We start from the raw sequence: 57,671 nt of genomic DNA on the forward strand, positions 1-57,671 counted from the left end.
CCCAGGAGAGCGATTTTCCCTGGGAGTACGTCGTCGTGGACAACGGATCGACCGATGACACCGTTGAGTATCTCCGTGAGGCCTCGACGTCCTTCCCGACGCGGTTGACGGTTGTGGATGGTAGTGCCAAGCCCGGAAACATTCCCTATGTTCGCAACCTGGCTGCCGACGAAGCGCGCGCGGATCGCTTGGTCTACTGCGATCAGGATGACATCGTGCAGCCTGGATGGCTGAACGCAGCAGCCTCTGGGCTGTCCGAGCACGGAGCGCTGATGGGGTTGATTCGCGAGCTCGTCCCGGCGGGCACGGCAGAAGCGGAACCACGCGTAATGAATCCCACGGTTTACTCAGACCTCCCCATCGTGGAGTCCTGCAATTTTGCAGTTCGTCGTAGTGTGCTCGAATCGGTTGGTGGATTCGACGAGGACCTGGCCGGGTATGGAATGGATGACTCCGAACTCTCGATACGTCTGCGGAAGTCCGGCTACCGAATCGTCGGATGCCCAGAGATGGTTATCCATGCACGTGGGACTGCAAGCCCGACCAAGCGTTTTCGCAAGGTTTTCAGTTCTGCGCAGACCGAGATTCTCGTCTGGTCGAAGCATCCGGATGTCTTTCCGGGGCGGCTCTCTTGGAGGTACTTCCGGCGTGAGCTCGTTTTCAACCTTCGGAGTGGACTTCTGGGTGCCCTGAAGCGGGGTGGTGTGTCGCGTTCTGCTGGAGCTCGTGCCGTCGTGACGTCCTTGGCTCATGCCAAGGCGTTGGGGATGTTGAGTCTCGGGCGCCCGATTCGTCGTTGAGCATCGGCCCGCTCGAGGCTAGGCGGATCTCGCCCAGACCGGTAACAGCCCAGTTGGCCCCCCATGGGCAGTCCTAGGGTCAGGCCGCGCGGGCCCACGCGGGGCGGGTGACGTGGTCGTAGTAGTCGAGCAGCTTGTTCGTCGTGCCGGCCCACGAGCGGTCGGCGACCTTGCGGACCGCGGAGGCGCCCATGCGCTCGCGCATCGCCTCGTCGGCGACGAGCGAGCCGACGCTGCGGCGCAGCGCGCCGGGCGTGCTCGGGTCGAAGAGTAGGCCGGTCACACCGGGCTTGACGATGTCGAGCGGCCCGCCGGCCGCCGGTGCCACCACGGGCAGCCCGCTCGCCATCGCCTCCTGCAGCGTCTGACCGAAGGTTTCCTTCGTGCCGGTGTGGACGAAGACGTCGAAGCTCGCGTAGCTGCGCGCCAACGTCGCACCCTCCTGGCGGCCGAGGAAGTGTGCGTTCGGCAGGAGGCGCTCGAGGTCGTCGCGATCCGGGCCCTCGCCGACGATCGCGATGCTGATGTCAGGAAGGTCGGCGATCTCCTCGAGGCGGTGCAGTTCCTTCTCCGGCGCGAGTCGACCCACGTAACCCACGATTACCTCGCCGTTGGGCGCGAGTCGTTCACGCAGGGCGAGCACCTGGGGGTCGGTCTTGAGCGTGGCGTCGAACTGCGTCGTGTCGACCCCGCGACCCCACAGGGCAACGCGCGGTACGCCGTGTTCTGCCAACTCGGCAGTGGCTGCGCTGCTCGGCGCGAGCGTCAGATCCGCCAACGAGTGGAGGTGACGCACCCAGCGCCACGACGTGCGGTGCGCGAAGTCGCCCAGCACGCCACCGTGCTGGGCGACGTAGCTCGGCATGTCCGTCTGGTAGATCGCCACACTCGGGATCGCGAGGTTGCGTGCAGCGGCGAGCGCGCGGGCGCCGAGCCCGAACGGCGAGGCGGCGTGAACGACATCAGGTGCGAACTGCAGCAGGATCTGCTCGAGTTGCTTCGTCGGCAAGCCCACGCGGAACGCGCGGACGGTGACGCTCGGCACCGTCTTCACGGCGAACCCGAGATAGTTCGACGGCGCAGGGCCGGGGCACACGACGAGCACCTCGTGGCCACCCTGAGCAGCGAGGCAGTCGAGCACCCGGCAGACACTCGTGGTGACGCCGTTGAGGGTGGGAAGGAACGACTCGGTCACGATGGCGATGCGCACATGCTCATGACAGCCCTGTGACGTGGCGCGTGCTTGGCGAAGGGATGAACGATGAGCGCACCGGAAGGTGATCGGCACGTGAACCCGCCTGAGCTCATCGGTAGGCCTGAAGCGGGGTTCTATGCCGAGTCCATTACCGTTAGGCCCATGCACGAAGCGCAGCACGGTCCGATTCCAGGTTTCTGGGGCGTCATTCCTGCCGGGGGCTCCGGCACGCGCCTGTGGCCCCTCTCGCGGGCCAACTCGCCCAAGTTCCTGCACGACCTCACGGGCTCGGGTCGCTCGCTCCTTCAGGGCACGGTCGACCGCCTCAAGCCGCTGTGCGGCAACAACCTGCTCATCGTGACCGGTGCGGCGCACGCCGAGGCCGTGCGCGAGCAACTCAGCGAACTCGGTGACGACGACCTGCTCGTCGAGCCCAGCCCGCGCGAATCGATGCCCGCCATCGGGCTCGCCGCGGCCATCCTCGCCCAGCGCGACCCCGACGCGGTTCTCGGCTCGTTCGCCGCCGACCAGGTCGTCGGCGGCACCGACATCTTCGAGGCCACCGTGCGCCAAGCCGTGGAGGTGGCGCGCCACGACTACCTCGTCACGGTCGCCATCAAGCCCACCTACCCGTCCACCGGATTCGGCTACATCCGGGCGGGCGCCAACCTGCGCATCGAAGGCGCCCCCGACGCGACGATCGTCAAGGCCTTCGTCGAGAAGCCAGACGGCCCCACCGCGCAGGCGTACGTCGCCGTCGGAGAGTACTCCTGGAACGCCGGCATGTTCGTGGTCAAGGCAGCGACGCTCATGCAGATGATCGAGGATTACCAGCCCCGCCTGGCCGAGTACCTGCGGATCATCGCCGCCAACCCCTTCCGCCTCGCCGAACTGTGGCCGCGCCTGACGAAGATCGCCATCGACAACGCCATCGCCGAGCCCGCCGCCGTCGACGGTCGCGTTGCCACCGTTCCGGGAGATTTCTCCTGGGACGATGTCGGCGACTTCGCGTCCCTCGCGTCGCTGCTCGTCGAATCGGCGGAGGCGCCCGGCGTCAAGGTGCTCGGTGAGAGCGAACTCGTCGTCATGCAGGACGCGACGGGCGTCGTGGCTCCACGCTCCGGTCGAACCGTCGTCGCCATGGGCCTCGAGGACATCGTCGTCGTCGACACCGTCGACGCCGTGCTCGTCACCACCCGCGAGCGGGCGCAGGACGTCAAGCAGGTCGTCGAACAGCTCAAGCTGACGGGCCGCGAAGACCTCACCTGATCCACCGAGTGGAGCCACACGCGGCCGTTCGGGGACAATGAACGTATGAACTTTGATCTCGACGCCGTCCGCCGAGCGACCCTCACCCACGGGTACGAGCGCGCCATGCGCCCGGCCCTGTTCCGCATCGGCGGGGGAGATGCCGAGGCCGCACACCACGCGACCCTCCAGGCGATGGCGCAGTTCGGTTCGCTGCCCGCCGCCGGGCTCATCGCCGACGTCGTCGGAGCAGCCCTCGGCGCACCCGACGACGCCGTGACGATCGCGGGGATCCGCTTTCCGGGCCGCGTCGGCCTCGCCGCCGGCGTCGACAAGGACGGCGTCGCCGTCACCTCCTGGGGCGCGCTGGGCTTCGGCCACGTCGAGGTCGGCACCGTCACCGCCGAGGCGCAACCGGGCAACCCGCAGCCGCGCCTGTTCCGCCTCAAGGCCAGTCACGGCCTCATCAACCGCATGGGGTTCAACAACGACGGCTCCCAGGCGCTCGCGGCCACACTGCGTCGCGCACGTTCGAGCGGCAACCTCTCCATTCCCGTCGGCGTCAGCCTCGGCAAGACGAAGACGACGCCCGTCGAGGAAGCCACACGCGACTACCTCACGTCGCTCGGGCGTCTCAGCGGCCTGGCCGACTACTTCGCCGTCAATGTCTCCAGCCCCAACACGCCCGGCCTGCGGACCCTGCAGGACAAGGCGCCGCTTCTCGAACTGCTCCAGTCGATCACGGCGCGCGAGCGCAACCTCGCGGCCGAACGCGGCGCGCGTCCCACGCCCGTCTTCGTCAAGATCGCCCCCGACCTCACCGAGGAAGCCCTCGAGGACGTGCTCGAGGTGGCCCACGGCTCGGGTGTCTCCGGCCTCATTGCGACGAACACGACGCTCGCGCGTGACGGCCTCGCCCGCGCCGACCTCACCCTTGCGTCCGAGGCCGGCGGTCTCTCGGGCGCCCCGCTGACGCGTCGCGCCCGCGAGGTCGTCGGGTTCCTCGCGAGCCGCACTCAGCTGCCCATCATCGGGGTCGGCGGCATCATGTCCGCCGACGACGGTCTCGCGCTCATGGACTCCGGCGCCGACCTGCTCCAGGTCTACAGCGGCTTCATCTACAAGGGGCCGGGCCTCGTGCGTGATCTCAACGAAGCCCTGCGCACGCGAGCCCGCCGCGGCTGAACCTTCCACAGGGCCAATCGCTTCGGCACCCTCGCGCCCGGTCCGCCGGATAAGGTGCGGCTATGAGTGGCGCAACGGATCGCAGTCGGATGACGGAGTCGGGGCTCGGGCTCAAGCCCGTGTACACGGCGAACGATCTTTCGGGGTTCAACGCCGACGAACGACTCGGCAATCCGGGGGAGTACCCGTTCACCCGCGGCGTGTACCCCTCGATGTACACCGGTCGCCCCTGGACGATGCGCCAGTACGCCGGCTTCGGCACCGCCCGGGAGAGCAACCAGCGCTACCACGAGCTCGTCGCCAACGGCACCGGCGGCCTCTCCGTCGCCTTCGACCTGCCGACCCAGATGGGCTACGACTCGGACGCCGCCCTCGCGCACGGTGAGGTCGGCAAGGTCGGCGTCGCCATCGACTCGCTCGACGACATGCTCGTTCTCTTCGACGGCCTGCCGCTCGACGAGGTCTCCACCTCGATGACGATCAACGCGCCCGCCTCGAGCCTGCTGCTCATGTACCAGCTCGCCGCAGAACGTCAGGGCATCCCGGGAGCCAAGCTCACCGGAACGATCCAGAACGACGTGCTCAAGGAGTACATCGCGCGCGGCACGTACATCTACCCGCCGGCCGAATCCCTGCGCCTCATCTCGAACATCTTCGAGTACTGCCACAAGGAGATTCCGCGCTGGAACACGATCTCCATCTCGGGATACCACATGGCCGAGGCGGGAGCGACGCCCGCGCAGGAGATCGCCTTCACCCTGGCCAACGCCAAGGAGTACGTGCGCGCCGCGCTCGCGGCCGGCCTCGACGTCGACGACTTCGCCCCGCGCCTGTCGTTCTTCTTCGTCGCCCGCACGACGCTGCTCGAGGAGGTCGCCAAGTTCCGCGCGGCCAGGCGCCTGTGGGCGCGCATCATGCGCGAGGAGTTCGGTTCGAAGAACCCGAAGTCGCAGATGCTGCGCTTCCACACCCAAACGGCAGGCGTGCAGCTCACCGCGCAGCAGCCCGAGGTCAACCTCGTGCGCGTCGCGCTGCAGGGCCTCGGCGCCGTGCTCGGCGGTACGCAGAGCCTGCACACCAACTCCTACGACGAGGCCATCGCTCTGCCCACGGCCAAGGCGGCCCGCCTCGCCCTGCGCACCCAGCAGATCCTTGCGTTCGAGACCGACGTGACGAAGACCGTCGACCCGTTCGCAGGCAGTTACGTCGTCGAGTCGATGACGAACGACCTCGAGGAGGAGGCGCTCGCGCTCATCCAGGCCGTCGAGGACAAGGGCGGCGCCGTCAAGGCCATCGAAGAGGGCTTCCAGAAGACCGAGATCGAGAAGAGCGCCTACGACGTGGCGCTGCAGATCGACCACGGCGAGCGCGTCGTCGTCGGCGTCAACCGCTACCAGCTCGACGAGGAGGAGCCCTACGAGCCCCTTCGCGTCGACCCGTCCATCGAAGCCGAGCAGTGCGAGCGGCTTGCGCAGCTGCGCAAGAACCGTGACCAGAGCGTCGTCGACGCAGCCCTCGAGAAGATGCAGAAGGCCGCGCAGGGCAACGACAACGTCCTGTGGCCCATGCGTGACGCCCACGTCGCCGGCGCCACGGGTGGCGAGGTCAGCGATGCTCTGCGCGAGGTCTGGGGCAAGTACGTCCCGCAGGATGTGTTCTGAGCCGGTGCTGATCCGCTCGTTCGACGACACGAGGAGATGGTGGCGCTGAGTCGCCCGAAACTGCCACAGGCAGGGCTCGGTCAGCGCATCGCCACCATCGCGTTGTTGCTGCTTGCCCTCATTGCCGCCATCGCGTTGCTCTCGCGTGGCTCGGATGACGGCCGATCGTCCGGGCCCGTGCCCTCGCCGTTCACAGCGCAGAGCTACGGCAGCGACACTTTCGCCTCGGGCGGGTCGGACGGCTCGAGTTCTTCACCCTCGTCGTCGCAGGCGAGGGGTGGGGAGGACGGCCTCGCCACCGTGCGTCTGTCGCAACTGCCGCGTCAGGCTCGAGAGACGGTGGCGCTCATCGACGACGGTGGGCCCTACCCCTACCGCCGTGACGGCGTCGTCTTCGGCAATCGCGAACGGATCCTTCCGCGCCAGGCGTCCGGCTGGTATCACGAGTACACGGTGAGCACCCCGGGCTCGTCCGACCGCGGGGCGCGCAGGATCGTCACGGGCAAGGACGGCACGATGTATTACACGGACGATCATTACGAGACGTTCAGGAGGGTCGTGCGATGACGACCGCAGCGGTGCGAGACCTCGTGACGGCGGGGCGTGGCGGCTGGGTGCCGCGCGGTCTCGTGGGCCCGACGGCCGACGAACTTCGAACGATCTGCGCCGACTCCGGGTGGGCGTTCGCCGAGGTGACGTTGAACGGCGTCGTCGACAAGAAGGGGCTGATGCGCACCCTCGCCCAACAGCTCGGCCTTCCCGATCACTTCGGGCACAACTGGGACGCGCTCGCGGACTGCCTCGCGGATCTGGCCCCCGAAGCGCCCGGCGTCGTCCTGCGCCTGCGCGGGTTGTGGCGCATTCCCGAGCCGCTCGTCGAGCCGCTCGTCGAGGTTCTCGACGAGCGCGTGGGCGCTGCCATCCATCGCGACGACCTCGAGGCCGGGCGGCCGATTGCGGGGGAGGGGTCGGACGACGGAGTTCCGCACGCTTCCGCGCCGCTGCTCATCGTGGCCGACCCACCTCTTCCGGTGCGTCGCTGAGCACTTATCACACGAAGGAATCCGGGCGGTGGATAACGGTTAGGTCACCACTCGTCATCCGCCCTTATTGTCCCTGTGACTCGCGGGTACGCTTGGTGGGTTGGCAGTCGTGACTGCGACGCCCGATCTGCTCGACGGCCCTCGCGCCGCTTAACCCAAGGAGTGCCCCGTGAAGCGGGTTGTTTCCATCGCTGCCGCCGTCGCTATGACGGCCGGCCTCGCCGCCTGTGGTTCGAACGACAAGTCCGCCGGCGGTTCCGGCAACGGTTCCTCGGGTTCCGAGTTCAAGGCCGCCATCGCCTTCGACGTGGGCGGTCGTGGTGACCACTCCTTCAACGACGCCTCGTACGCGGGTATGGAAGCGGCGAAGAAGAAGATCCCGAACCTCAAGATCACGACCGCCGAGGCCGGCGAGGGTGAGAACGACCAGGCTCGCGAGAACCGTCTCAGCCAGCTCGCAGCGTCGGGCAACAAGGCGATCGTCGCGGTCGGCTTCGTCTACGCCAAGTCCATCGGCACCGTCGCCAAGAAGTACCCGAACGTGAAGTTCGCCATCATCGACGACGCGTCGCCCGACTCCAAGGGCACGAACGTCGAGCAGATCACCTTCAAGGAGCACGAGGCGTCCTACCTCGCCGGCGTCGCCGCCGCGAAGATGAGCAAGACGGGCCACATCGGCTTCGTCGGTGGCGTCAACGTTCCGCTGATCCAGAAGTTCGAGGCCGGTTACTTCGCGGGCGCCAAGCACGCCAACCCGAAGATCAAGATCGACAAGACGTACCTCACGCCGGCCGGTGACTTCAGCGGCTTCGCTGCTCCGGACAAGGGCAAGGCCTCGGCCAACTCGATGTTCCAGAAGGGCGCCGACATCGTCTACGCCGCTGCCGGCAAGTCGGGTGACGGCGTCATCCAGGCCGCGCACTCCGCGGGCAAGTGGGCCATCGGTGTCGACTCCGACCAGGCCCTGACGGCCGACAAGTCCGTCGCCGGCTCGGTGCTCACCTCCGCCATGAAGAACTGCTCCGGCACGGTCGAGGACTTCGTGGGCTCCGTCAAGGACGACAAGTTCTCCGGCGGCAACAAGGAGTTCGGCCTCAAGGAGGACGGCGTCTCGCTGGCCACGACGGGCAACCACCTGTCGGCCGAGGCGAAGAAGGCTGTCGACGACGCCAAGAAGGAGATCGTCGACGGCAAGGTCAAGGTTTCCCCGACCCCGTCCAAGTAGTTCCACACCGGCTCAAGGTCCGGCATGCGGGTATCCTGCGTGCCGGACCTTGACGGTTTGACCAGGAGTGTGCGTCATCGACACCACCGACACCCCCGAAGCGCCCACCGGCGTGAGCGGCATCGCCGTCGCCGATGTGACGGCGCCCCCGAGCGGGGCCCTCGCCGTCGACCTCGACGGCATCACGAAGCGATTCCCCGGCGTCGTCGCCAACAAGGACCTGCACCTGCAGGTCGAGCGCGGCACGATCCACGCCATCGTCGGCGAGAACGGTGCCGGTAAGTCGACGCTCATGAAGATCCTTTACGGCGTGCAGAAGCCGGACGAAGGCACGATCCGCATCAACGGCGACGAGGTCTCCTTCTCCTCGCCGAAGGACGCCATCAAGGCCGGCGTCGGCATGGTGTTCCAGCACTTCATGCTGGCCGACAACCTCACGGTGCTCGAGAACGTCGTCCTCGGCGCCGAGAAGCTGCACGGCATCGGCTCCAAGGCCCGTGACGAGATCAAGCGCATCTCCGACGCCTACGGCCTCGGCGTGCGCCCCGAGATGATGGTCGCCGACCTCGGCGTCGGCGCCCGCCAGCGCGTGGAGATCCTCAAGGTTCTCTACCGCGGCGCCAAGATCCTCATCCTCGACGAGCCCACGGCCGTGCTCGTGCCGCAGGAGGTCGACGAACTCTTCGGCAACCTCAAGGAGATGAAGTCCGAGGGCCTCACCGTCCTGTTCATCTCGCACAAGCTCGACGAGGTGCGCGGCGTCGCCGACGACATCACCGTCATCCGCCGCGGTACGACGATCGACCGCGTCAAGAGCTCGTCGGTGACGAGCAAACAGCTCGCCGAGCTCATGGTCGGTTCGCAGCTGCCGACGCCCGAGACGCAGGAGTCGACGGTCACCGACCGCGTCGTCATGCAGATCACCGACGTCACGCTCGCCGATCCGGCCGGTGGCCCCGCGCTGCTGTCCGACCTCGACCTCACGATCCACGCCGGTGAGGTGCTCGGTATTGCAGGTGTCGAGGGCAACGGCCAGGCCGAGCTCGTCGAGACGATCCTCGGCATGCGCCGCGCGGACGCCGGCACCGTCGTCGTCGAGAACGACGACATCACGGCGTGGCCCACGCGTCGCATCCGTGAGAACGGCATCGGCTACATCCCCGAGGACCGTCACCGCCACGCCCTGCTTCTCGGCGCGTCGCTGTGGGAGAACCGCATGCTCGGCCACCAGCGTCAGGAGCCGGCGAGCAAGGGCTGGCGCCTCACGCCCAAGGCCGCGAAGGACGACACGCAGCGCATCGTCGAGGCCTACGACGTGCGTACGCCGAGCATCGACGTCACCGCCGGTTCGCTCTCGGGTGGTAACCAGCAGAAGCTCATCTTCGGCCGCGAGATGTCGCACGCCCCGCGCGTGCTCGTCGCCGCCCACCCCACCCGTGGTGTCGACGTCGGCGCCCAATCAGCGATCTGGGACCACATCAAGGACGCCCGCCGCGAGGGTCTCGCCGTGCTCCTCATCTCCGCGGACCTCGACGAGCTCATCGGTCTGTCCGACACGATCCGCGTCATCCTGCGCGGCAAGCTCTCGGGTGAGTTCGACCCCAAGACCGTCACCGCCGAGCAGCTCGGTGCCGCCATGACGGGCGCCAACACCCCCGAGAACGCCACCACCGTCGATGCGCAGGAGGAAGCTGCACGATGAACTCCACGCTCCGAAGGATCGGCGTGGCTGTCGCTGCGCCGTTGCTCGCCATCGCGATCGCGGTCGTTCTGACCTCGATCGTCCTGCTCGCCCTCGGCAACGCCGTCGGGCCGGTCTGGCAGGTCTTCCTGTCGACGCCGATGCAGGGCGTCGCCGAGGCCATCGTCAACGACGCCGCCGTCCTCTACCTCTCCGGTATCGCCGTGGCCATCGGCTTCCGGATGAACCTGTTCAACATCGGCGTCGACGGCCAGTACCGCGTCGCTGCCTTCGCGGCCGCGCTCTTCGCCGGCCAGGGCTGGCTGCCCGGCTTCCTCAACGTCATCGGTGCCCTCGTGCTCGCGATGCTCGTCGGTGCCGCCTGGGCCGGCATCATCGCGGTGCTCAAGGTGACGCGCGGCGTCTCCGAGGTCATCAGCTCGATCATGCTCAACTCGATCGCCACCGGCGTCGTCTCCTGGCTGCTGTTCAAGGTCGCCGACAAGCAGGAGGGCTCGAACGCGACGAACACGAAGAACATCCCGGAGAGCTCGCACGTTCCGGCGCTCGCGCAGACCGCCACGGGCCAGATCTTCGGTCTGACGATCCTCGCCGTGCTCATCGGCATCGCCTACTGGTACGTCATCAACCACACACGCTTCGGCTTCGACCTGCGCGCGACGGGCTCGTCCGAGTCGGCCGCCGTCGCCTCCGGTGTGAGCGTCAAGAAGATGACGATCACCGCGATGCTGCTCTCGGGCGCCGTTGCGGGCCTCGTGGGTATGCCGCAGCTGTTCGGTCAGGACTTCAACTACGGCTCCAACAGCCAGACGGGCCTCGGCTTCGCCGGCATCGCCGTCGCGCTCATCGGCCGTAACCACCCGATCGGCATCGGCTTCGGCGCGCTGCTGTGGGCCTACCTCAACGGTCAGTCGAACGCGCTACAGATCAACGCCGGCGTCAACGCCTCGCTCGTCAACATCATCCAGGGCGTCATGGTGCTCGCCGTCGTCATCGCGTACGAACTCGTGCGTCGTTGGGACAAGCGCATCGAGGCTCGACGTGTCGCCGCCGAACTCGCCGCAGGCAAGACCGCAGGAGCCACCGCATGAGCACCGTCGCTGCCACCGCAACCCAGCCGAAGCGGACGCTCGGGCTGCCGCGCAAGGCGCTCCTTCCGCTCGCGCTCGTCGCCGTCGTTCTCGGCCTGTCGATCCTTCGCGTCGCCACCGGCGTCAACGACATCGACTCCTCGAACGCCATCTCTGCGGCCCTCGTGGCCGCTGTGCCGCTGGCCCTCGCCGGTCTCGGTGGTCTGTGGTCCGAGCGGGCCGGTGTGGTCAACATCGGTCTCGAGGGCATGATGATCATGGGCTCGTGGAGCGCTGCCTTCGCGGCCTACCACTACGGCCCGTGGGCCGGCGTGCTCGGCGGCATCCTCGGCGGCATGCTCTTCGGCCTGCTCCACGCCATCGCCACCGTGTTCTTCGGCGTCGACCACATCGTCTCCGGTGTGGCCATCAACCTGCTCGGTGCGGGCCTGACGAAGTTCCTCGCCGAGCGCTTCTTCTCCGAACTGCCCGGCGGTGGCCCCACCCAGAGCCCGAGCCTGCCGGACGTCGCGAGCGTCACCCTTCCCGGGTCGAGCGCTCTCGTCGACATCGAGAAGAACCACTGGTTCCTCGTCTCCGATGTCGCCGGCATCCTCGCCGGTCTGACGAAGGACGTCTCGCTGCTCACGCTGCTCGCCATCGGCCTCGTCATCGGCACGATCTTCGTCCTGTGGAAGACCTCGTTCGGTCTGCGTCTGCGCAGCTGTGGTGAGGCCCCGCAGGCGGCCGAGACCCTCGGCGTCAACGTGTACCTCTACAAGACGATCGCGGTCGTCGTCTCCGGTGGTCTCGCCGGTCTCGGTGGTGGCTTCCTCGCGATGGTCGCCTCCGACGGGTTCCAGCAGGGCCAGACGGGTGGCCGCGGCTACATCGGTCTGGCCGCGATGATCTTCGGTAACTGGATGCCGATCGGTACCGCCCTCGGCGCGCTGCTCTTCGGTTACACCCAGGCGCTCCAGCTGCGCGGTGGCGACCAGGTGCACGCGCTGCTGCTCCTCGTGGGTGCGGGCGTCCTCGTCGGTGCCGTGTGGATGGCGGTCAAGAAGCGCGTGCTTCACGCCGTCATCCTCGCCGTTGCCGGTGTGCTCGTGCTCATGTGGTACTTCGGATCGAACACGATCGATCCGAACCTCACGGCCACAGCGCCGTACGTCGTCACACTCCTCGTCATGGCGTTCGCCAGCCAACACCTGCGGATGCCGGCTGCTGACGGCGCCATCTACCGCAAGGGCGAAGCAGGGTGAGCGACAACGCTTCCGCGACGGCCTCGACCGGGCAGAGCCCCCGTCCCTCGGTGGACTGGGAGCTCCTGCGCGGCGAGGCCGTCGCCGTCTGCGCCAGGGCGTACGTGCCGTACTCCCGGTTCCCGGTCGGCGTGGCCGCGCTCACGACGCGCGGTCGCATCCTCACCGGCTGCAACGTCGAGAACGCCGCCTACGGCGTCGTCCTGTGTGCCGAGTGCGGCCTCGTCTCGTCGCTCTACGGCACGGGCGAGTCCCGCGGTGACGGCCCGGTGCTCGACCACGAGGCGGAGCGCGAACTGCTCGTCGCCCTCTCGTGCGTCGACGGCAACGGTACGCCCATCACGCCGTGCGGCCGATGCCGTCAGCTGCTCTTCGAGCACGCGAGCCCCGACATGCTCATCGAGATGGACGGTGGGCCGCCGCTGCCGCTCACCGACCTCCTTCCCCACGCGTTCGGCGCCCCCAACCTGGGTGCCGTCGCCACCGCAGCAGCGACCCTGAAAGGTGATTCATGACCCCCGCGAACTCCACGCACGAAGCGTTCGACGCCGTCGACCTCATCCGCACCAAGCGTGACTCCGGAACCCTCTCGAACGACGAGATCGACTGGATGATCGACGCCTACACGCGTGGTGCGGTCGCCGACGAGCAGATGGCCGCCATGGCGATGGCGATCCTGCTCAACGGCATGTCGCGCGAGGAGATCGCCCGCTGGACGAAGGCGATGATCGCCTCCGGTCAGCGCATGGACTTCTCGTCGCTGTCCGTGCCGACGGCCGACAAGCACTCCACCGGCGGCGTCGGTGACAAGATCACGTTGCCGCTGGCGCCGCTCGTCGCGGTCTTCGACGTCGCCGTCCCGCAGCTCTCGGGCCGCGGCCTCGGCCACACCGGCGGCACGCTCGACAAGATGGAGTCCATCGCCGGGTGGCGGGCCTCCCTGACGAATGCCGAGATGATGCGTCAGCTCGAGCGCGTCGGCGCCGTCGTCTGCGCAGCCGGTGACGGCCTCGCGCCGGCCGACAAGAAGCTCTACGCGCTGCGCGACGTCACCGGCACGGTGGAGGCGATCCCGCTCATCGCCAGCTCGATCATGAGCAAGAAGATCGCCGAGGGCACAGGTGCGCTCGTGCTCGACGTCAAGGTCGGCTCCGGTGCCTTCATGAAGAATGAGGAGAACGCGCGCGAGCTCGCGCGCACCATGGTCGACCTCGGCACGGACGCGGGCGTCAACACCGTCGCGCTGCTCACCGACATGTCGACGCCGCTCGGCCTCACCGCAGGCAACGCCCTGGAGGTGCGCGAGTCGGTCGAGGTGCTCGCCGGTGGCGGCCCCAAGGATGTCGTCGACCTCACCGTGGCGCTCGCTGTCGAGATGCTCGCGGCGGCCGGTCGCCCACAGGACGAGGACGCGGTGCGCAAGGCGCTCACCGACGGCCGGGCCATGACGAAGTGGCGCGCGATGCTCGGCGCTCAGGGCGGTGACCCCGAGGCGACGCTGCCCACCGCGAAGGAAACGCACGTCATCACGGCACCGTCGTCCGGTGTGCTGACGAAGCTCGACGCCCTCGCCGTCGGCGTCAGCGCGTGGCGCCTCGGCGCCGGGCGTGCGCGCAAGGAGGACCCGGTGCAGGCGGGCGCCGGTATCGAGATGCACGCGAAACCGGGCGACCACGTCACGGCGGGCCAGCCGCTGCTCACGCTCCACACCGACACTCCGGAGCGCTTCGACCGCGCCGTCGCGGCGCTCGAGGGCGGCTACGAGATCTCGGCGAACAGCGGTGACTTCACGCCGCGCGACATCGTGCTGGAGCGCATCAGCTGACGCTGCTCGCCGGCTACGTTGGTTGCGGTTGGTGACGGTGCACCGTCACCAACCGCAGTAAACGCAGCCACTCAGGGGGACGCCGCTTCGCCCGTCTCCACGGTGGCGTCGCGTGGCAAGTGGGACCGCCGCGGAGCACTAGGCTGACCGCATGCCTGAACTCCTCACCACGCCGGTGCGCATTCCCGTACCCGGCGGCAAGATCATCGACGAACACGTGGGCGTCGCGTCCACCGGCGAGCGCGCGGTCTCCGTGGCTCACATGAAGGCGCCTGCCGGGTGGGACGAGCCGGCGCAGACGCCCCAGTTCGACGAGGTGACGCTCGTGCTCGCTGGTCAGGTGCGCGTCGAGCACGAGGGCGGCACGCTCGAGGTCGAGGCCGGCCAGAGCGTCGTCACTCGCGCGGGGGAGCGCGTTCGCTACACCGTCGGCCCCGACGGCGCCGAGTACGTTGCCGTCTGCCTGCCGGCGTTCACGCCCGAAACGGTTGGCCGCGAGGACGAAGGAACGAACGCATGAGCGACGAGACCACGAAGAGCACCCTGAGGGAGGACGTCATCGCGCGGCTGCCGAAGGTCGTTCTCCACGACCACCTCGACGGCGGCGTGCGCCCGGCCACGGTGCTCGAACTCGCCCGTGAGACCGATTACGACGCCCTGCCCGCCGCCGACGAGGCATCGCTCGCCGCGTGGTTCCGCGACAGCGCGGACTCCGGTTCGCTCGAGCGCTACCTCGAGACGTTCGCGCACACCGTCGGCGTCATGCAGACGCGCGAGGCCATCGAGCGCGTGGCCCGAGAGTGCGCCCTCGACCACGCGAACGACGGCGTCGTCTACGCCGAGGTGCGCTTCGCGCCCGAACTGCACATCGAACAGGGACTCGGTCTCGACGAGGTCGTCGACGCAGTGCTGGCCGGCTTCGAGGCCGGTGCCCGCGAGTCCGAGAGCCAGGGACGCCCGATCGTGATGCGCGCCCTGCTCACCGCGATGCGTCACGCGGCCAAGAGCGTCGAGATCGCCGAGCTGGCCGTCGCCTACCGTGACAAGGGTGTCGTCGGCTTCGACATCGCCGGCGCCGAAGCCGGCTTCCCTCCCACACGCCACCTCGACGCCTTCGAGTACCTGCGCCGCGAGAACGCCCACTTCACGATTCACGCCGGTGAGGCGTTCGGTCTGCCGAGCATCTGGGAGGCCATTCAGTACTGCGGCGCCGAGCGGCTCGGCCACGGCGTGCGCATCACCGACGACATCAGCGTGGACGGCGTGGAGTACGGCGAACTCGACGAACCGGCACGTGCCGCGCTCCCGGCCCGCGTGCGCGCGGGGGAGGCCGACGTCCGCCTCGGCCGCCTCGCCGCGTTCGTGCGTGACCGCCGCATCGCGCTGGAGGTCTGCCCCCGCTCGAACCTCCAGACGGGCGCTGCTTTCTCGCTGCGTTCGCACCCGATCTCACTGCTGCTCGCGCTGGGCTTCCGCGTCGCACTGAGCACCGACAACCGCCTCATGAGCGACACGTCGATGACGAAGGAGATGACGGGCCTCGTCCGCGAGGCGGGCTGGACGCTGGCCGACCTCGAGAAGGTCACCGTCAACGCGATGAAGTCCGCGTTTGTGGGCTTCGACGAGCGACTCGACATCATCATGACCGTGATCAAGCCGGCCTACGCCGTGGCACGCGGCCAGGGCTGACGACCGCACGAACACGACGGCCCGTTTCCCCTCAAGGGGAAACGGGCCGTCGTTCGCGTTTCAGACGGGTCAGCGTCCGAGGACGGAGCGCCTGATGCGCGCGTCGCGTTCGATGCGGCGGGCGTCGGCGTCGCGACGCAGGACGCTGATGGCGACGAGAACGGCGAAGGGGTCGTGGCCCGGCGGGGGAGGCGGCGTCACATGCGGGAGGACCTCGCGCAGCGTCTGCGTCACAACGGCGTTGAACGCCGGGGTACGCATGACGTGCTGTTGGCGCACGAGGAAGGCCATCCGTGCCGCGAGGTCCTGCGGTAGCGGGCTGACGACGGCGGGGGAGTCGGCCCACGCCGCGAGTTGCCTCGGCATCTGGGCGGGCGGCGGTAGCGTGAGTCCTCGGGTTTCACGCACGACGTAGGTACCGGCCGCGAGGTCGCCGAGTCGCCTCGCGCGGCTCGTCAGCGTGGCCGTGATGAGAGCGACCATGCCTGCGGTGCCGATGATCTCGACGAAGCCCACGAAGCTGCGGACGAGAGCGTGACGGAACGAGATGGCGCCACCGTCGGTGCGCACGACCCGCATGCCGAGAATGAGTTTTCCAAGGCTACGCCCGAGCGTGAGGGTCTCGACCACCGTCGGCAGGAGCACGAAGGAGGTCACGAGGACGACGATGCTCCACCCTGCTCGGACCGCATCCGAGGCGGTGCCGACCAGCTTCAGCGCGGCCCAGTTGAGGCAGAAGAAGGTCACCGCCCACACGATGAGGTCGATGATCACGCCGAGAATGCGCATGCCGACGCCGGCCGGGGGCAGGTCGAGAGCGACCGCATCACCGGTGATCTGCGCCGGGCCGGTGAGATCCCGCAGCGGGCGCAGTTCCCGATCGTCGACGTGTGCCACGCGAACAGGTTACTGGCCGCAGCCGGTGCGTAGAGTACGAGCGTGGATGTGGAAGCCGTTGTCGCAGCGCACCGCGAGGAGTGGGCCCGTCTCGACGAACTCGGGCGCAAACGGCGCCTGACTGGCACCGAGGCCGAGGAGATGCTCGACCTCTACCAGCGCGCGGCGTCACACCTCTCGCTCGTGCAGTCCACGTCGGCCGATCCCGTTCTCACGCAGTACCTCTCGACGATCATCGCCCGTGCCCGGGTGAAGTCCTCGCGCGACTTCCGGGCCGATCCGGGGGCGTTCGCCCGCTTCTTCCTCGAGACGTTTCCGGCCATCTGCTACCGCGCCTGGCGCTGGTGGGCCGGCGTCGGCGTCGCCTTCGTCGTGCTGACGGCGCTCGTGGCCTGGTGGACGGCGACGCACCCCGCGTTCGTCTCGAGCGTCCTCAGCCCGGAGGAGATCTCGCAGCTGACGCGGCACGACTTCGAGGACTACTACTCCTCCTACGCGGCCCAAGACTTCGCGTTCCGGGTCTGGACGAACAACGCGTGGGTCGCGGCCCTGTGCATCACCCTCGGCGCCCTCGGTTTTCCCATTCCGCTCCTGCTGTGGTCGAACATCGTCAACACGGGCGTCTCCGCTGGCCTCATGGCCTCCGACGACCGGCTCTCGCTGTTCTTCGGCCTCATCCTGCCCCACGGCATGCTCGAACTGACGTCGATCTTCGTCGCCGCCGGCATCGGTCTGCGCGGCTTCTGGTCGTGGATCGAACCGGGCCCCCGCTCGCGCGCCGACGCGTTCGCGGCGGAGATGCGCACGGCGTTCACTGCGGCGATGGGCCTCGTCGCCGTTCTGGCGCTGTGCGGCTTCATCGAGGCCTTCGTCACGCCGTCCGGGCTGCCCACGCCGGTGCGCCTGCTCATCGGCTTCACGGCGTGGTGTTCTTTCATCGCGTACGTCGTCATCCTCGGTCGCCGCGCGGTGGCGGCCGGTGTGACGGGTGACGTCGACGCCCGCCTGCGTGAGGACGAACTCGTCGCCGGCTGACCGGCGCTACAGGCGGCCCTCGCGCTTGAGGACGAGGTAGTGGTCGGCGAGGGCCGGCGCGAGGCGCTCGGGTGGTTCGTGCAGCACCGAGATGCCGTGACGTTCCAACGCCGCGCGCATCGTCGTCGTGCGGTGCCGGAGTCGTTCGGCGGCCGCGGCTCCGTAGACGTCGCGCACGTTGTCGCGCTTCGCCGCGATGGCGCCCACCTCCGGATCGGCCACGGAGGCGATGACGACCCGGGTCTCGCGGGCCAGAGCCGGAAGCAGCGGAACGAGGGATTCCTCGACCGCGGCGGGTTCGAACGGCGTGACGATGACGAGCAACGAGCCGCGGCGCGCGTCGGCAGTGGCTTCCTGCACGAGGCGTGACCAGTCGGGTTCGACGAGGCGTGACTCGAGCGGAGCCATGGCGAGCATCATGCGCCGCACCGCCTCATTGCGACCGCTCGTCGGCGGGACGTGCGCGAGAACAGCACGGTCGCCTGCCGTCCATTCGACGTTGTCGCCGGCGTGACCGGCCAGAGCGGCCAGGAGGAGGCAGGCCTCCATGCCGGCGTCGAGGCGTGTGGTGTCGGCGAGGCGCCCTGCGCTGAGCCGCCCGGTGTCGAGCAGGATCGAGACGCGGCGATCGCGTTCGGGCCGCCACGTCCGGACGACGGGAGCGCGGCGTCGTGCCGTGGCCCTCCAGTCGATGCTGCGCACGTCGTCGCCGCGAACGTAGTCGCGCAGCGAGTCGAACTCGCTGCCGCTGCCGGGAGCGCGCACCAGCGAGCGTCCCTCGATCTCGCGAAGCTGCACGAGACGACTCGGCAGGTGGGCGCGTGAACTGAAGGCGGGCAGCACGCGCACCAGGCCGGGTTCGTCGAGGCGCGTCTGGCGACCGGCCAACCGGAGCGGACCGGCCGAGCGCACCGTGATGGCGTCGTTCGGGCGCATTCCGCGCCGCGTGGGGAGCAGGTGAACGACGTGGTCGACGCTCGCGCCGGGGGCGAGGTTCAACACGCTACGGTCGTCCTGGGCGCCGGCTCCGGGCGACCAGACGTCGCGAACGGCGCCCCGGAACGTACGCGACGTCGGGTTGGTCACGACGAGGTGCGAGACGGTTTCCTCGCCGAGACGAACGCCATCGGGCTGGCGACGCTCGAACTGCAACGACGACGGCCGCGGCGCCAGGAGGACGTCGAGGCCGGCGAGGAGCGCCACGACGACGAACCACACGAGGACGAGTTGCGTCGAGGGCACGACGAACACGACGAGGCAGACCGCGGCCATTGCGGCGACTGCGGGCCATCTCAGATACACGGCTTACCTCCTCACGGGATCGTTGTGGTCAGTGGGACGTCGGGGTGTTGGGGGCAGGGCCTCAGCGCGGGACGGCCACCGACCTCACGGCCTGGTCGAGCACCTGCGCGGCGTTGAGGCCGTCCATCTCGGCCTCGGAGCGCAGCACGATGCGGTGGGCGAGTGTCACCTGCGCGAGGCTGCGCACGTCGTCCGGGGTGACGAAGTCGCGGCCGCTCAGCCACGCCCACGCCCGCGAGACGGCCATGAGGGCGGTGGAGCCGCGTGGACTCACGCCGAGCTGGACTGCGGCAGAGCCGCGCGTGGCCCGGGCAAGGTCGACGATGTACGCAGCCACGTCGGCGTCCAAGCGCACCGACTCGACGGCGCGCGACGCGGCCTCGAGGTGAGCGGGCGTCGCCACGGCACGCAGGTCGGCCGACTGCATGCGCCGCGGGTCGAAGCCCTGTGCATGACGGCGGACGATCTCGATCTCGGCGTCGCGCTCCGGTACGGGCAGCGTGATGCGCATGAGGAAGCGGTCGAGCTGCGCTTCGGGCAGCGTGTAGGTGCCCTCGAACTCGACGGGGTTCTGGGTTGCCGCGACGAGGAACGGCGTCGGCAGAGCGTACGTCCGCCCGTCGACCGAGACCTGACGCTCCGCCATCGCCTCGAGCAGCGCGGCCTGCGTCTTGGGAGGCGTGCGGTTGATCTCGTCGGCGAGCAGGAGGTTGGTGAAGACCGGCCCCTCGCGGAACTCGAAGGCCGACGTTCCCGCGTCGTAGAGCATCGAGCCGGTGATGTCGCTCGGCATGAGGTCGGGCGTGAACTGCACGCGCTTGGAGTCGACCGACAACGCCTCGGCGAGCGAACGTACGAGGAGTGTTTTCGCGACACCGGGCACGCCCTCGAGCAGCACGTGCCCCCGCGCGAGGAGCGCCACGAGCAGCGCCGACACCGCGGCGTCCTGCCCGACGACGGCCTTGGCCACCTCACGGCGCACCTCGTCGAGCGCGGCCCGGGCCTCCTGCGCCGACGGGAGGTCGGGCGACGGGCTCGTCGAGCGCTGACTCTCATCGTCGTGCGAACGCGGCAGCACGTGACGGGCCTCGTCGTGGCTGGGACGGGGTGCTTCGCTCATCGCAGGATCTCCTTCTCGAGGCGGTCGAGTTCTCGGGCGAGCTCGACGAGGGCCTTGTCGTTCTCGGGCGTCGGGCCGGTGAGCCACTCCGCCAGGTCATGAGGAACGTTTGACGCCGTAACGCCGTCGGCGTCCGCTGCAGCTGCTCCGCGAGCTCGCAGGGCGTCCGCGACGAGGTCGGGGGAGCGACGTCCCTGCGACAGACCGAGGCCGGCTCCGACGCGGGAGGCGGTGCCGTCGCGTAGGGCGCTCGCGGCCGAATCCCGTGCTGACGAGCGGCGGTAGAGGGAGGCAAGGGCCCGTGTCGATTCGACGGCCTTGACCGTCACCGGCATGGGCTCGAGCGCGAGTAGGCCGAAGCGTCGCCCGCGCAGGACGACGAGGAAGAGCACCGACAGCCCGATCGCCCACGTGAGCGGCGTCTTCCAGGCGGGCCAGTCGAGGCCGGTCTGCTCGCCGGTTGCACCGTTCCACGTCGAGATCCACACCATGCGCCGGCGCTCACCGAGGCTGGTCAGAGCCTGGCGGGCGTTGTCGCCGTCGTCGACGGACGCGTTCGTCAGCAGCGTGGGGTCGTTGAGGGCGACGATCTTCTTGCCGTCCCCGGCCGAGGCGGCGTAGACGGGCCCGTTCTCCGACTCGTCGGCCTCCTGGTCGAACAGCGACTCCCGCAGGCTGTCGCTGGGGTCGACGACGACGAGGGTGCCGGCCGTGCGGGCCGACGCGAGGAAGTCCTGCCGCTCGTCGTGCGGAATGAGGAACTCGTCGGTCAGCAAGACCGTCGTCTCGTCGCCGGTGTTGCCACGACGCAGCTCGTCGAGGTTCCCGGCTCGGTCGACGGCAACCCCGTGCTGCTCCAGGACGCGCGCAACGGCCTGAGCTCCGTGAGGCGAGGGGTTGTCCGGGTCGAGCGGGGTGTTCGTGTGCGGGCGCGCCGTCATGACGAGCAGGACGAGGAGAAGGACGCTCAGCGTGAGCACACCAACGATCAACCCGTTGGGCCGGCGCTTCATCGCGCGGCTCCGCTCGGACTGGGGGCTTCGCGTACGAGAGCCTCGAGAGCGAGGACGTCGTCGACCTGCGCGGTCGTCGGCGTGTGGTGGCCGTAGCGCACCGACTCGAATGCGTGGCTTGCCTCGGGCACCCCGAACGACGGCTCCTGAACGTCCCGACGGCGCAGCGCGTCGCGCAGGACGTGCGTGACGTCCCCGACCGTCGTCGCGTCGTCGAGAAGGAGCATGCCGCCGTCCTCGGCCCGCACGACGAGCGCACGGTAGGCAGCGAGCAGCGCCGCAGCGTCGTCACGCCCGCGCAGTTCGCGGGCCCGGGCGAGGTAGTCACCTGCCTCGAGGCGGGCCGCGTCGAAGACGGTGGCCGAACGCTTGTGCCTCGCGTCCTTCTCGACGCGCGCACTGGGGCGATGCCGACGCCACGACACGACGAAGAGCGTGACGAGGACGGCGAGGAGGACGACGGCGATCAGCCACGCGGGGATCGAGACACCACCGACATCGACGCCGCCTCCGAAGTGCTCGGACAGCCATTTCATGATGCGTTCGATGAGCGACGGGTTGTCCTGATACTCCGGCTTCGCCAACTCCTCGGACAGCCAGCGGCGCGCCGTCGGGCTGTCAGGGGTGAGGGGAGGCGAGTCGGCCATCGTGCACGTCCGCGCGAAAGGTCAGCGGTAGTCGATCGGACCCGTACCGGGAGCGCCGTACGGCGCCTGGCCGAATCCACCCGGGGCGCCGGCTCCCGGCAAGGGGAAGTCGAGCGCCCCGTCGGTGAGCTTCACCTTGGCGGCCATGGCGTTCGACGGCAGCTGCATCAGCTGGTTCGCCAGGCCTTCGTCACGCATGCGCGCGTCGACGTACAGGGCTCCCGTGACGTTCGTCGTGAACGGGTAGATGAGGGCATAGGACAGAAGGGTGAAGACGACGGCGAGCACACCAGCCGCGATCGCGGCGCCGACGCTCGTATCGGACACCTCCCCTCCGTTGGAGGCACCCGCGAGGCTCACGCCGAGGAAGATGAGCATGATCAGGGACACAATGAACTGCACCACCCAACTGATCGCCGAGACGATGAGCTGCGCGAGGATGGTGATGCCGAGAGTGCGCCAGAAGCGGCCCTTCGTCAGCTGCCACGACCGCCGCAGTGCCGTGGTGGGGCCGGCCTTCTCCATGACCACGATGTGCCCGGCGAAGCAGAGGCGAATGCCCACCCACACCACGGCGCAGATGGTTGCGATGCCGACGAGGACGGCCAGGAAGATGGGGCCGCCGTTGTCCTGCGACGCAGCGAGGACGATCGCCAGGATCAGGGGCACCATGACGGCCACCATGATGAGAGCCATGAGCAAGCCCACGCCGAGCATCGACCACATGCGCCGCACTCCCACACGCAGCGATGCGCTGACGGTGGCGCGGCGGCCCATGACGGCCTGGGCGAACACGTGGACGAGACCGGCGGCTGACGCCATGGCGGCGAGCCCGGCGATCGGCGCAGCGAGACCGATGACGACCAGCGCGGCCGTGTCCGGAGTGCCGTCGGCGCTCGAGCTGTTCATTGCTCCCGTGATGATGAAAGCAGCCGAGAGGATGGCCGCGAGGAGCGCACCGACGATCACTGTGCCGACGGAACCGCCGGGGTTGCCGCGAATGGTCTGGAAGGCGGCGTCGAAGATGTCGCCGACGTTCTGAGGACGCAGCGACATGACGCCAGGCTTGGCCGCCTGCGGGACGAAGGCGGGGCCGGGGGGAACGAAGCCGCCCTGGCCGGGCCCGTACCCGGGCTGACCGTAGGGATTCTGAGGCGCGCCGTAACCACTCTGGTTATAACCGCCTTGGCCGTAGGCGCCCTGCCCGTAAGGCTGCTGCTGGGGCGCCCCCTGCCAACCAGGGTTCGCCGGGCCGTTCTGCCCGCCCCACGGTGTGTGGTTGTCCTGGCTGCCGTACTGGCCCGCGCCTCCGCCCGGCACCTGCCCGTCGTACGGGCCGGGTGGCGGCTGCTGACCCCAGTTGCTCACGGTGATGTTCCTCCCAGTTGATCGTGCGCGATCACCCTATCCGCCTGGACGGACACCGGCGGGCAACGGAGTTCAGCCGTTTTGGAGCGCGGACGCCCGTCGCAACGCCTGACGGAACGAGACGGGTTCGGCACCCAGGTTCATGTGAGCGGCGACGATGGAGGGCTCGTCACGGCACAGCCGCCATCCACGGCGCACGAGGACGCCCGGCGGCTTGCGTCGTTCGGAAAGGTCACGAGCGAAACGTCGAGCCGCCGTCACGTAGCGGTTACGACGCAGGCACCAGGCCTGTTCGAGGAGCCCGCGCTCACGCAGGCCGGCGATGACGTGCGGGGCGAAGATGCCCTCGGCGACGACGAAACGCGCACCGTCGAGGTGCACGGGGTGGGTGCCCTCGGCGCGGCTGTGCGAGATCGAGTACGTCGGTGCGTTCACGGTGCCCTCGCGGCACAACGTGTCGAGCGCTACGGCAGCAGCCTCTTCGTTCCACGTGCCCGGGTGGTCCCAGTCGATCTCGCCGTTCGCGAAGCGGGGTAGGTCGGGAGCGTCGTGGTCCTTGTAGAAGTCGTCGAGGTTGACGAAGGCCCACCCGTGAGTGGCCGCCAGGTGCCGGGCCAAGCGCGACTTGCCGCTGCCCGAAGGCCCCGACACGACGACGACGCGGGCGGGGGGAGAGGACGATCGAGCCTGCGTCACAGCGCCGTGAGAGCTTCCATCGCCGCACGCGTGGCCGCCAGGCGTTCGGCAGCCTGAGTGCGGGCGCCGGCGAGGTCGTCGCCGTCGACGTGAACGATGGCCTCCAGGTAGACCTTGACCTTGGGTTCGGTGCCGCTGGGGCGCACGATGACGCGGGTGCCGTCGGCCAGGAGGTAGCGCAGACCGTCCGTGGGCGGCAGGCCTCCGTCGCCCTTCGCGAGGTCGTGGAAGGCCGCGACGACGACGTTGCCGATCTGCGTTGCGGGCTGCTCGCGCAGGCGCCCCATGAGCGCGGGCATGAGGGCGAGGTCGCTCACGCGGATGCTGAACGAGTCGCTCGCGTGCACGCCGTGCTCGCGAGCCAGGTCGTCGAGCAGGTCGACGAGGGTGCGGCCGTCAGCCTTGAGCCCGGCGGCGAGCTCCGCGACCGCGAGGGCCGCGCTGATGCCGTCCTTGTCGCGGGCCACCGCCGGAGCGGTGCAGTAGCCGAGCGCCTCCTCGTAGCCGTAGGCGATGTCGCGAACGCGTGCGATCCACTTGAAGCCCGTGAGGGTCTCCTCGTGCGGAACGCCGGCGGCCCGGGCCATCGCGCCGAGCAGCCGCGAGCTGACGATGCTGTTCGCGACGACGCCCGGGCCGCCATCAGCACCAGTGGCGGCTCCGGTCGTGATGAGGCCGAGAGCACGGTGGCCGAGCAGCGCGCCGACCTCGTCGCCGCGCAGCATGCGCCAACCCTGCGGGTCGGCGTCGGTGGCCGCCTTGGGGTCGGGCACGGCGACGGCGCACCGGTCGGCGTCCGGGTCGCTGGCGATGACGAGGTCCGGGGAGGTCTCGCGAGCGAGGTCGAGCGCCGCGTCGATGGCGCCCGGCTCCTCCGGGTTGGGGGGGAAGGCGACGGTCGGGAACTCCGGGTCGGGCTGCTCCTGCGAGGCGACCGGGCGCGGGCGGGCGTAGCCGGCCGCCTCGAAGGCCTCGAGAAGCGTGGCCGAACCGACGCCGTGCAGGGCGGTGTGCACGATCAAGGGCTCGGCGGCGGGTGCGCCGACCGACGCCCCGCAGGCCGCCACGTAGTCGGCGGCCAGTTCGTCGGTGAGAGTCTCCCAGCCGTCCTCGGCGCGAGCGACCGACGCGGCCGTGGGGAAGGTGTCGATCGCCGCGGCGATCTCGACGTCGGACGGCGGCACGATCTGGCTGCCGTCGCCGAGGTAGACCTTGTACCCGTTGTCCTGCGGCGGGTTGTGGCTGGCCGTCACCATGACGCCGGCGTCGGCGCCGAGGTGTCGGATCGCGAAGGCCAGAACGGGCGTCGGCAACGGACGGGGCAGAACGAGCGCTCGCCCACCCGCGGCCGTGACGACAGCGGCCGTGTCCGCGGCGAAGACGTCGCTGTTGTGGCGGGCGTCGAAGCCGATGACGACGGTGACGTCACGGCGTGCCAGCGAATCCTGCAGGTACCGCGTGAGCCCGGCCGCGGCGCGCAGCACGACGACGCGGTTCATGCGGTTCGGCCCCGCACCGAGGGCGCCACGCAGGCCCGCGGTGCCGAACTCGAGGAACGCGGCGAAGCGGTCGGCCAGGTCGGCGGCCGCCACGTCGTCGCCACCTTCGGCGCGCGCGACAACGGCCTCGAGCTCCGCGCGGGTGGCGGCGTCGGGGTCGTCGGCGATCCAGGATCGGGCCGAGGCGAGCAAGTTCTCGAGACTCATCGCGTGGTGCCTTTCGGGCGGGTCGAGGGGATCAGAGTGCGCGGACGATGCCGGAGAGCAGCTGGCCGCAACGCGCCGCGGCGGCCTGACCGGCCTCGATGACTTCCTCGTGGCTCAGGGGGTTCTCGCTGATGCCGGCGGCGGCGTTCGTCACGAGGGAGATGCCGAGCACCTCGAGGCCCGCGTGACGCGCGGCGATGGCTTCGAGCGTCGTCGACATGCCGACGAGGTCGGCGCCGAGCGTCTTGGCCATGCGCACCTCGGCGGGCGTCTCGTAGTGCGGCCCGGGGAACTGGGCATACACACCCTCGTCGAGGTCGGCGTCGACGCCGCGGGCGACGTCACGCAGGCGCGAGGAGTAGAGGTCGGTGAGGTCGACGAAGGTGGCGCCCTCGAGCGGCGACGTGGCCGTGAGGTTGATGTGGTCCCTGATGAGCACCGGCGTGCCCGGCGCCCACTCGGGGCGCAGTCCGCCGCAACCGTTCGTCAGGACGACCGTGTCGCAGCCGGCCGCCGCAGCCGTGCGCATGCCGTGGACGACGGCGCGCACGCCCTTGCCCTCGTAGTAGTGGGTGCGCGTACCGAAGACGAGAGCACGCTTGCCACTGCCCTCGATCTCGATGGAGCGCATCTGACCGGAGTGGCCGGCCACGGCGGCGGCTCCGAAACCGGGAACGTCCGTGTTGTCGACCGTGGCCTTGACCTCACCGATGAGATCGGCCGTCTGGCCCCATCCGGAGCCCAGCACGAGGGCGACGTCGTGCTTCTCGACGCCCGTGCGTTCGCGGATGACGCGGGCAGCGTCACGCGCGACCTCGAAGGGGTCGACGGAAGGGTCGGCAAGGGGGGAGAGGCTCGTCTGCTCGTTCTGCGCGTTCACGTCGTTCAGGGTAGTGCTCCCCACCACGGCCGGGAACCGAACGCGGTGGCCGGAGTCTGCGAGAATGGCTCGTGAGAGTCCTCATCGGGGATTCGATTTATCTTGACGTCAAGTGATTTGATAGGTCTGTGAGCTCTCGGAAGAAGTCTGTCGTCGTCATCGGTGGTGGCCCGGGCGGTTATGAGTCCGCGCTCGTCGCCTCTCAGCTCGGTGCGCAGGTCACCGTCATCGATCGTGACGGTCTCGGTGGTGCCGCGGTGCTCACCGACTGCGTCCCCTCCAAGACCCTCATCGCCACGTCCGACTTCCTGTCGCGCTTCGAGGCGGCCGGCCGTCTGGGTGTCGGGTTCGACGCGTCGCAGGAGGACCAGCACGCGCACGCCAACCTGGGGCAGGTCAACGAGCGCATCATGAAGCTCGCGAAGGCCCAGTCGCGTGACATCCAGGCCCAGCTCGAGAGCGTGGGTGTGCGCATTCGCCGCGGCATCGGCCGCATCAAGGGCCACGGCTGGGTGGAGGCCGAGCTCGACAACGGCGAGACCGAGGACATCCGCGCCGACGTCATCCTGCTCGCCACCGGTACGAGCCCGCGCATCATGGATTCGGCCAAGCCGGACGGTGAGCGCATCCTCACGTGGCAGCACATCTACAACCTCACCGAGGTGCCCGAGAAGCTCATCGTCGTCGGTTCCGGTGTCACGGGTGCCGAGTTGGCGCACGCCTACCTGGGCCTCGGTTCGGACGTCACGCTCGTGTCGTCGCGTGACCGCGTGCTGCCCGGTCAGGACGCCGACGCCGCCACCGTCATCGAGAACGTCTTCCGCCGCCGCGGCATGACGGTTCTCAACCGCAGCCGTGCCATGGCCGCAACGCGCGAGGGCGAGAAGGTCATCGTCACGCTCGAGGACGGGCGCAAGGTCGAGGGCAGCCACGCCATCCTCGCCGTCGGTTCGATCCCACAGACGAAGGGCATCGGCCTCGAGGCCGCGGGCGTCGACCTCACCGAGTCGGGTCACATCGTCACCGACCGCGTCTCGCGAACGACGGCCCAGGCCATCTACGCCGCAGGTGACTGCACGGGCGTGTACCCGCTCGCGTCCGTCGCCGCCATGCAGGGCCGCGTCGCCATGCACCACGCGCTCGGTGACGCGGTGCAGCCGCTCAACCTGCGCGGTGTCACGGCCAACATCTTCACCGACCCCGAGATCGCCACCGTCGGTTACAGCCAGACGGACATCGAGGAGGGCAAGATCGAGGCGCGCACGGTCACGCTGCCGCTGTCGACCAACCCGCGCGCGAAGATGCGCAACATCACGGACGGCTTCGTCAAGCTGTTCGCGGTGCCGGGGTCGAACACGATCGTCGGTGGCGTCGTCGTGGCACCGCAGGCCTCGGAACTCATATACCCGATCGGTATGGCGGTGCAGAACCGCCTGACGGTCGACCAGGTCGCCAACACGTTCTCGGTGTACCCGTCGATGACGGGCTCGATCGCGGAGGCCGCACGTCGCCTGCACAGCAGCGACATCATCTGATCCCACATGACCTCGACGAACGCCGCCACGAGCGAGCCCCAGCCACGGCGTGAGGCATTGCTCGACGCTGCGACGGCGGTGCTCGCCACGTCGGGTCTGCGTGGGCTCACGCACCGCGCCGTCGATCGTCAGGCCGGGTTTCCCGAGGGCACATGCTCGGTGAGTTTCCGCACCCGCGCCGCGCTGCTCGCGGGGCTGACGGGCCACGTCGGGGCGCGCCTGGCCGACGAGGTGCGTGCGCTCGGCGATTCGCTCCCAGACGTGTCCGGCGACCCGATGATCACCGCGCCGTTCGCTACCGCGCTGCTCGAACGATGGGTGACGGACGACGGTGGCGCGCTCATGATCGCCATCCTCGAGCTGTCGCTCGAGTCCCTGCGGTCACCGGAACTCGTTCCGGCCGTGGGGGAGTGGCGCGGTGAGCTCGTCACGATCGTCGAAGGCATCGTCAGCCGTACGACGACGGAGAACGCCCGCCTGCGCGCCGAGACCGCCGTGGCCAGCATCGAGGGCATCGTGCTGTCGGCGCTCGCCGTGCCCACCGAGGAACGTGGCGCCTACATCGACGCCACGCTGCGTACGGTGCTCCAGGGAACCGCCCCGCAGGACTGATCCGCACACGCAGGCGCGTGCGCGTCTGTAGTGAACGTTTTCTCCCTTGAATGTGTGAAGGCCCGCGCCGCAACGGCTCGGGCCAACACACGTTCAAGATGCTTACTCGGCGTCCTTGATCTCCGCGATGACGCTGCCCGCGGTGACGGTCTCGCCGACAGCGGTCTTGAGGCCGGTGACGACGCCGTCCTTGTGGGCGGTGATGGGCTGTTCCATCTTCATCGCCTCGACGACGACGATCGTGTCACCGGCGGAGACGGTGGCGCCGTCCTCGACGCTGACCTTGACCACGGTGCCCTGCATCGGAGCGGTGAGCGAGTCGCCACTGGCGGCGGAGCCACCGCCGCTCTTGCGGGACGTACGGCGGCCCGCCGACTTGCCCTTGCCTCCGGCCGGCGCGACGGCGAGGTCACCCGGCAGCGAGACCTCGAGGCGCTTACCGCCGACCTCGACGACGACGTTCTGGCGCGCCGCCTGCTCGGCCGCAGCCTCCGGGGAGCCGTCGAACGGGGCGATCTGGTTGTCGAACTCTGTTTCGATCCAGCGCGTGTGAACGCTGAACGCGTCGTCCGGGGAGTCGGTGAACTCCGGTGCGAACGCAGGATCCTCGACGACGACCTGGTGGAAGGGGAGCACCGTCGGCATGCCCTCGATGACCGTCTCGGCAAGCGCGCGGCGGGAACGTTCGAGAGCTTCCTTGCGGGTGCGGCCGGTGACGATGATCTTGGCGAGCATCGAGTCGAAGGCTCCACCGATGACGTCACCGGAGACGACGCCGGAGTCGACGCGAACGCCGGGGCCGCTGGGAGCCTTGAAGGTCTCGACGGTGCCCGGTGCGGGGAGGAAGCCGCGGCCGGCGTCCTCACCGTTGAGACGGAACTCGATCGAGTGCGCGTGCGGCGTGGGGTCGTCGTAGCCGAGTTCCTCGCCGCGGGCGATGCGGAACTGCTCGCGCACGAGGTCGATGCCGGTGACCTCCTCCGAGACGGGGTGCTCCACCTGCAGGCGCGTGTTCACCTCGAGGAAGCTGATGACGCCGTCGGTGCCGATGAGGTACTCAAACGTTCCCGCGCCGGTGTACCCGGCCTCCGTGAGGATCGCCTTCGAGGCGCGCAGCAGTTCCGCGTGCTGTTCGTCCGTGACGAAGGGGGCGGGAGCCTCCTCGACGAGTTTCTGGTTGCGGCGCTGCAGCGAGCAGTCACGCGTGGACACGACGACGACGTTGCCGTGGCTGTCGGCGAGGCACTGGGTCTCGACGTGGCGGGGGTTGTCGAGGAACCGCTCGACGAAGCACTCGCCGCGACCGAACGCGCTCACAGCCTCTCGGACGGCCGAGTCGTAGAGGTGCGGGATCTCCTCGATGCTGCGGGCCACTTTGAGGCCGCGGCCGCCACCGCCGTAGGCGGCCTTGATGGCGACGGGCAGGCCGTGCTCCTTCGCGAAGGCCACGACCTCGTCGGCGTCGGCCACCGGGTCCTTGGTGCCGGGCACGAGCGGGGCGCCGGCCTTGGTGGCGATGTGGCGGGCCTTGACCTTGTCGCCGAGGCCGTCGATGGCTTCGGGGGACGGACCGATCCACGTCAGGCCCGCGTCGATGACCGCCTGGGCGAAACTCGCGTTCTCGGCGAGGAAGCCGTAGCCGGGGTGGACGGCGTCGGCGCCGGAGGTCTTGGCGACCTCGAGGATCTTGTCGACGACGAGGTAGGAGTCACCGGGGGTGGAGCCGCCGAGGGAGTACGCCTCGTCGGCGACCTTGACGTGCAGAGCGTCACGGTCGGGCTCGGCGTAGACGGCGACGGAGGTGATTCCGTCGTCCTTGGCGGCGCGTGCGATGCGGACGGCGATCTCGCCGCGGTTGGCGATCAGAACCTTGGTGACAGAACCCATGGGGAGACCATATCGGGCGGCCCAAGGCCCGACGTGGCTACCCAACGGTAGAAATTTTCGTTGCGAATCGATGCCTCCGATGCGGAATAGCAAGGCGGTTCGTGGGGTTGGCGCGAACATGGCTGAAAACACGAATGTGCCCACCGTCTCCCTCTCGGCAGGCTCCGAAACGGTCGAGATGCCGCAGCTCGGTTTCGGCGTCTGGCAGGTCGAGGACGACCAGGCCGCCGACGCCGTGCGCGAGGCGATCAAGATCGGTTACCGCAGCATCGACACCGCGAAGGTGTACGAGAACGAGGCCGGTACCGGCGCCGCTATCGCGAGTGCGGACGTGCCGCGCCGCGACATCTTCCTCACGACGAAGGTGTGGAACGAGGATCAGGGCTACGAGGCGACGAAGAAGGCGTTCGACGCCTCGATCGAGCGCCTGGGCGGCAAGGACGCCGTCGAACCGCTCGATCTGTATCTCATCCACTGGCCCACTCCGGAGAAGGACACCTACGTCGAGACGTTCAAGGCGATGCTCGAGCTGCGTGACGCCGGGCGCGTGCGCGCCGTCGGAGTGTGTAACTTCGAGCCCGAGCACCTGCAGCGCCTCAAGGAGGAGACGGGCGAGTTCCCGGCGATCAACCAGGTGGAGCTGCACCCGAAGTTCCAGCAGAAGGCCGTGCGCGACTTCTGCTCTGCCAACGGCATCGCGGTCGAGGCGTGGAGCCCGCTCGGTCAGGGCGGCGACATCCTCACCAACCCGGTGCTCGACGGCATCGCGGAGCGACTCGGCAAGACGGTCGCGCAGGTCATCATTCGTTGGCACCTTCAGATCGGCAACATCGTCATTCCCAAGTCGGTGACGCCGAGCCGTATCGCCGAGAACTTCGACGTGTTCGACTTCGAGCTCACCGAGGACGACCTGTTCGCCATCAGTGACCTCGACAGCTCCGACGGTCGCATCGGCCCCCACCCGAACGACTTCAACTGATGTGTTGGCAGGGCGGGCGAGCTCGCCCAGCCCGACACATCGGGTAGTGATGGGTGCGTTCTGCGGCCGGGCTCCTGGAGTCTGTCTCGCTGCGACACACAGCCCGATCGGCCCTGCCGACGCACCGAGCGTCGGCAGGGCCTTTGCCATACGGGGAACGAGCGGGCGAGAAAGCACGTCGTAGATCGAAACCGCAAGGAGAATCACAGCTGCGCTGCACGCCCGCGCCCGTGATCCGTATCCTTGACTCGACGCAGGGGAGGAGCAGGCATGGGTGAGATGTTCGCGGGCCGGTACGAGCTGGTCGACCAGATCGGCGAAGGCGGCATGGGGTCCGTCTGGCGCGTCCACGACCACAAGTCGCGCCGTCTCGTCGCCGCCAAACTGCTGCGCCAGTCCGACGCCGGCTCGCTCCTGCGCTTCATGCGCGAGCAGGGCATGCGCATCGAGCACAGCCACGTCGTCACGCCGCTCGGCTGGGCCGGTGAGGACGGGCGCGTCATCTTCACGATGCCGCTCATCGACGGCGGCTCCATCTCCGACCTCATCAAGGATCACGGCGCGCTGCCGTACCCACTCGTCGCCGAACTCATGCGCCAGATGCTCGACGGCCTCGACGCCTGCCACAGCGCCGGCATCGTCCACCGCGACATCAAGCCCGCCAACATCCTGCTCGAAGCCACCGGAATGGGCGTGCCCTCGGCCTGGATCACCGACTTCGGCATCGCCGTCAGCGTCGACGCACCCCGCCTCACGAGCAACGAGATGGTTCTCGGCACACCGGGCTACATGTCGCCTGAGCAGGCCAAGGGCGACGATCCCGACCCCCGTCAGGATCTGTACTCCGCCGGCATGATGGGCATCCACATGCTCACCGGCGTGCGCCCGGGCAATACCACCCGCACCCGACGCGACGACCTTCCCCCGCGCCCCGCCGACGTGCCGGACTCGCTGTGGAACGTCCTCGTCGCACTGGCCGACCCCGTCGCCAGCAGGCGTCCCGCCAACGCTCGCGACGCCATGTCCTGGCTCCTGCTCCCCGAGAACGCCTGGCACGACGCGGCCGCCCGCAACATCCCCGACCGTCTGCCCCCGATGGAGTCCTCGGGCGACTTCGTCCAGCTCCACGCCGGAGCCGCAGCCCGCGCCCTCGATGGCTTCACTGACTCCTCCGCCGCGCCGCAGACGCTCATCGACGGCGCCCCCGTGCCGCAGCGCCGCAAGATCAAGACGTGGATGGCGGCTCCCGCCGGCCTGCTCGCCGCCCTCGTCGCCGGCTTCGCGCTCTGGCAGCCCTGGGGTGCCGGCGACGGCGCGTACGACGCCAACCACGCCAGCACCGGGGGCACCTGCTACTTCAGCGACGCAGGCTCCGTGGCCACGACGTCCAGCGGCAAGCAACTCACCTGCACCTATCAGGACGACGGCAGCTACACATGGCAGAAGGCGGACTGATCACCCGCCCCTGGCGTACGACGCAGCGCCCGAGCCGAAACCGGATCGGGCGCTGCTTTCATGTGGGAAGCGTGGCGGTCAGGAGTTATCGCGGCGCCACAGAACGAAAGCCAACCCGGCCACCGCGCCCAGGCCGAGCACGAGCGCTCCACCCCAGAGCAGCGGGTTCGAACCCGAGGTGCCCTCGGTGCTCAGGGTGGCAGGGGCCGGCTGTGCGACGTCCATGGCGGGGCCCTCGTTGGCGTTGCCCTGCACGCGCACCGAAATGACCGACGGAATCGTCTTCGACTCGTCCAGCTTGTCCGAGGACGACGACGGCGTGACGTCGAGTGCCACGTAGTACCAGCCCGGCATCGCCTGCCACTGCACGCTGTCGTCGCCGCCCGTCTCGCGGTCGGCGTTGCCGTAGTCGATGGGAGCCGTGTAGGCGCCGAGCTGCTTCGGGTCGGTGCCCGAGGAGGTCGACTTGAACAGGTACCCGGTGTTCGAACCGGAGCCCGAGACCGTCACCTCGGTGAGCGCGGGGTTGTAGACCTGCAGATCGAGGTTCATGTCCTGCGTCGGGTTGTAGCCGTTGCCGTTCTTCGGCACTTCCCAGCCGACGGACATGCGCTGGCCCCAGCTGAGGTGGACGCGGAAGAACATGCGGCGTCCCGGTTGCGCCTCGACGGTGTACCCGCCTTCGGAGCTGGGAAGCGTCGTGGCGTTCGCGAAACCGGCACCCGGCTCCATCGTCTGCGACGCGTCGAGCGGCTGGGTGGAGAGGGCCTCGACGTCACCGCTCGGGGTCTTGACCTCGCCGTTCACCTTCGGAGTGCGCACGATCGCGATCTGCACGGGCATCGGCGTGGAGTTGTCACCGCTGTTGGTGCGCTTCACCTCGAGCCGGTAGGACGTGGCTTTGCGGCACGCGTCGGCGGAATCGCCCGAGTCCGTGATGCGCTTCGTGGCCTTGGGGTCGACGGCGACGTTCGTCTTGAGCAGCCCCGGCGCGCCCGTGGTGGAAAGGGAGTCGGTGGACGTGGCGCAGGTCTTCTCGCCGTCCGGCGTGGTCAGCTTGATCTCGAGGCCCTGCGAACCGTCGGAAACGCTCCACGCGTTGTTCTTCCAGGTGGCCGAGCCGAGCACGCCGATCTGGAGGCGCTCGCCCTCACCCCGGGAAATGGACGCGTAGCGGGAGGTCTCGTCGACGGGCAACGTCGTCTGATACATCCCCGGGTCGAGGGGAGTGCCGTCGCCGGAGGCCACACGGAGGTCGATGCTCTTGCCGCCCGTGGTGAAACCGTTACCGTCCGCCAACTTCGGCGCGCTCCACGCCGGTGCGGCGCTTGTCGTGGCGAGCCCGACGGTGACGGCGGTCGCTGCGAGCGCCTTCCTCGCGCGTGATGTCGTCATCCTCGTCCTCCCCGAATGTGCTGGTGACAGTGTGCCAAACCGGCGGGCCCGCCTGGGACGTTTCAGCCGCGCGGACGGTTCCACAGGGTGTGCCACTCGACACCGATCTCGGCGAGCATCTCGCGCAGCAGCGGCAGACCGATCCCGACGACGGTGTGCGGGTCGCCTTCGATGCGCTCGACGTACGGGCCGGCCAGTCCGTCGATCGTGAAGGCGCCGGCGACGGCGAGCGGTTCGCCCGTGGCGACGTACGCCTCGATCTCGGCGTCGCTGATGTCGGCGAAGTGGACCTCGGTGCCCGAGACGGCCCCGAACGTGGCGCTCGTGCCGTCCTCGCGGTCGTCGATGACCCAGTGCCCCGTGAACAGCGTCGCGCTTCGACCGCGCATCTCCCGCCAGCGGGCCGCAGCGTCGCCCGCGTCGACCGGCTTGCCAAGCGTCCGGCCCTCGAACTCGAGCACCGAGTCGCAGCCGAGCATGAGCGCGCTCTCGGGCGCGTCGTCGGGGACGTCGCCCTCGGCGAAGCGGGAGGCGACCGCCTGGCACTTCGCGTGCGCGAGCAGCAGGGCGACGTCCTCGGCGGCCAGCGGCCCGTGATCCGCGCCCGCGGAGTCGAGTGCGGCCTGCTCGTCGACGTGGGAGACGAGGACGAACGGCTCTATGCCGGCCGACCTCAACGTGGCGAGGCGGGCGGGCGACTGCGAGGCGAGGACGAGTTCGGTCATGCGACCCAGGCTATCGGGCGGGCCGGCTCAGCCCGGGAGGCCGTCGACGAAGCACCAACGCCATGCCTCGCCGGGCTCGAACGAGCGCATGACGGGGTGGGCAGTGTCGCGGAAGTGAGCGCTCGCGTGTGCACCCGGGGATGAGTCGCAGCACCCGACGAACCCGCACGCGGTGCACATGCGCAGGTGCAGCCACTTCATGCCCTGCTCGAGGCATGTCTGACATCCCTCGTGGGACTGCGGCGCGGCGCTGGAGTCAGCGGCTTCGACGAGGTGCTCGCAGTCGCCTCGGCGGCCCTCCGGCGTGAGGAGGGGTCTGGTCTCCCCGAGAACAGCGTCGCGATCCTCGGCCGTGAGGATCATCGACTCCTCGATGTCGAGCTGGAAGAGGATGTTGTCGATGACCTCGTGATCGACGAGGCCGTGATCACGCATCTCGAGCACCTTGTTGCGCTCCGCGGCGAGCATCTGCTGACGGATCTCGCGGTACTGCTGCGTCGGGCCGAGAACATCGCTGCTGCCCAGGCGCTCCCACATGAGGTTGGCGCGGCGCATGCCCTGCTTCTCGAGCGACTTCACGATCGGCTCAGGGGTGTCGGCGAGTCGCGGATCCTTGAGTGCCTTGTGCATCGCCACCTCACCGGCGTCGATGGAGGCCTGGACGACCTGGGCCGCGGCGAGGGCGTCCTCGCGCGGATCGGGGGCGTGCAGCTTCATGGCCTTCGCCACCGTGCCGAGCGTGAAGCCCTGGAGGACGAGGGTGCCGATCGTCACGGTGAGCGCGATGAAGATGAGCGTCTCGCGATGCGGGGTGGCGCCCTCGGGGAGCAGGAACGCGGCGGCGAGCGTCACGACGCCGCGCATGCCGGCCCAACCGGCGACCGCACCCTCACGCAGGGAGAGGGGACGCGAATCCCATCTCGCCACGCGGCCCAGCCACGCCGCGAAGATGATGAAGACCGGCCGGATGAACATGACCGTCGCGAGAACGGTGAGCGCGTAGGCGCTCGTACGGGCCAGGCCGATGTCGGACTCGATGACGTCGGTGATGATCGTCGCCGCCTGCAGACCGATGAGCAGGAAGACCATGTTCTCGAGGATGAACTGCACCGAATCCCAGTTCATCCGCTCGGAGACGCGAGCCTGCGCCGTCTGGATGTAGGGCGCCTTGTAGCCCAGCAGGACGGCCATGACGACGACGGCGATGACGCCGGAGCTGTGGATCTCCTCGGCGGGCAGGAAGGCCACCCACGGCGAGATGAAGCTCAGCGCGACGCTCGTCGGGGTGTCCTTGACGTGCTTTTGGATGAACGCCATGACGAGGAACGCGACGACGCCGATCGCGATGCCGCCCACCGTCGCGACGAGGAAGTCGACCCCGACGCTCAGCGGCGTGACGGACTGCTGCAGCGCGAGCGTGGCCGTGGACACGGTGACGAGGGCCGTCGCGTCGTTGAAGAGGGACTCACCCTCGAGGACGGCGACGAGCCTGCGTGGCAACCCGATGCGACGCGCGACGGCGGTGGCCGCGACGGCGTCCGGGGGAGCGACGACACCGCCCAGGGCCAGTGCCGCCGCGAAACCGATGGGCATGAGCCACCAGGAGACGAGTCCGACGACGATCGCGGTGAAGAGCACGAGCAGCACCGACAACTGGATGATCTGGTACACGTCGCGCCGCAGATCGACGAGCGAGATGCGCAGCGCCGTCGCGTACAGCAGCGGCGGCAGGAAACCGAGGAGAACGACCTCGGAGTCGAGGTGGACCTCGCCCACGCCGGGGGCGTAGGAGAGCGCGACCCCGACCGCCGTCAGCAGCAGAGGACCGGAGAGCCCGACCCGCCGAGCCACGAGGCTTCCGAGAATCGTCGTGGCGACGAGGAGGACGATGGGGAGGGCGACATGCACCCGGTCATTATGACGGCTGGACGCGACCCCTCCCGCCGGTGTCCTGCGGGGGAGTCACGCGCCGGTGCGGGCGGTCAGCCGCCGATGACGCGTGGCGCACCACGGTAAGCACGGGCGTGGTGCCAGGCCGCGGCGTGTGCATACGCCTTGTGCTTCGGGTTGCGCTCGCCGCCGTACTTGAGCGGGTCGGCCCAGTGGCCGGCCTTGACGAGACGCTCGACGAGGCTGCGGTCGCTGCCCTCGGGCAGCAGGCGCTGCAGAGCACGCGGCGGAAGCACGGTGTAGACGAGTTCGTTCTCGAGTGCGGGTGCGGCCATCGGTCGGCCCTCGACGAGATCGGTCACGAGCTGCTCGGCGATGTTCGCGCCCGATCCCGTGGCGTAGTAACAGTTGCGTCCGTAGCGCGGGTTGACCTCGAAGAACTTGACCGAGCCGTCACGTGGATCACGGATGGCGTCGAGGTTCGCGAAGCCGTAGTAGTCGGCCGTCTCGAGGATGCGAACGGAGGCGTCGACGACGTCGGGCATGTCCTGCACGACCTGGACGTCCGGGATTCCGAGGTACGCCGGACGCGGATCCTGCAGGAGCACCTTGGAGGTGCGCGCGAGCGTCACCTCACCGTTGCGTGCCCGATAGATCGTGACCGACAGGATGTCGTCACCGGGGATGCGATCCTGCGCCAGCATCTCGCCGGTGAAGCCGGCGGCGTGAAGCCGGTCGATGAGGTCCTCGAGGGCCGCGGAGTCGTCGATCTCGTAGAGCTTGCGCTTGCCCTGCATCGTCAGCTTGTTGTGCAGCGCGGAGTCAGCAGGCTTGACGATGATCGGGAACGGGAACGTCACCTCAGCTGCGCTGGGACGCCCCGCACCGAAGTCGAGCACAGCCGTGCCGGGGGTGAGGACGCCGGCCTCGGCGCAGACGGCGTTGAAGTGGTTCTTGTCCGAGATACGCACGAGCATCTCCGGGGACTCGTGCGGGACGACGACGTTCGCGCCGAGCGAGTCGCGCTGGGCGGAGAGCATCTGCACGTAGCTGTCGTTGTTCGTCAACGGGATGACGGTGAGGTTCGGGTGCGCTGCGGCCACACGAACGAGCTCGTCCATGACGAGCTGATGGTTCGTCAGAGCCTCATGACCGAGCACCCGCATCTCGTGGAAGAGGCTCGAGTCACCGACAGCCGGGGTGTGGAGCGGCACGATGGCGACACTCGTCAGGTCGTAACGCTCGTGGAAGGCCCGCGCCAGCGCGTACCCCGAGAGCGTGAAGTCGAGGACCACCGGCAGGACGGGCGGTGTGCCACCTTCACCCGGGGTGCGTCCGCGCGCCGGGGCAACCTTCGCCGCAGCCGTCGAACTCACCCGCTCTGCCATCGACATCGCCGAACGCAGACCACCCTTCACGAGGGAGGCGGGCGACGTCGACGAGGTCGAACCGGACGTGGGTGCAGGCGACATGCAGTCGTCCTCCTTGGCCGAATGGTGAGGGAAGCCGATTGACCGGCGCTTCTTGAGATCCGGTTCAGTTTACCCGCGGCGCTCCGCTTGGTATCGAGGGCGCGCGGGCGTGCTGAGCTCCGGGCGACGGTTGACGCAGCCGCGCGAACCAGCCTCAGGTAGGGGGCAGGAGCGCATCGCGCAGGACATCGAGGCCGACACTTCCGACGTCGAGCGCGCGACGGTGGAAGGCCCTGAGGTCGAAGTCGGCTCCCTCGCGTTCGCGGGTCTTCTCGCGCAGGTCGAACCACAGGCGCTCGCCGACCTTGTACGACGGCGCCTGCCCCGGCCAACCGAGGTAACGGTCCAGTTCGAAGCGCAGGAAGCCCTCGGCCATGTCCGCGTGGGCACTGAGGAAACTCCATGCCTTGTCGTAGGTCCACTCGCCGCCGCCGACCTCGGCCGGCGCCTCGAAACCGCAGTGCACACCGATGTCGAGCACGACGCGGGCCGCGCGCAACGACTGCCCGTCGAGCATGCCGAGACGGTTGCCGTCGTCGTCGAGGTAGCCGAGCTCGGCCATGAGGCGTTCGGCGTACAGCGCCCAGCCCTCGCCGTGCCCGGACGTCCAGGCGCCGAGGCGCCGCCAGCGGTTGAGCAGCCCCGAGCGGTACATCGTCTGCCCGATCTGCAGGTGATGGCCGGGTACGCCCTCGTGGTAGACCGTCGTCAGTTCGCGCCACGTGCCGAACTTCTCGACGTCTCGCGGTACGGCCCACCACATGCGGCCGGGGCGCGAGAAGTCCACACTCGGACCCGTGTAGTAGATGCCGCCCGAGTTCGTCGGTGCGATCATGCATTCGATGCGGCGCACCGGATCCGGCACGTCGAAGTGGGTGTCGGCGAGGGCGGTGACGGCCTCGTCGGCCTTCTGCTGCATCCACTCCTGCAGCGCGTCGGTACCGTGCAGCGTGTAGGCGGCACTCTCGTCGAGCGCCGCGATGGCGCCCTTGACGCCGGCCCCCGGGGCGACGCGCTCTGCGACCTCCTTCATCTCCGCCGTGATGCGCGCCAGTTCCTCCTGGCCCCAGCGGTAGGTCTCTTCGAGGTCGATGCGCGCACCGAGGAACTGCCGGCTGTGCAGCGCGTATCGCTCGGCGCCGACGGCGTCGGCCTCCCGAGCGTCGACGAGCACCTCCTCGCGCAGCTTCTCGGCCGTCTCCTCGTAAGCCCGGGCGGCCTCGTCGATGGCGTGACGCAGCTCGTCGGCGAGTGCCTCGTCCTCGGTTCCGTCGACGGCCTGCTGTGTCAGCGCGTGGAAGTAGCCCTCGGGGCTGATGTGGTCAGCGCACTGCTCGATGCAGCGCTCCACCTGACGGCGCGCGGGGCGGTTGCCGGCGTCCGCTGCGACGCGCAGCGACTGCAGCCACCCGGTGAGGGCCTCCGGCACCGCGCGCATGCGCGTGGCGATGACGGCCCAGTCCTCGTCAGTGTCGGTGGGCATGAGGTCGAACACGTCGCGAACGTTCTGCAGGGGCGAGGCGATGACGTTGAGGTCGGCCAGGTCGTACCCGGCCTCGTGGATCTCCTCGGCGAGCTCGAGCCGCTCCGTCATGGCGGCAATCGTGACCTCGTCGACGTCGTCCTCGGCCGTGACCGTGCGCAGCGCGGACAGCGTCGTGCGACGCAGTTCGCTGATGCGCTCATAGCCCTCGGGGGAGAAGTCGTCGAGCATTTCGTCCTGGCCCGGAACGCCCAAGCTGGTGGCTTCGATGGGAGAGAGCTCCACCGCGGAATCGAAGTACGAGTCGGCCAGTTCGTCGACACGGGTCGTGGCGCGAGGGGACGCGGAGGTGTTCATGCCACGACTGTAGGCGAGAGGTTCGACTTGGGCCCGATCGCCTTCGGTAGTCTCGCGCCATGGCTGATGACGGGGTGCGTGAAACCTCAGCGGCGGGGCCGAACGTGCTCTCGGTGAACGTGGGGCGCCCGGAGGAGTGGGATCCGAAGCAGCACCGGACGGGCATCCACAAACAGCCCGTCGGGTACCTCGAGGTGAGCGACCCCGGCCCGCGCGAGGGCGGCGGGCGCAGTGGTGTCGCGGGCGATTTCGTCGGCGACGAGAAGCATCACGGAGGCAGCGACAAGGCCGTCTATCTCGTCGCACGTGAGGAACTCGACCACTGGGAGCGCGAACTCGGCCGCTCCCTACCGAACGCCTCCTTCGGTGAGAACGTCACCACCTCGGGCATCGACCTCGACGGGGCCCTCGTGGGCACGCGCTGGCGCGTCGGCACCGCAGTGCTCGAGGCGAGCCTGCCGCGTATTCCGTGCCGCACGTTCGCCTGGGCCATGGACGTTCCGGGGTGGCTCAAGCGCTTCACCCAGCGCGGGCGGGCGGGGACGTACGCGCGCGTCGTCGAACCCGGGCGCATCAGCGCCGGCGACGACATCGTCGAGGTGTACCGGCCTGCCCACGGCATCACGGTGGCCGACGTGTTCAGCGCCCGCACCACCGGTGGGCGAGACGTCCTTGCGCGGGTCGTCGAAGCCGGTGTTCTTCCGAGCGTCCATCAGCGTGACTACGAGGCCCGCCTGCGTAAGTGACGGTCCGCTCGACGCTCGTCCGGGCCGACGCCAAGGGGGGCTGTCACCGGCCTCGGTGACAGCACCCTTGGCACTGTTGACGTGCGCTCAGCGCGGCAGCGTCGATTCGGCCCAACTGCGCGGACGGCCGTGACGCACGTGCGCCGGGCGACCCCAGTAGGCGACCTCGCGGGGTGGTTCGACGGAGTCTGCCGCAGCCGCGGCGCGAGCGGTGAGCACCGCGACGACGGCGGCCAACTCCTCATCCGTCGGTGCACCCGAGACGACGCGGATCGTCGGCGCGGCAGCAAGGGTTGCGTCCGGGGTTTCGGAGGCAGGAGCCTCGTCGGTGCCCGGCGTGGGTTCGGTGTTCTCGGCGCTCACAGCGGGATGTTCCCGTGCTTCTTGGGCGGCAGCTCCTCGCGCTTGTGGCGCAGGGCGCGGAGCGCCTTCGTCACCTGGACGCGCGTCTCGTGCGGCGGGATGACGGCATCGACGTACCCGCGGTCGGCCGAGATGTAGGGGTTGGCCAGGGTGTCCTCGTACTCGGTGATGAGCTCGGCGCGGCGTGCCTCGACGTCCTCGCTCGACCCCTTCTCCGCGACCTTCGCCAGCTCCTTGCGGTACAGGATGTTCGCCGCGCCCTGGGCGCCCATGACGGCGATCTGAGCCGTGGGCCACGCGAGGTTGATGTCGGCACCGAGGTGCTTGGACCCCATGACGTCGTACGCACCGCCGTACGCCTTGCGCGTGATGACGGTGACGAGCGGCACCGTCGCCTCCGCGTAGGCGTAGAGCAGCTTCGCGCCGCGACGGATGATGCCGCCCCACTCCTGGTCCGTGCCGGGCAGGAAGCCGGGCACGTCGACGAGCGTGACGATCGGGATGTTGAACGAGTCGCAGAAGCGGATGAAGCGCGCGGCCTTCTCGCTCGCGTTGATGTCGAGCGTGCCGGCGAGCTGGGCCGGCTGGTTGGCGACGATGCCGACGCTGTGGCCCTCGACGCGGGCGAGGCCGCAGATGATGTTCGGCGCGAACAGCGGCTGCACCTCGAGGAAGTCGGGGCCGTCTCCGGCGTCGTCGACGATGTGCGCGATGACGTCGTTCATGTCGTACGCGAGGTTGGCCGAGTCGGGCACGAGCGTGTCCATCGCGCGGTCGTCGTCGTTGATCTCGAGGTCGGCCTCGGCGTCGAACGTGGGCGCCGCGTCCATGTTGTTGCTCGGCAGGTAGGACAGCATCGACTTCACGTACTCGATGGCGTCATCCTCGTCGGTGGCCATGTAGTGCGAGACACCCGAGCGCGAGTTGTGGGTGTGCGCGCCGCCGAGCTCCTCGAAGCCGACGTCCTCACCGGTGACCGTCTTGATGACGTCCGGGCCGGTGATGAACATGTGTGAGGTCTGGTCGACCATGACGGTGAAGTCGGTGATGGCGGGGGAGTAGACCGCGCCGCCGGCGCACGGGCCCATGACGAGCGAGATCTGCGGGATGACACCGCTGGCGTGGACGTTGCGCCGGAAGATCTCGGCGTACATGCCGAGGGCGACGACACCCTCCTGGATGCGCGCGCCGCCGGAGTCGTTGATGCCGATGACGGGCGCACCCAGCTTCATCGCGAGGTCCATCACCTTGCAGATCTTCTCGCCGAAGACTTCGCCGAGGGAGCCGCCGAAGACGGTGAAGTCCTGGCTGAAGACGCAGACCGTACGGCCGTCGACGGTGCCGTACCCGGTGACGACGCCGTCACCGTAGGGGCGCGACTTGTCCTGACCGAACTGTGTCGAGCGGTGACGGGCGAGGGCGTCGAGTTCGACGAACGATCCCTCGTCGAGCAGCCGCTCCACGCGCTCACGCGCGGTGAGCTTTCCCTTGGCGTGCTGCTTCTCCACGGCGCGAGCAGAACCGGCGTGAACCGCCTCTTCCGTTCGGTTGGCCAGGTCCTGCAGACGGCCGGCCGTGGTGTGCAGGTCGATCGAGGTGTCCGGGGGCACGTCTTCCAAGGTCATGGGCCACACCCTAACCTGGGGTCGTGACCTCGGAAGTGAACTTGTCAGTAGGCTTTTCACCCCGCCTGGCGCGGAATTTGAGTCGTGCGGGGTGGGTCGTCGAGCTGCTCGACGAGGTCGACTCGACGAACGCCCGAGCCATGGGGAAGCCCCAGCCCTGGGCCCTCGTCGCGGCCCATCTGCAGACCTCCGGCCGGGGCCGTCTGACCCGTTCGTGGCAGGCGCCGGCGGGTTCCGCCGTCACGATGTCGATGACGCTGCCGCTCCCGGCCGACGGCGCCACCTGGGGGTGGGCTCCTTTGTTCGTCGGTGACGCCGTGCGCGGGGCCCTCGTCGACGTCCTGGAGGACAAGGGCGTCGGGCGCGTCGGAACGAAGTGGCCCAATGACCTGCTCGTGCGCGACCCCGACGGCACCTGGCGCAAAGTCGGCGGCATTCTGTGTCAGATGACGCGTTCGGCGGACGGTACGCCGCTCGTCGTCGCGGGCGTCGGACTCAACGTCAGCCAGGAGCGTGAGGAACTGCCCGTCGAGACGGCTACGTCGCTGCGCTGTGCCGGGTACGACATCGGGCGCGAAGCCGTCATCGAGGCCGTGGCCGCCCACGTCATGGCGTCGGCTGTGACGTGGGGGAGGGCTTCTGGCCACGAAGTCGCCGCGCTGCGGAAGCGGATGCGGGATCACTGCCTCACCATCGGTGCCGACGTCGACATCCACACCCCCGACGGGGCGGTGCATCGCCGGTGCGCCACCGGCATCGACGACGAGGGCCGGCTCGAGGCCGTGCCGCTCGGCGAGCAGACCGTCTCGCCGAATAGGATGGCGTACTCGGTGGCCGACATCGTCCATGCGCGGCTGCACCGCAGCGACGATCTGAGAACGGGCCAGTGATGAGCGAGATCCCCCACCAGTTCACCGCCAATGACTCGACGTTCATCGACGGTATCGAGCGCATCCTCATGGGGAGCTCGCGTCGTTACCGACGTCGTGAACTCTCCGAACACGCGGGCGTCGACCCCGAGGAGACACGCCGCGTCTGGCGCGCGCTCGGCTTCGTCAACTCCCGCGAGGGTGACGTGGCATTCAGCGATACCGACCTTCGCGCCTTGCGCGCCGCGATGTCCGTGACGGCGACGCACGACCTCGATGTCGACACGCTGCTCGGCTTGGCGCGGGCCCTCGGCCGCACGACCGATCGCCTCGCGATGTGGCAGACGCAGCTCGTCGCCGACATGATCTCCCAGCGTCAGGACGCCCCACCGGAGGGCAAGGAGCTGGCCAAGGCGACCGCGCGCACGATGGCCGACATCGCCGACGACCTCGAACCGATCATGAACTACGTGTGGCGGCGCAACCTCTCGGTGGCGCTGTCGCGACTGCTGGCCGACGCGCAGCCCGAGAGTCACCTCGGCGTCGTGCGCACCGTCGGGTTCGCGGACCTCGTGTCCTTCACCCGCTTGGCTCGCAGCCTGAGCGAGAGCGACCTCGCGGCCCTCGTGACGCGGTTCGAGGCCATGGCCTCCGATATCGTGAGCGAGCACTCCGGCGCCGTCGTCAAGATGGTCGGCGACGAGGTGCTCTTCTCGCACCAGGATCCGGCAGGTGCGTCCCGCATCGCCCGGGCGCTCAAGGAAGCCTCGGAAACCGACGACGTCATCCCGCGCATGCGCGTCGGCCTGTCGACCGGGCGCGTGCTCGCGCGCCTCGGCGACATCTACGGCACGACGGTCAACCGCGCCGCTCGCCTGACCAACGCCGCGGAGGCGGGGCAGATTCTCATCGACGAAACCACGGCGGACGCGTTGCGTCACGACCCCCAGTCGACGCTTCGGGCGCACGAGGCGCTCGACCTCGCAGGGATCGGAACGTCGCCGTCGTGGGTACTCCAGTAGCGCACAACTGAACCGGGCGCTTGGTTGTTGAGAAATCAACCGGTTTCTTTCACCCCGCTACGCCGAAAAGGTCCATATTCTCGGTCGACATGACCGATGTTCTCCTCGCGCGCGGCGGATTTGGCGACGACACGACGCTGTTACGGCTCCACCAGGCCGCCGACCTGTCGGTTCGGACGGTCGCCGGTTCGCTCGTCGACATCTGCTCCGACCACGTGGCGCCCACGCACCGCAGTGCTCCCGCGTGTGTGCTCTTCGCCGCAGGCCGCGCCGGTGAGCCCCTCGATGCCGACGTCCTCGAGGCTCTCTGCCGTCTCACCGAGCGGCACCCGAAGACGGCCTTCGTTGCCGCCGTCGCGTTCGGTGACGCTACGGCGCAACGCTCCGGTGTCGTGGCACAACTCCTGCTCGCGGGAGCCGACGACGTCGTCCTGCTCGACGGTGACCCAGCCGAACTCGGGGCACGCGTTGCCGCGCGGGTACGCCGTGTCACGCGTGAACGGGGCGAAGCGCTCACCGCCTCCTCGCGTCCGTGGGTCGACGTGCGGCGTCGGGAGGTCGTCGGAGGTCGCGGCCGCGTCGAGCTCACGGCCAAGGAGGCCATGGTCCTCGAGATGCTGACAGCGTCCGACGGCGTGGTCCTGCGCGACGACATCGGGGCGGCGCTGTGGACCGGACACTGGAGCGGTACGCCGAAGGCCATCGACATGCACGTGGCAAACCTGCGCCGCAAGTTGCCGCAGGTATGTGGTGAGGCCTGGCGCATCGAGACCGTCAGGGGTGCGGGCTTCGTCCTGGCGCCCGGCGATGCCGACGCCGACCACGGCGGTGGCGCGACGGTGTGGTCCGTGACGGGCTGAAGGCTGATTCCTGCGAGCCGCCACGTACCCTTGGGGCCGTGACGCGCTCCACGACCCAAGCCCCCACCGCGCCCGGCGGATTCCCCGTCGTCGGCATCATCGGAGCGGGCCAGCTGGCCCGCATGTGCACCGCTCCGGCGGTCGAGCTGGCCCTGACGCTCTCGATCTTCGCCGAGTCCGAGGACGCGGCCGCAGCCCTCGTCGTGCCGCACTCGCCGGTCGGCGACTACACCGACCCCGAGGCCGTGCGCGAGTGGGCCCGGGGCTGCGACGTCGTCACGTTCGATCACGAACACGTGCCGGCCGACGTCCTCTCGGCCCTCGAGGCGGACGGTGTGCCGATGCACCCCAAGCCCAGCGCCCTGCGCTTCGCCCAGGACAAGCTCGCGATGCGTGAGCGGCTCGAAGGTCTCGGCGTGCCGTGCCCGGCTTGGCGCGCGGTCGTCGACGTCGACGAGCTGGCAGCCTTCGGTGACGAGCACGGCTGGCCGGTCGTGCTCAAGACGCCGACGGGCGGCTACGACGGCAAGGGCGTTCGCGTCGTGAAAGCGGCCGAGGACGCCGCGGATTGGTTCGCCAAGGCCGAAGGCGCTCCGCTGCTCGTCGAGGAGGCCGTCGACTTCACCCGCGAACTGTCGGTCATGATCGGTCGCAGTCCCAGCGGCCAGGTGGCGGTTTGGCCCGTCGTCGAGACCGTGCAGACCGACGGCATCTGCACCGAGGTGCTGGCCCCCGCACCGAACCTCGACGACGCACTCGCCGGCCGCATCGCCGAAGCCGCGGTGACGATCGCCCGGGAGCTCGACGTCACCGGTGTCATGGCCGTCGAACTCTTCGAACGTGTCGCCGAGAACGGTTCGGGTCAGAGCGATTTCGTCGTCAACGAGCTGGCGATGCGTCCGCACAACTCGGGCCACTGGTCGATGGACGGTGCCGTCACCGGTCAGTTCGAACAGCACCTGCGCGCCGTGCTCGACCTGCCGCTCGGCGACGTCACCGCGCGGGCTCCGTGGACCGTCATGGGCAACGTTCTAGGCGGTTCCTACGAGGAGCTGTACCCCACGTACAAGCACCTCATGGCGCGCGACCCCGCACTCAAGATCCACCTGTACGGCAAGGGCGTGCGCCCCGGCCGCAAGATCGGGCACGTCAACGTCAGCGGCACCGATCTCGTCGGTCTGCGCGGGCGCGCCCGTCACGCATGCGACTACCTCGAGGGAGTGGTGACGGAATGAGCAACGACATCGACACGAAGCAGCCCGTCGTCGGGCTCGTCATGGGCAGCAACTCGGACTGGCCGACGATGTCGGCCGCCGCCGACGTCCTCGACGAATTCGGCATCGCCTACGAGGCCGACGTCGTCTCGGCGCACCGGATGGCCCACGAGATGGTGGAGTACGGCGCGAGCGCTGCGAAGCGCGGGCTCAAGGTCGTCATCGCCGGAGCCGGGGGAGCGGCGCACCTTCCGGGCATGCTGGCGTCGGTCACGACGCTGCCCGTCATCGGTGTTCCGGTGCCGCTGAAGTATCTCGACGGCATGGATTCACTGCTGTCCATCGTCCAGATGCCTGGCGGCGTGCCCGTGGCGACCGTGTCGATCGGCGGCGCCCGCAACGCCGGTCTGCTCGCCGTACGCATCCTCGCCTCGGGTGACGGGGAGGAAGCAACGCGCCTCGCGGAGGCGATGGAGCGTTTCCAGGTCAGCCTTCGCGACGAGGCCCACGCCAAGGGCGAGGCGCTGCGCGAGGACGTCGCCCGCCGCCAGGGCTGACGCTCAAAGGACGCTGGCAGCAGGGCAAGCGCCGCCCGCCTCGAGAATCCGCCTCGAGAACCCGAGTCCGCTCCCTTCGCCGCGGTAACTTCCGGCCGGGCTCACCTCGACGGCGTACCGACGCGTAGCATGCGGCTATGGCTGGTAACCCTGACTTCGACCTGTACACGATCTCCGAGGAGCACGAGGCTCTTCGTGAGGCGATCCGCCCGGTGTGCGAGAACAAGATCGCTCCGCACGCGGCCGACGTCGACGAGGAATCCCGTTTCCCGAGCGAGGCCCTCGACGCCCTCGTCGAGGCCGGTCTGGCCGCCCCGCACGTCCCCGAGGAGTACGGCGGCGCCGGCATCGACGCGCTCGGTACGTGCATCGTCATCGAGGAAGTGGCGCGCGTGTGCGCGAGCTCCTCGCTCATCCCCGCCGTGAACAAGCTCGGCTCACTGCCCGTCATCCTCGGCGGCGGCGAGGAGATCAAGAAGAAGTACCTGCCGAAGCTCGGCGCCGGCGAGGCGATGTTCTCCTACGGCCTGTCCGAGCGCGAGGCCGGCTCGGACACCGCGTCCATGCGTACCAAGGCCAAGAAGGACGGCGGCAGCTACGTCCTCACGGGTCAGAAGTCGTGGATCACGAACGCCGGCGAGTCGGAGTTCTACACGGTTCTCGCCGTCACCGACCCCGACGGCGAGCGCGGCCGCAACATCTCGGCGTTCGTCGTCGAGAAGGGTGACGAGGGCTTCAACTTCGGCGAGAAGGAGCGCAAGCTCGGTATCAAGGGTTCGCCCACGCGTGAGCTCCACTTCGACAACTGCCGCATCCCCGCCGACCGGCTCATCGGCGCCGAGGGCGAGGGCCTCAAGATCGCTCTGCGCACGCTCGACCACACGCGCGTCACGATCGGCGCCCAGGCTGTCGGTATCGCCCAGGGCGCACTCGACTTCGCCGTCGGCTACGTCAAGGAGCGCAAGCAGTTCGGCAAGGCCATTGCCGACAACCAGGCCATCCAGTTCATGCTCGCCGACATGGCGATGAAGGTGGAGACGGCCCGTCAGATGGTCTACGTCGCCGCCGCCAAGTCCGAGCGCGAGGACAAGGACCTCACGTTCTTCGGCGCGGCAGCCAAGTGCTACGCCTCCGACATCGCGATGGAGGTCACGACCGACGCCGTCCAGCTGCTCGGCGGCGCCGGCTACGTGCGCGACTTCCCGGTCGAGCGCATGATGCGCGACGCCAAGATCACGCAGATCTACGAGGGCACCAACCAGATCCAGCGCCTCGTCATGGGGCGTCAGGTGCTCAAGGGCTACTGAGGTTCGAGGCAGACGAGAAAGGGCCCCGGCGTCATGCCGGGGCCCTTCGCCGTGTCCACGGGCAGGGCCGGGACGTCAGCTGTCGTGAGTGCGCTCGGGCACCTCGTCGCCGACCTGTTATGGATCAGTTGGCCGCCGCGGGCGTCTTGACGACGAACTTCGATGTGTCGCCGTTCTCGCGGATCGCCTTGAACAGCTCCTGGGACTTTTGCTGATCCCACTCGACAGCCTCACCGACGGCGGTCGGCAGCGCGTTGTTGCTGATGGGCACGACCACCGAGTTCCCGCCGTCACCGGAGAGCTTCTTGAGCGTCAGCATGACGCGGGCCGCCGTGATCATCCCCATGTCCTTGTCGACGGCGAGCCCCTGCGCACTGGACTCTCCGAGACCCTTGAGGCGCCACGGCACGAGGATGTTCGCGGGCGACGAAACCTTGCCCATGAGGGCCCCGAGGAACTGACGCTGACGCTTCGCGCGCCCGATGTCGCCCTCGGGGTCGGAGTAACGGGCTCGGACGTAACCGAGCGCCGTCGCGCCGTCCATGTCCTGGCAACCCTTCTTGAGGTTGATGTGTGCCTTCGGGTCGTCCATGTCGTTCTTGACGCAGATGTTGACGCCACCGACGGTGTCGACGACCGACGCGAAGCCGCCGAAGCCGATCTCCATGTAGTTGTCGATGTGGATGCCCGTGTTCTGCTCGATCGTCTTGACGAGCAGGGGCGCGTCACCCAAGGAGAACGCCGCGTTGATCTTGTTCTTGCCGTAGCCGGGGATGTCGACGTAGCTGTCCCGGGGGATCGACATGAGGGTCGGCTTGTCGCCGCCCATGTGCAACACCATGATCGAGTCCGTGCGCTTGCCCTCGGCGGTGCCGGTGCCGAGCTTCTTGCGCTGCTCCGGCGTCAGGCCCGTGCGGGCGTCGGAACCGACGAGCAGGATGTTCTTGCCCTTGCCCTCTTCCGCGAGATGCTGCGCGGGGACGGCGTCGAGCTTCTTCACCTTGCTCCAGGCCGAGTTGCCGGCCCAGACGAGAGCGCCGACCCAGAGGATGAGCAGGGCCAGGACACCGGCGAGAACCTTCTTCCCCCGACGACGCGGGCGCCGCGGGGGCTGCCCTGAGCCGTCACCGTCGAACCGGTCACCGGGGCGCGGGCCGCGGGGCGGATGCCCGCCGTTGCCGTCGTGGGCGTCGAAACCGTCACGCCCGGCGTCAGCGCCGTACCCACCCGCGGCGCCGGCGGACGCGTAGGCCGCGTCCGTGGAGCGGCCCCGGACGGGCCTCTCGGGCCGTCCCGAGGTGGGCATGACGCGTGTGCTGTCGTCACGCGGCGAAGCAGCCGCGGATCGCGCCCTGTCCTGCGGGCGCTGATGACGCCCGCCTTGCGGCGCGCCCTGGAGCGGACGAGACGTCCGTCCGTCGCGCGGGGCGTCCGGAGGGACCTCACCTTGCGGACGACGCTCACCCTGGCGGGAACCGTCCCCCTTGCCTCGAACCGGAATGGCCTGCGCGCTGCCCTCGTCGGGGCGGCGAGGACGCTGGGGCAGGGCCCGGCGGTTTCCCTTGGAGCGGCGGGTGTCGATGACGAACGCGTCATCGTCCGCGGGCACTCCGGACGGCCCGGCGCCACGGTCCTCGGGACGCGGCGTGCCGGACGGGCGGCGGGGGTCATTCGGGTGAGGCACCCTCCGAGGGTAGGGGGTCGCTTCCGGGATTGGGCTGACATCGCATTCGCGCGGCGTGTTAGCACGAGCGTCATGGAAGGGGCGTCGGCGTGAGGCGCGTGAGGTGTCTTCTGCGCGCGGGTAGGCTGGGGCGACGTTCACGAGCCCACGACTTCAGGAGCGACCATCACCGTGACGAGCGAGCCCGTGACGAGCGCCCCGACGCCGCCGGTCGACCCGAGCATGCGCCGCGGAATCTCGGTGTTCATGCCGATCCTCAACGAGGAGAAGCACCTCGAGGAAGCCGTCACCGCGATCCTGGCCCAACGCTACGACGGCCCCGTCGAGGTCGTGCTCGCCATCGGCCCCTGCACCGACCGCACCTGGGACGTGGCCCGTGCGCTCGCCGAACGTGACGAACGCATCACTCTCGTCGAGAACCCGACCGGACGAACCCCCGACGGACTCAACGCTGCCCTGGCCGCAACCCACCACGACGTCCTGGTCCGCGTGGACGGGCACGGCATCCTCTCGCCGGGGTACTTCGCCACCGTCGAGCGTCTTCTGCGCGAGACCGGTGCGGCCAACGTCGGCGGCATCATGGACGCCGAGGGCACGACGCCCTTCGAGGAGGCCGTCGAGTGCGCCATGAAGTCCAAGATCGGCGTCGGTGGAGTGAAGTTCAAGCAGGGCGGGGAGGCCGGCCCGGTCGAGAGCGTCTACCTCGGCAACTTCGCGCGGGAGTGGATCGAGAAGGTCGGCATGTACGACCCGCGCTACACCCGCGCCCAGGACTGGGAACTCAACTTTCGGATCCGCAAGGGCGGCGGAACGGTGTGGTTCACCCCCGACCTGCGCGTCACCTACCGCCCGCGCGCCACGCTCAAGGCGCTCGCCAAGCAGTACTTCGAATACGGCACCTGGCGGCGGGTCGTGGCTCGTCAACACAAGGGTTCGATCAACCTGCGCTATCTCGCCCCGCCGGTCGCCGTCGCGGGTGTCGTGGCGGGCAGCCTGATCGGTCTGAAGTGGCGGCCCGCGCTCGCTGCGCCGCTCGGTTACGCGGCCCTGGTCACAGCAGGCGGTGTCCGTGCGGCCTCGGGACGTTCGCCGCAGGTCATCGTCCGGATGCCTTTCGTCCTCGCCACGATGCACATGGCCTGGGGCACTGGGTTCATCACCTCGAACGTCGAGCTCGAAGCGGCCGAACCAGGCGAAGCGCCGCGAGCCTGACGGAACTCCCAGGATGTGCTCGCTAGGCTGAGGTGCCGCGTAGCGCGCGGCAAGGTTCGCGGGCGAACGCAGGAGCACGAAGGAAACCATGAACTCACACAACCGTCTTGCGCGGATCTGGGCGCATCGAGCCACGCTCGACACGCTCGTCCGACGTGATCTTCGCGTGCGGTACGCGCGTTCCGTGCTCGGCTATCTGTGGACGCTCATCGATCCGCTGGCCATGGCGCTCGTCTACGCGTTCGTCTTCGGCTTCATCTACGGCGGCCACGGCAAGCCCGGTCTGTCCTCGTCGTCCGACCAGAAGTGGGCGAGCACCGACGGTGTTCCGATCGTGCTGTTCCTCGTCGCGGGTCTGCTCGCCTACAACTGGTTCAGCAACGTGATCAACGAGAGTTCGCGCGCGCTCTACGCCGAACGCCTCCTCGTGCGCTCGACCAACTTGCCCCGCGAGCTGTGGGTCATGCGCGTCGTCATCTCGAAGGGCATCGAGCATCTGCTCTCCCTGCCGATCCTGTTGGGCTTCCTGGTCTTCTACATGCTCCGGGGGGAGGTGAGCCTGAGTTGGGAACTCGTGTTCTGGATCCCTGCCCTCATCGTCCAGTTCATCCTGCTCACGGGTATCGGCCTCGTCATGGCGCCCGTGACCGCGCTCGTCGACGACTTCGCCCGCATTACGCGCATCGGCCTGCGCGTGCTGTTCTACGTCACCCCGATCGTCTACTCGCTGCACTTCCTCGAGGCGAAGCTGCCGGCGGAGTGGACCTGGGCCAAGTTCCTCATTCAGCTCAACCCGCTCACGGGCATCACCGACATGTACCGCGCCGGGTTCATCAGTCAGTACGGCCCGGACTGGCACGCCTGGATCTATGCCCTCATCGTCTCGCTGGCGTGGCTCGCATTCGGCTCCTGGGTGTTCCGCAAGCTCGAACCGGCGATCCTCAAGGAGATCTGACATGGCACTGGAGTGGAACACCCCCGAGGGCGAGCCGGTCATCCAGGTCCACGACCTCGGCATCGAGTTCCTCAAGGGTCGCAAGCGCAACCTGTCGTTGCGCGAACTCGTCTACCGCCGACAGACCACGTACGCGAAGGAGACCTTCTGGGCCCTGCGCAACGTCTCGTTCGACGTGGGCAGGGCCGAGGCGGTCGGTCTCGTGGGAGCGAACGGTGGCGGCAAGTCCACCCTGCTCAAGATGATCGCGGGAACGCTCCTGCCGGACGAGGGCTACGCGAAGGTCACCGAGGGCGTCGCCCCGATGATCGAGCTCACCGGCGGGTTCATCGGAGAACTGTCGGCACGCGAGAACATCTACCTCATGGCCGGCCTGCACGGCATGAAGAAGGAAACGGTCGACGAACGCTTCGACGAGATCGTGAAGTTCGCCGGTCCGCAGGTCACGCGGGGGCTCGACCTGCCCTTCCGACACTTCAGCTCCGGCATGCAGGTGAGGCTGGGCTTCTCCGTCATCACTCAGCTCGACGAGCCGATCATCCTCGTCGACGAGGTGCTCGCCGTCGGTGACCGAGCCTTCCGAGAGCAGTGCTACACGCGGATGGAGGAGCTGCTCGCCGAGGGGCGGAGCATGTTCCTCGTGAGTCACTCCGAGGGCGACCTCAAGCGTTTCTGCACCCGAGGGCTCTATCTGTCCGGCGGCACGCTGGTCGACGACGGTCCGATGAAGGACGTGCTGGCGCACTACAACAAGGATCTCGACGCAGGCATCTCCTGAGGCTTGCGAGCCCCAGAAGGCCGAACGCCGCCGCCCCCCTCATGAAGACCAGGAAGGGGCGGCGGCGTTTGTTCGTCCTCAGTGGCGCTGGACGCCCTCCTGGGCGAGCAGGGTGTCGAGTTCGACCGGGTCAGCGTCGCCGCGGACGATGACGACGCTGCCACCACCCACCCAGCAGCGCAGCATCTGTGTGGGATCGGCGCCGGCGAGGAAACGCCGTTCGCCGGTTCCGTCGGGTGTCACGAGGTCACGGAAGGTGACCTGCTCGTCTCCGGCGACCCACGCGACGGCGCTTCCGGCAGGCTCGTCGAACGGGACGAACAGGTCGGCGTAGGTGCTCAGCTCGCGGGCCTCGTCGAGTGCCCCGGCCGGTACCTCCACGGCAGCGCCCCGTGCCAGCATCGCCAGGGTGACGACCACCTGGTCGCCACCGAAGTCCGGCGAGGGAACGCTCGTCACAAGGACATCGAGCCCGTCCTCGTCGGCGAAGGTTCCGGCGTCGCTGTCGGAGAACTCGACACAGGCACCCAATGACCAGGCCGCGAGACACCAGTACGCCGTGCGCCAGTGGGCGGCGGGGAGGTTGATGCCGACTCTCGTGTCGGCTTCCACGTCGAACTCCTCGGTGAGGAGGTTCGCCGCCTTGCTCACCCAGTTCGTCAGCACTTTCGCGGAGAGCTCGATTCGCTCGCCGCGGGTCGGCTCGTCGCTTCGGTCGTAGAACGTGAGACGCGGCGCCGTCGCGTCGCTGCGCGTCATGGCCTCGACGACCTGCCACGGTGTCGTCGTCACGACGTGAGCACCGAGGCGAGACGCTCGTCGACGAGGTCGACCTCGTCGGGCGTCAACGGGGAGTTGAGGCAGTAGGCGAGGTCGTCGATCATCTGCTGGTTGCTGCGGGTGCCGACGGCGATCGAGTCGACGAAGGGGTGGCCCAGGCTGTAGGCGACGCACAGATCTGCGACGTTCGCGCGCCCCAGCTCGTGGGCCAGGAGGACGAGCTGTCGGTTGAGTTCGGTGGGCTCGAAGACCGTGCCGCCCGCGAAGGTCGCGTGGGTGGTGACGACGACGTCGCGGTCCGTGAGGAGCTCGCGCGCGCCGCTCAGGGCGCGGTCGGCGACGCCGAGGGGGAACTGAACGTAACCGAGGTCGGTCAACTCCAGAGCACGGCGCAACTCGTCGAGGGATTCGACGTTGACGCCGATACGGCCCACCTCGCCGGACTCGCGGTAGTCGCGAAGGCGGTGCCAGCCCGTGCCGTCCGCGCTGTGCGCCTCGTCGACGTTCGCCATGAGCACCGCAGACGCCTTACGGCGGCCGAGCTCGGCGAACGAACGCTCGAGCTGGGCCTCGACCGTTGTCGCGGCCAGACGCGGGTCGTTCGTACGGATCTCGCGCAACCGCGAGATGAAGTGCAGACGCTGCGTCAGCTGCGGTTCACCGCACTTGTGCAGAATCTCCTCCGCGTTGTGGTCGCCGCGTCCCACCTCCACGTGGTTGACGCCGCGGTTGACGGCGGTGGCCAGCATCGCGCGGATCTCCGTCGACGAGGGTGCGAGGGGCCCGGCGAACGCCTGGCCGCCGAGGATCATGACGGACTGGTCGAGTTCGCTCCGGTCACGCCGCGGCACGCTGGGGCCCGCGGTGAACGCGCTGCCGCCGATCTCGTTGATGAGGTCGATCCAGGGCACGCTCACCGGATCGGTCTTGTCCGCGAAGAGGCGGCAGACGCGGTCGTAGTCCGACAGGACGTCGACGGTGCAGCGGAAGCGCTCGGGATCTCCGGGGTTGTCCTCGGGGACGTAGTCGAGCGTGCTGACGTTCCGCCGAAGCCAGGGCGTGACGTGTTCGCGGTCGTAGGGCGTGTCGGTCTCGGCCGCCGCGCGGCGCAGGTCGCGAACCCGGAAGACCTCACAGCCGAGGCCCTCCGGCATGCGGGAGACGTCGTTGCGGCCGTATGCGAAGCCGCCGGCGTCCATCGCCTCGATGAGTTCGTCGATGAGGCTCGAGTCGCCGACCGGGTTGTCACCGGTGAGACGAACGACGCGGTCGTCGTCGTCGAGGTCGCGCGTCGCGGCGACGAAGCGTCCGAGCACGTCGTCGAGGGAGCCCCTCATGGCGGGGATGCCGACGCGGTGCAGGTGATCGAAGATGCGCGTGTCGTACTGCTCCTCGCTCGTCGCGACGATGACCTCGTGCCCGTCACGTGACGCGCGCCGGGCCACGAGCTCGATGAGCGGCATGCCACCGATCGTCATGAGGGCCTTGCCCGGCAGACGACTCGAGTTGAGCCGGGACTGGACGACGACACGGGTGCGGGTCACGGGGACCTCCGGGAGAAAGCAGGGACGAGAGCACGTGCGCTCTCACCCTAGCGACGAAGCGCCTCGATGGCGTCAGCGACGCGGCGGCGGCCGTCACCGTCGAGCAACTCCCGCCCCCGCTGCGCGCGGGCCTCGCGGGCACGGGGGTCGCCGAGAGCACTCGCCAGTCGGCGTGTCGCGTCCTCACGGCTCGTGCCCACCGCGTGCAGTTCGTCGAGGTGGCCGACGCCGAGCGCGAGGTCGGCTTCGATCACCATGTCGTAACCGAGCCGCTGGTTGTCGATGACACACACGACTGCCGTGGGCACCCCCAGACACAGGAGTTCCCACACGGACGAGCCGCTGGCGGTGACGACGAGATCGCTGCGCGCAGCACGGGCCGCCAGATCGGTGACGGGGCCCGTTGTCGTCAACGTGACGTCGACGGGCAGGTCGTCCCGCAACGGCGCGGCCCAGGCGTCGTCGGGCGTGACGACGGTGAGATCCATCCCGACTCCGGCGGCCGCAGCGGCACGCAGGATGATCGGAGCGACGAGCGGAGCGGCGCCCATGGGGTCGCTTCCACCGAACACGGCGAGGACGCTGAGTCGCTCCTGCGCTCCGGGCCGTGCCCGCCCGGCGACCTCCTCGCGCAGGGCGAGGACGTCGTCGCGAAAGAGCGTGTAGGGCGCGCCGGCCAGGGCATGCCGCCCCGCCTCGACCTTCCTCGGAGTGGCCCCGGGATTCTGGTCGACGTACAGGTCGGCATCCTGATCGGCGCCGAAGCGACCGTCGACCATGGCCGTGACGGGCAGCCCGTGCCGCCTGAGATGAGCGCCCCACGAAGGGCCGAAGTCGTACCCGTCGATGACGACGAAGGACGCGGCGAGCCGGTCGGCGAGATCCCCCAGGGCCGCCGGATCGTCGGGCCGCGTGTGCAACGTCACCCCGGCGTCACGGTAGGAACGTTCGACCCAGTCCAGGGCCAGTTCGCCCGCGAGGTGGACGGATCGGCCGCGAGCGATGAACTCCTGCGCCAGCGCGAGCAACCGCATGGCGTGACCCACTCCGATGGACGCCGTGGCATCGGTGCGAAGGACGATGGCCGAGGTTGCCCGATCGGCGCCGGTGGGGGAGGGCTGCGTCGTCATGGCGCCATGGTGGCACGAGCGCCACGGGAGGTGACCCGCCGCGACGTGTCGAGTCCCTGGGGCCTCGCGCGCTGGTGCTAGCCTTGCGGGGAATGTCAAGAATCGGGCAGAGTTTCGCCGACGTGCCGAACGTCAGCCGCCCGATGCACGAACAACGCAATGGGAGCCCCGAGTGAGCATTCTTGAAGGATCGTCCATCCTCGTTACCGGTGGTACCGGTTCTTTCGGTAAGGCCTTCATCTCGAAGCTCCTCGCCGAGCACAACCCGAAGCGCGTCGTCATCTACTCGCGTGACGAGCTGAAGCAGTGGGAGTGCCGCGCTCTCTTCAAGGACGACCCGCGTCTTCGCTGGTTCATCGGTGACATCCGTGACCTCGACCGTCTGCGTCGTGCCATGCACGGCATCGACTACGTCGTTCACGCGGCCGCTCTCAAGCAGGTCGACACGGCCGAGTACAACCCGTACGAATTCGTCAAGACGAACGTCATCGGCTCCCAGAACGTCATCGAGGCCTCGATCGACGCCGGGGTCCAGAAGGTCGTCGCCCTGTCGACGGACAAGGCCTCCAGCCCGATCAACCTCTACGGTGCGACGAAGCTGACGGCCGACAAGCTGTTCATCCTCGGCAACCACTACGCCGCCGCCTACCCGACGCGCTTCGC

52 protein-coding genes (2 of these 52 running past the window's edge) are annotated in these 57,671 nt (G+C 68.9%); 30 read left to right on the plus strand and 22 right to left on the minus strand.

The window, feature by feature from the left end; all coding sequences use genetic code 11:
* Positions 1-800 carry the 3' portion of a glycosyltransferase family 2 protein gene (locus K9D12_RS02550; protein ID WP_370633439.1) on the plus strand. The gene continues 94 nt to the left of window position 1, outside the view, so the window shows 800 of its 894 coding nt (coding positions 95-894); the start codon falls outside the window, past its left edge; its stop codon occupies positions 798-800.
* 79 nt (positions 801-879) lie between these two features.
* Here the strand turns inward: K9D12_RS02550 and K9D12_RS02555 are convergent, their stop codons facing one another.
* Positions 880-1,995 (minus strand): glycosyltransferase family 4 protein, encoded by a 1,116-nt coding sequence (locus K9D12_RS02555; RefSeq protein ID WP_370633440.1) that lies wholly within the window; start codon positions 1,993-1,995, stop codon positions 880-882.
* Positions 1,996-2,157: 162 nt separating this feature from the next.
* Between K9D12_RS02555 and K9D12_RS02560 the strand changes: the two genes are divergently transcribed.
* The 13 genes from K9D12_RS02560 (at position 2,158) to K9D12_RS02620 (ending at position 15,908) form a co-directional block, all read left to right on the plus strand.
* Positions 2,158-3,264 (plus strand): mannose-1-phosphate guanylyltransferase, encoded by a 1,107-nt coding sequence (locus tag K9D12_RS02560; protein WP_047311846.1) that lies wholly within the window; start codon positions 2,158-2,160, stop codon positions 3,262-3,264.
* A 45-nt stretch (positions 3,265-3,309) separates the two neighbouring features.
* On the plus strand, positions 3,310-4,428 hold the full coding sequence (locus tag K9D12_RS02565) for a quinone-dependent dihydroorotate dehydrogenase (RefSeq protein ID WP_047311847.1): 1,119 nt from the start codon (positions 3,310-3,312) through the stop codon (positions 4,426-4,428).
* A 62-nt stretch (positions 4,429-4,490) separates the two neighbouring features.
* Positions 4,491-6,089: a methylmalonyl-CoA mutase gene (locus tag K9D12_RS02570; RefSeq protein WP_047311848.1), complete on the plus strand. Its 1,599-nt coding sequence runs from the start codon at positions 4,491-4,493 to the stop codon at positions 6,087-6,089.
* A 36-nt stretch (positions 6,090-6,125) separates the two neighbouring features.
* Positions 6,126-6,656, plus strand: coding sequence for a ribonuclease domain-containing protein (locus K9D12_RS02575; RefSeq protein WP_082128811.1), 531 nt, complete (start codon positions 6,126-6,128; stop codon positions 6,654-6,656).
* Positions 6,653-7,132 carry a barstar family protein gene (locus K9D12_RS02580; RefSeq protein WP_052947017.1) on the plus strand — a complete coding sequence of 160 codons (480 nt, stop codon included), beginning with the start codon at positions 6,653-6,655 and terminating at the stop codon, positions 7,130-7,132. The genes K9D12_RS02575 and K9D12_RS02580 overlap by 4 nt, the downstream gene beginning before the upstream one ends.
* A gap of 169 nt (positions 7,133-7,301) precedes the next feature.
* The gene (locus tag K9D12_RS02585; RefSeq protein WP_047311849.1) at positions 7,302-8,357 is read left to right on the plus strand and encodes a BMP family protein; all 1,056 of its coding nucleotides are present in this window, start codon (positions 7,302-7,304) and stop codon (positions 8,355-8,357) included.
* 67 nt (positions 8,358-8,424) lie between these two features.
* A complete protein-coding gene (locus K9D12_RS02590; RefSeq protein WP_223059408.1) occupies positions 8,425-10,059 on the plus strand; it encodes an ABC transporter ATP-binding protein in 1,635 nt (544 codons plus the stop codon).
* The gene (locus K9D12_RS02595; RefSeq protein WP_223059409.1) at positions 10,056-11,150 is read left to right on the plus strand and encodes an ABC transporter permease; all 1,095 of its coding nucleotides are present in this window, start codon (positions 10,056-10,058) and stop codon (positions 11,148-11,150) included. The genes K9D12_RS02590 and K9D12_RS02595 overlap by 4 nt, the downstream gene beginning before the upstream one ends.
* A complete protein-coding gene (locus tag K9D12_RS02600) occupies positions 11,147-12,394 on the plus strand; it encodes an ABC transporter permease (protein WP_187034331.1) in 1,248 nt (415 codons plus the stop codon). The genes K9D12_RS02595 and K9D12_RS02600 overlap by 4 nt, the downstream gene beginning before the upstream one ends.
* Positions 12,391-12,909, plus strand: a complete 519-nt coding sequence (locus K9D12_RS02605) for a cytidine deaminase (protein WP_255464704.1) — start codon at positions 12,391-12,393, stop codon at positions 12,907-12,909. The genes K9D12_RS02600 and K9D12_RS02605 overlap by 4 nt, the downstream gene beginning before the upstream one ends.
* A complete protein-coding gene (locus K9D12_RS02610) occupies positions 12,906-14,219 on the plus strand; it encodes a thymidine phosphorylase (RefSeq protein WP_223059410.1) in 1,314 nt (437 codons plus the stop codon). Before K9D12_RS02605 ends, K9D12_RS02610 begins: the two co-directional genes overlap by 4 nt.
* A gap of 151 nt (positions 14,220-14,370) precedes the next feature.
* Positions 14,371-14,739: a cupin gene (locus tag K9D12_RS02615; protein WP_223059411.1), complete on the plus strand. Its 369-nt coding sequence runs from the start codon at positions 14,371-14,373 to the stop codon at positions 14,737-14,739.
* Positions 14,736-15,908, plus strand: coding sequence for an adenosine deaminase (locus K9D12_RS02620; protein WP_223059412.1), 1,173 nt, complete (start codon positions 14,736-14,738; stop codon positions 15,906-15,908). The genes K9D12_RS02615 and K9D12_RS02620 overlap by 4 nt, the downstream gene beginning before the upstream one ends.
* Positions 15,909-15,977: 69 nt before the next feature.
* Here K9D12_RS02620 and K9D12_RS02625 read toward each other — a convergent pair whose 3' ends face one another.
* The gene (locus tag K9D12_RS02625; RefSeq protein ID WP_223059413.1) at positions 15,978-16,805 is read right to left on the minus strand and encodes an RDD family protein; all 828 of its coding nucleotides are present in this window, start codon (positions 16,803-16,805) and stop codon (positions 15,978-15,980) included.
* A gap of 42 nt (positions 16,806-16,847) precedes the next feature.
* Here K9D12_RS02625 and K9D12_RS02630 point away from each other — a divergent pair, with 42 nt between their 5' ends.
* Positions 16,848-17,840, plus strand: a complete 993-nt coding sequence (locus K9D12_RS02630; RefSeq protein ID WP_047311857.1) for a stage II sporulation protein M — start codon at positions 16,848-16,850, stop codon at positions 17,838-17,840.
* Positions 17,841-17,846: 6 nt separating this feature from the next.
* Here K9D12_RS02630 and K9D12_RS02635 read toward each other — a convergent pair whose 3' ends face one another.
* From K9D12_RS02635 to K9D12_RS02670, 8 genes are all read right to left on the minus strand, one after another.
* Positions 17,847-19,142 (minus strand): DUF58 domain-containing protein, encoded by a 1,296-nt coding sequence (locus tag K9D12_RS02635; protein WP_370633441.1) that lies wholly within the window; start codon positions 19,140-19,142, stop codon positions 17,847-17,849.
* Positions 19,143-19,203: 61 nt separating this feature from the next.
* Entirely contained in the window at positions 19,204-20,262 is a 1,059-nt protein-coding gene (locus K9D12_RS02640; RefSeq protein ID WP_223059414.1) for a MoxR family ATPase, read from the minus strand.
* On the minus strand, positions 20,259-21,275 hold the full coding sequence (locus tag K9D12_RS02645) for a DUF4350 domain-containing protein (RefSeq protein ID WP_223059415.1): 1,017 nt from the start codon (positions 21,273-21,275) through the stop codon (positions 20,259-20,261). The genes K9D12_RS02640 and K9D12_RS02645 overlap by 4 nt, the downstream gene beginning before the upstream one ends.
* On the minus strand, positions 21,272-21,922 hold the full coding sequence (locus K9D12_RS02650; protein WP_187034343.1) for a hypothetical protein: 651 nt from the start codon (positions 21,920-21,922) through the stop codon (positions 21,272-21,274). The genes K9D12_RS02645 and K9D12_RS02650 overlap by 4 nt, the downstream gene beginning before the upstream one ends.
* A 21-nt stretch (positions 21,923-21,943) precedes the next feature.
* Positions 21,944-23,290 (minus strand): glycerophosphoryl diester phosphodiesterase membrane domain-containing protein, encoded by a 1,347-nt coding sequence (locus tag K9D12_RS15190; RefSeq protein ID WP_223059416.1) that lies wholly within the window; start codon positions 23,288-23,290, stop codon positions 21,944-21,946.
* 72 nt (positions 23,291-23,362) lie between these two features.
* On the minus strand, positions 23,363-23,986 hold the full coding sequence (locus K9D12_RS02660; RefSeq protein ID WP_047311861.1) for a uridine kinase: 624 nt from the start codon (positions 23,984-23,986) through the stop codon (positions 23,363-23,365).
* Positions 23,983-25,692, minus strand: coding sequence for a phospho-sugar mutase (locus K9D12_RS02665; protein ID WP_223059417.1), 1,710 nt, complete (start codon positions 25,690-25,692; stop codon positions 23,983-23,985). Before K9D12_RS02665 ends, K9D12_RS02660 begins: the two co-directional genes overlap by 4 nt.
* Positions 25,693-25,723: 31 nt before the next feature.
* A complete protein-coding gene (locus K9D12_RS02670) occupies positions 25,724-26,572 on the minus strand; it encodes a purine-nucleoside phosphorylase (RefSeq protein WP_370633442.1) in 849 nt (282 codons plus the stop codon).
* A 128-nt stretch (positions 26,573-26,700) separates the two neighbouring features.
* Here K9D12_RS02670 and K9D12_RS02675 point away from each other — a divergent pair, with 128 nt between their 5' ends.
* Both K9D12_RS02675 and K9D12_RS02680 read left to right on the plus strand, forming a co-directional pair.
* Positions 26,701-28,107: an NAD(P)H-quinone dehydrogenase gene (locus K9D12_RS02675; RefSeq protein WP_223059418.1), complete on the plus strand. Its 1,407-nt coding sequence runs from the start codon at positions 26,701-26,703 to the stop codon at positions 28,105-28,107.
* Positions 28,108-28,113: 6 nt separating this feature from the next.
* Positions 28,114-28,719, plus strand: a complete 606-nt coding sequence (locus K9D12_RS02680) for a TetR/AcrR family transcriptional regulator (protein ID WP_223059419.1) — start codon at positions 28,114-28,116, stop codon at positions 28,717-28,719.
* 102 nt (positions 28,720-28,821) lie between these two features.
* Here K9D12_RS02680 and K9D12_RS02685 read toward each other — a convergent pair whose 3' ends face one another.
* Positions 28,822-30,606 (minus strand): biotin carboxylase N-terminal domain-containing protein, encoded by a 1,785-nt coding sequence (locus tag K9D12_RS02685; protein ID WP_223059420.1) that lies wholly within the window; start codon positions 30,604-30,606, stop codon positions 28,822-28,824.
* A gap of 118 nt (positions 30,607-30,724) precedes the next feature.
* Between K9D12_RS02685 and K9D12_RS02690 the strand changes: the two genes are divergently transcribed.
* Both K9D12_RS02690 and K9D12_RS02695 read left to right on the plus strand, forming a co-directional pair.
* The gene (locus K9D12_RS02690) at positions 30,725-31,585 is read left to right on the plus strand and encodes an aldo/keto reductase (RefSeq protein ID WP_223059421.1); all 861 of its coding nucleotides are present in this window, start codon (positions 30,725-30,727) and stop codon (positions 31,583-31,585) included.
* Positions 31,586-31,855: 270 nt separating this feature from the next.
* Positions 31,856-33,040: a serine/threonine-protein kinase gene (locus tag K9D12_RS02695; protein WP_223059422.1), complete on the plus strand. Its 1,185-nt coding sequence runs from the start codon at positions 31,856-31,858 to the stop codon at positions 33,038-33,040.
* Between the two features lie 78 nt (positions 33,041-33,118).
* Here K9D12_RS02695 and K9D12_RS02700 read toward each other — a convergent pair whose 3' ends face one another.
* From K9D12_RS02700 to K9D12_RS02720, 5 genes are all read right to left on the minus strand, one after another.
* A complete protein-coding gene (locus K9D12_RS02700; protein ID WP_223059423.1) occupies positions 33,119-34,435 on the minus strand; it encodes a hypothetical protein in 1,317 nt (438 codons plus the stop codon).
* A 62-nt stretch (positions 34,436-34,497) separates the two neighbouring features.
* Positions 34,498-35,160, minus strand: a complete 663-nt coding sequence (locus tag K9D12_RS02705) for a nucleoside triphosphate pyrophosphatase (RefSeq protein ID WP_047311868.1) — start codon at positions 35,158-35,160, stop codon at positions 34,498-34,500.
* A 27-nt stretch (positions 35,161-35,187) separates the two neighbouring features.
* Positions 35,188-37,068 carry a Na+/H+ antiporter gene (locus K9D12_RS02710; protein WP_223059424.1) on the minus strand — a complete coding sequence of 627 codons (1,881 nt, stop codon included), beginning with the start codon at positions 37,066-37,068 and terminating at the stop codon, positions 35,188-35,190.
* A gap of 74 nt (positions 37,069-37,142) precedes the next feature.
* Positions 37,143-38,522: a hypothetical protein gene (locus tag K9D12_RS02715; RefSeq protein ID WP_223059425.1), complete on the minus strand. Its 1,380-nt coding sequence runs from the start codon at positions 38,520-38,522 to the stop codon at positions 37,143-37,145.
* Between the two features lie 154 nt (positions 38,523-38,676).
* Positions 38,677-40,362, minus strand: coding sequence for a DUF885 domain-containing protein (locus K9D12_RS02720; RefSeq protein WP_223059426.1), 1,686 nt, complete (start codon positions 40,360-40,362; stop codon positions 38,677-38,679).
* Between the two features lie 59 nt (positions 40,363-40,421).
* Here K9D12_RS02720 and K9D12_RS02725 point away from each other — a divergent pair, with 59 nt between their 5' ends.
* On the plus strand, positions 40,422-41,108 hold the full coding sequence (locus tag K9D12_RS02725) for an MOSC domain-containing protein (RefSeq protein ID WP_052947024.1): 687 nt from the start codon (positions 40,422-40,424) through the stop codon (positions 41,106-41,108).
* A gap of 87 nt (positions 41,109-41,195) precedes the next feature.
* On the opposite strand, the gene K9D12_RS14775 is transcribed toward K9D12_RS02725, so the two are convergent.
* Complete coding sequence (locus K9D12_RS14775; protein WP_082128814.1) at positions 41,196-41,471, minus strand: acyl-CoA carboxylase epsilon subunit; 276 nt, start codon at positions 41,469-41,471, stop codon at positions 41,196-41,198.
* Positions 41,468-43,096 carry an acyl-CoA carboxylase subunit beta gene (locus tag K9D12_RS02735; protein WP_047311871.1) on the minus strand — a complete coding sequence of 543 codons (1,629 nt, stop codon included), beginning with the start codon at positions 43,094-43,096 and terminating at the stop codon, positions 41,468-41,470. Before K9D12_RS02735 ends, K9D12_RS14775 begins: the two co-directional genes overlap by 4 nt.
* Positions 43,097-43,173: 77 nt before the next feature.
* Here K9D12_RS02735 and K9D12_RS02740 point away from each other — a divergent pair, with 77 nt between their 5' ends.
* The 6 genes from K9D12_RS02740 (at position 43,174) to K9D12_RS02765 (ending at position 48,925) form a co-directional block, all read left to right on the plus strand.
* Positions 43,174-43,986: a biotin--[acetyl-CoA-carboxylase] ligase gene (locus K9D12_RS02740; protein WP_223059427.1), complete on the plus strand. Its 813-nt coding sequence runs from the start codon at positions 43,174-43,176 to the stop codon at positions 43,984-43,986.
* Complete coding sequence (locus K9D12_RS02745) at positions 43,986-44,987, plus strand: adenylate/guanylate cyclase domain-containing protein (protein ID WP_047311872.1); 1,002 nt, start codon at positions 43,986-43,988, stop codon at positions 44,985-44,987. Before K9D12_RS02740 ends, K9D12_RS02745 begins: the two co-directional genes overlap by 1 nt.
* Positions 44,988-45,076: 89 nt before the next feature.
* On the plus strand, positions 45,077-45,847 hold the full coding sequence (locus K9D12_RS02750) for a winged helix-turn-helix domain-containing protein (RefSeq protein ID WP_052947026.1): 771 nt from the start codon (positions 45,077-45,079) through the stop codon (positions 45,845-45,847).
* 38 nt (positions 45,848-45,885) lie between these two features.
* On the plus strand, positions 45,886-47,082 hold the full coding sequence (locus K9D12_RS02755) for a 5-(carboxyamino)imidazole ribonucleotide synthase (RefSeq protein WP_223059428.1): 1,197 nt from the start codon (positions 45,886-45,888) through the stop codon (positions 47,080-47,082).
* Positions 47,079-47,618 (plus strand): 5-(carboxyamino)imidazole ribonucleotide mutase, encoded by a 540-nt coding sequence (gene purE, locus K9D12_RS02760; RefSeq protein WP_225910839.1) that lies wholly within the window; start codon positions 47,079-47,081, stop codon positions 47,616-47,618. Before K9D12_RS02755 ends, purE begins: the two co-directional genes overlap by 4 nt.
* A 137-nt stretch (positions 47,619-47,755) precedes the next feature.
* On the plus strand, positions 47,756-48,925 hold the full coding sequence (locus K9D12_RS02765) for an acyl-CoA dehydrogenase family protein (protein ID WP_223059429.1): 1,170 nt from the start codon (positions 47,756-47,758) through the stop codon (positions 48,923-48,925).
* Between the two features lie 124 nt (positions 48,926-49,049).
* Here K9D12_RS02765 and K9D12_RS15195 read toward each other — a convergent pair whose 3' ends face one another.
* Positions 49,050-50,609: an LCP family protein gene (locus tag K9D12_RS15195; protein ID WP_370633443.1), complete on the minus strand. Its 1,560-nt coding sequence runs from the start codon at positions 50,607-50,609 to the stop codon at positions 49,050-49,052.
* A 171-nt stretch (positions 50,610-50,780) separates the two neighbouring features.
* Here K9D12_RS15195 and K9D12_RS02775 point away from each other — a divergent pair, with 171 nt between their 5' ends.
* The 3 genes from K9D12_RS02775 (at position 50,781) to K9D12_RS02785 (ending at position 53,554) form a co-directional block, all read left to right on the plus strand.
* On the plus strand, positions 50,781-51,821 hold the full coding sequence (locus K9D12_RS02775) for a glycosyltransferase family 2 protein (RefSeq protein ID WP_370633444.1): 1,041 nt from the start codon (positions 50,781-50,783) through the stop codon (positions 51,819-51,821).
* Positions 51,822-51,909: 88 nt separating this feature from the next.
* The gene (locus tag K9D12_RS02780) at positions 51,910-52,776 is read left to right on the plus strand and encodes an ABC transporter permease (protein ID WP_047311877.1); all 867 of its coding nucleotides are present in this window, start codon (positions 51,910-51,912) and stop codon (positions 52,774-52,776) included.
* 1 nt (position 52,777) lies between these two features.
* Positions 52,778-53,554: an ABC transporter ATP-binding protein gene (locus K9D12_RS02785; RefSeq protein ID WP_047311878.1), complete on the plus strand. Its 777-nt coding sequence runs from the start codon at positions 52,778-52,780 to the stop codon at positions 53,552-53,554.
* A 78-nt stretch (positions 53,555-53,632) separates the two neighbouring features.
* Here K9D12_RS02785 and K9D12_RS02790 read toward each other — a convergent pair whose 3' ends face one another.
* The 3 genes from K9D12_RS02790 to K9D12_RS02800 are packed head-to-tail and all read right to left on the minus strand — an operon-like array spanning position 53,633 to position 57,008.
* Positions 53,633-54,346 (minus strand): TIGR03089 family protein, encoded by a 714-nt coding sequence (locus K9D12_RS02790; protein ID WP_082128816.1) that lies wholly within the window; start codon positions 54,344-54,346, stop codon positions 53,633-53,635.
* A complete protein-coding gene (locus K9D12_RS15200; protein ID WP_052947027.1) occupies positions 54,343-55,878 on the minus strand; it encodes an aldo/keto reductase in 1,536 nt (511 codons plus the stop codon). The genes K9D12_RS02790 and K9D12_RS15200 overlap by 4 nt, the downstream gene beginning before the upstream one ends.
* Before the next feature lie 47 nt (positions 55,879-55,925).
* Positions 55,926-57,008: a PseG/SpsG family protein gene (locus tag K9D12_RS02800; protein WP_223059430.1), complete on the minus strand. Its 1,083-nt coding sequence runs from the start codon at positions 57,006-57,008 to the stop codon at positions 55,926-55,928.
* 172 nt (positions 57,009-57,180) lie between these two features.
* On the opposite strand from K9D12_RS02800, the gene pseB reads away from it, so the two are divergent.
* Positions 57,181-57,671 carry the beginning of a UDP-N-acetylglucosamine 4,6-dehydratase (inverting) gene (pseB, locus tag K9D12_RS02805; RefSeq protein WP_047311880.1) on the plus strand. The gene runs 499 nt beyond the window's last position, so only the first 491 of its 990 coding nucleotides appear in the window; the start codon lies at positions 57,181-57,183; its stop codon lies off the right edge, out of view.

Origin of the sequence: Dermacoccus sp. Tok2021 (assembly GCF_019895135.1) — a bacterium.
In the GTDB taxonomy this organism is placed as follows: Bacteria; Actinomycetota; Actinomycetes; order Actinomycetales; family Dermatophilaceae; genus Dermacoccus; species Dermacoccus abyssi.

Coding starts and splice junctions, on each gene's coding strand:
- K9D12_RS02600 (WP_187034331.1), top strand. CDS start 11,147: ATGAGCACCGTCGCTGCCACCGCAACCCAGCCGAAGCGGACGCTCGGG.
- K9D12_RS02715 (WP_223059425.1), bottom strand. CDS start 38,522: ATGTCGCCTGCACCCACGTCCGGTTCGACCTCGTCGACGTCGCCCGCC.
- K9D12_RS02705 (WP_047311868.1), bottom strand. CDS start 35,160: ATGACCGAACTCGTCCTCGCCTCGCAGTCGCCCGCCCGCCTCGCCACG.
- K9D12_RS02650 (WP_187034343.1), bottom strand. CDS start 21,922: ATGGCCGACTCGCCTCCCCTCACCCCTGACAGCCCGACGGCGCGCCGC.
- K9D12_RS02640 (WP_223059414.1), bottom strand. CDS start 20,262: ATGAGCGAAGCACCCCGTCCCAGCCACGACGAGGCCCGTCACGTGCTG.
- K9D12_RS02690 (WP_223059421.1), top strand. CDS start 30,725: ATGGCTGAAAACACGAATGTGCCCACCGTCTCCCTCTCGGCAGGCTCC.
- K9D12_RS02735 (WP_047311871.1), bottom strand. CDS start 43,096: ATGACCTTGGAAGACGTGCCCCCGGACACCTCGATCGACCTGCACACC.
- K9D12_RS02780 (WP_047311877.1), top strand. CDS start 51,910: ATGAACTCACACAACCGTCTTGCGCGGATCTGGGCGCATCGAGCCACG.
- K9D12_RS02725 (WP_052947024.1), top strand. CDS start 40,422: ATGGCTGATGACGGGGTGCGTGAAACCTCAGCGGCGGGGCCGAACGTG.
- K9D12_RS02575 (WP_082128811.1), top strand. CDS start 6,126: ATGGTGGCGCTGAGTCGCCCGAAACTGCCACAGGCAGGGCTCGGTCAG.
- K9D12_RS02750 (WP_052947026.1), top strand. CDS start 45,077: ATGACCGATGTTCTCCTCGCGCGCGGCGGATTTGGCGACGACACGACG.
- K9D12_RS02665 (WP_223059417.1), bottom strand. CDS start 25,692: ATGAGTCTCGAGAACTTGCTCGCCTCGGCCCGATCCTGGATCGCCGAC.
- K9D12_RS02695 (WP_223059422.1), top strand. CDS start 31,856: ATGGGTGAGATGTTCGCGGGCCGGTACGAGCTGGTCGACCAGATCGGC.
- K9D12_RS02765 (WP_223059429.1), top strand. CDS start 47,756: ATGGCTGGTAACCCTGACTTCGACCTGTACACGATCTCCGAGGAGCAC.
- K9D12_RS02700 (WP_223059423.1), bottom strand. CDS start 34,435: ATGACGACATCACGCGCGAGGAAGGCGCTCGCAGCGACCGCCGTCACC.
- K9D12_RS02745 (WP_047311872.1), top strand. CDS start 43,986: ATGAGCGAGATCCCCCACCAGTTCACCGCCAATGACTCGACGTTCATC.
- K9D12_RS02785 (WP_047311878.1), top strand. CDS start 52,778: ATGGCACTGGAGTGGAACACCCCCGAGGGCGAGCCGGTCATCCAGGTC.
- K9D12_RS02645 (WP_223059415.1), bottom strand. CDS start 21,275: ATGAAGCGCCGGCCCAACGGGTTGATCGTTGGTGTGCTCACGCTGAGC.
- K9D12_RS02720 (WP_223059426.1), bottom strand. CDS start 40,362: ATGAACACCTCCGCGTCCCCTCGCGCCACGACCCGTGTCGACGAACTG.
- purE (WP_225910839.1), top strand. CDS start 47,079: ATGAGCAACGACATCGACACGAAGCAGCCCGTCGTCGGGCTCGTCATG.
- K9D12_RS02615 (WP_223059411.1), top strand. CDS start 14,371: ATGCCTGAACTCCTCACCACGCCGGTGCGCATTCCCGTACCCGGCGGC.
- K9D12_RS02595 (WP_223059409.1), top strand. CDS start 10,056: ATGAACTCCACGCTCCGAAGGATCGGCGTGGCTGTCGCTGCGCCGTTG.
- K9D12_RS02800 (WP_223059430.1), bottom strand. CDS start 57,008: ATGACGACGCAGCCCTCCCCCACCGGCGCCGATCGGGCAACCTCGGCC.
- K9D12_RS02570 (WP_047311848.1), top strand. CDS start 4,491: ATGAGTGGCGCAACGGATCGCAGTCGGATGACGGAGTCGGGGCTCGGG.
- K9D12_RS02560 (WP_047311846.1), top strand. CDS start 2,158: ATGCACGAAGCGCAGCACGGTCCGATTCCAGGTTTCTGGGGCGTCATT.
- K9D12_RS02685 (WP_223059420.1), bottom strand. CDS start 30,606: ATGGGTTCTGTCACCAAGGTTCTGATCGCCAACCGCGGCGAGATCGCC.
- K9D12_RS02580 (WP_052947017.1), top strand. CDS start 6,653: ATGACGACCGCAGCGGTGCGAGACCTCGTGACGGCGGGGCGTGGCGGC.
- K9D12_RS02610 (WP_223059410.1), top strand. CDS start 12,906: ATGACCCCCGCGAACTCCACGCACGAAGCGTTCGACGCCGTCGACCTC.
- K9D12_RS02680 (WP_223059419.1), top strand. CDS start 28,114: ATGACCTCGACGAACGCCGCCACGAGCGAGCCCCAGCCACGGCGTGAG.
- K9D12_RS02620 (WP_223059412.1), top strand. CDS start 14,736: ATGAGCGACGAGACCACGAAGAGCACCCTGAGGGAGGACGTCATCGCG.
- K9D12_RS02565 (WP_047311847.1), top strand. CDS start 3,310: ATGAACTTTGATCTCGACGCCGTCCGCCGAGCGACCCTCACCCACGGG.